The sequence below is a fragment of the Ruegeria profundi genome (assembly GCF_020171505.1).
In the GTDB taxonomy this organism is placed as follows: Bacteria; Pseudomonadota; Alphaproteobacteria; order Rhodobacterales; family Rhodobacteraceae; genus Ruegeria; species Ruegeria profundi.
This window is the reverse complement of record NZ_JAIUZS010000002.1, coordinates 1-57,671: the sequence shown is the minus strand read 5'-3', so window position 1 is coordinate 57,671 and position 57,671 is coordinate 1. Positions and strand designations below refer to the sequence as shown.

Sequence of the window (57,671 nt, the reverse complement as noted above, 5' to 3'; positions counted from 1 at the left end):
GCCCATGGATCAGCGTCAGACTGCATGGACCGGGATGGGCTCGGCACCATTCGAATAGACTCATCCGATTTGGACATAGTTCCTCTCCCCTATACAAGGATCAGTCAGAACCGCTCTGGTTTGCATGACCTACATCAAGGACCGGACTATATTTGTTAGAACCCCGGACAGGACCTCAAGCCAAGTTCTTCAGAGAAGGCTTTTGCTGACGCAAAGCCCGATTGTTTTGGGGAAAGTCAGCAACTCACTTGCGCTGGAGATTTTCTGCTCGAAACGCGTCTGCTATGATTTGTGCACCTTCGTGCTGCATCATGGCAGCCGCAAGAGCTACGACCACGTCGGCATGCATGTGTTCCGTCGCCGGCCCAAAGTCATTCATCACCATCGACTTGGCAATATGAAGATAGGCTTCCGCTCTGCTTTGCGAAAGTTGCATCATTTCTTCCATTTCCGCAGAAGTCACTTTCAGCTCCCTCCTGAATTGTGATTTCAAACCAGCAGAGGCCAGCCCATTTGCATTGTTCTTTTTTCTTCGCTGCGGGCCTGCATGATTTGACTATGCACCAGCCCATCCACAATTGATCGCAAAGTCTTTGTGAAACGCCCGCGATCGTTAGAAAAAGCCGTCCTGCTTTCTCAACTTGCAAACCTCAACACGGGCATTTCCGAAAGTGCCAGGAAAGCGATTTGGACATACCTGATCAATAACCGGCCTCTGCCACATCTTCAGGCACGTTTTTCAACGAACTCTCGATTGCGCTTTCAAGCTGTTAGCCTTTACGAATTTCTATTCTGGCAGTCTCATGTTTTTTGGGTTTCTTCTTGGGAATTGTGATTGTCAAAACACCATCCTTTAGTTGAGCGTCGACCTTTTCCCCTTCCGCGTCTGGCGGCAAACGAAAAGAACGACTAAACGAGCCATACTGCCGCTCAGAAAAGAACCAGGTCTCTCCGCTTTCTTCACGCGCGGATCGCTTTTCACCTCTGAGATTAACAACGCCTTCTTCTACGCTCAGGTGAATATCCTTTTCCTCTACGCCGGGAAGTTCCACAGCAATTCTGTATGAGTTGTCGCTTCCAACGGCTTCGGATGCCGGTGCCAGCCACTCTGCTACTCGTTCACCCAGTTGGCGCAAGGGATCATAGAGCGAAGGCCAAAAGCCGCTGGTGTGGGATTTCTCAACCATCTCAATTCTCCTTCCGGTGTGTTCTCAGCGAAAACAGTATGTAACCAGAAATCGGCATCTCTCCTTGACCCTGATCAACATACGGTTCCGCCAGTAGCTGACAGTTTCATGACTTGCTTCTGTACCAAGCTCATACCAGCAAGGAGACATCCAAGCTTTCCCCGGTGGGCCGCTTTGGTTGGTGTCAGCTTCCTGCAAGTGACCGAAGTTCTCACTTGCGCGCGGTCGGAAACCATCTCGGATGTGTGGGAGTGTTCCGGTCGAGCGGAAAGACCGCAGCAATGGTTCCGCAACCGTCTTAGGCAATTGATTTTTACGCCATTGACCAACGTCTGGGTCGCGGACGCAGCAACCGGGCACCCTGCGACCGGGCTTGCAGAGATCTTGTTCTAGCCCTTTGCCGAGAGCGGTACAGTCGGCAGTCCGATGGCTTCTCGAACAGAACTTGGTAATTTGACATTTTGTGCGAGGATATCGGGCCGTTTTGGCGCGCTTTCTGCCGTTTCGGCAGCCGTGTTCGCCTCTTGATTTCTGCCTAACTCGCTCAAAATCCAAGCACGCACAAGCCAGTAATGCCGACAATCAGGACGCAATTCTGTCGCGTCTGAAATAGTTGCAAGCGCTGGCTGCGGCTCCCCTGCCATCAATTGCGCGATTGCAAGCAGATAGAGGCGGAATGGTAAAAACGGATCGTCCGCGGAACGTTCAACAGCGTCGGTCAGAGATTTCGCAGCGATTACCCAATTGCCCGCAACCAACTCTGTGACGCCGCGGGCTTCCATTCCAAGGACATAGCCGGGGTTTAGTTGAGTGATGCGATCGATATCCTTGCGCGCTCCCTCAACATCGCCACAGAGCCGCGCACGTACATGTGCCCGGACATACCAGGAATAGTCGGACCGCGGTGACGCTTGTACGGCCTTGTTCGAAAATCTGATTATCTTTTCGCGCAGGGCCGCCTCGGCTTCGTCAAAGCAAGCTTCCAGAATGAACAGTTGACCTTCACTCCACATGGCAAGCGCGGATCCGTTTTGAGGGTCAAGGCTCAGCGCCCGCTCCAGCAAGTCGAGGGCGTGACGATAGTCAGAAACAGTGGCGCGATAAAACAGCATTGCGGCACGCGCTCTCAGTTCGCTGGCGCTCAATTGATCATCGGGAATATCGGCAAGCCGATCCCCATCGAAAGCATTGATTTGCAATCGAAGAGCGTCCGATAACTGCTCTGCAGCCCTGTCCGTCAAAGCAAAAAGATTTCGCGGATCGCCGAAGAATACACGCGACCAAACCACCTGTCCGTCACTAAGCCGGGTCAGGCTTGCCGTAATTTTCGCCTCGGAATCGCGGCATCGGAGCCTGCATCTCAGGCTATAAGTCGCCTCGGCATCGTCCAATGAATCGGTAGCAAGCACCCGTACACCTGTCCGGCGCGACAGATTATGAACCAACTGCTCCTGCAAGTCCGCGCTGACTTCAAGCGTCTCCTGTGTTTCAGGCGCGCTCGTTACCCGCTCTACAGCGATCGCAGGCACGTCGAACTGCCCGACTTTCGGCTTGATAACCGGTCGCCATTGAAATCCGTTTACAGGATTGGCCACGTTTTTTAGCTCAAAAGTTCCAGCGTCACCAAAATCCTGGGCAAGACGGGCATCCAGCTGCCGCTTGAGGTCTTCTGAGATCATCACACCGCCGGGCGGCGCCTCAGTCTGCAAACGCGCCGCGATGTTAATGCCCGCACCGTAGACATCAGCCTCGTCTTCCGCAATTTCCCCGAGATGTACGGCCACTCTCAACTGGATTTTTTCATGGCCTGCCAATGCCTGCTGCACGGCCTGAGCGGTCTCAACAGCCTCCGTGACTGACAGAAAGGCGATGATCCACCCGTCGCCCATCCGCTTGAGAATCCTGCCACCCCGTCGTTCGGCCTCAGGCTCCAGCCAGCGTTCTCGAAGTTCGCGGATCAATTCAATCGTACCGGACTGGTCCCTGCCCATGGCAGCGGAATATTCTACCATGTCGGCCATCAAGATTACGGCGAGGCGGCGTTCCATACAATTGACATTAGGTCAGCCCAAGCAAGTTGTCATCTTTGGAAATAACTGCTTCGGGCCTCTCAGAGACATCCGGGGGTTTTCATCCGATGAGTGCACACCCATTTTTTGCGGTTACGCGGTGCTGCCACACACCGCGACAGAGGCTGCCTTCACAGACCAGTGCCGATTAACGCGGGAACCAGGCCTTCGGTTGATCAGCGCCCATGTCCGGGTCGTGGACGGAGCAGCCATCGATTTTTACACCCGCTCGCACGGTTCAACCTAGCGACGAAATTCGCCAAACAGGCTTCAGTTTCGCCAGATTGCAGCACAGAGCAATGTGCCCATGCAGGTTATCACAGCGCGGCACAGGCAACTGGCTCAGATCGGAATACTGGCGCGGGTAATAGCCTGGTCGAGCGTCCCTTGCCAGCGCCTTCGGGACACAAGAATTGACTTCGCACCGGACGGCTTCCGGCACATCGCTGCCAGCAAGGAATGGAGATGAGACAGAAACCCGGGAAATGCAAATGGCCTGCCGGGAAGGTCGAGAACGATGTTCGTCGGCGCACCAGCAAGCAGCATTCAACCGATCAGAAGATCTGGATCGCTGGCGGGATTACGCGACCAGCATAGCGTAGTTGAACTGTACCGCTGCGAGTTGATCGCGACGAGCCCCCACCACAGGTGGTCGAAAGAGTTTCTTGAGGCCGGCAAGACGCGACCCACGGGCGACACCGCGCGCCAAGCCACAACCCTGAGATGAGAGGGCGACTCTGAACGAGGCGGTGGCCGATCAGACCTAGAAGAACCGCACGCAAAAAAAACGAATGATCGGGAATGAAGGAGATGGGGAATAAGATATCCGTCTGTTCTGCGTCATTGTGCTCTAATTCAGCTAGATCCTTGCACGGTTCGCACGCTATCGAGGATAATTCAGCTTAAAGGGCAATCAATTCGGTGTGTAAATGCGAATGTATGTTTGGCCGTCATCGTGCAAAAGGCGCTCGTTGAACGCAGTGAATTGATCAACGCCTGCAAGCTCTCCGGCCTTCAAAAGTTGGGTTAACGCATGATCATCAGCTATGCGCGCTCTGCCGTTGAGATCGATAGATACCAGCGGCGCTAAAGCATCGAACCAAATGCCGGTTTGCCCTGGATCGTCTGCCGTCAGCTCCACGCGTTCCACAAGACTTTCGGCTGTTGCGACGACCTGATCGCTTTCGATCAGCATGACTTTCCAAACGTAGATAATACCCGCGTTGAGGCGAAAGTTCGAACGACGCAGATCAAGACTGTAATAGCCCTTGGGCAGCGGACCTTGCCGTTCGAGCGCAACATCCGTCGCGCCCGGCGCGGAAATTTGGGTTGTCATTTTACCGCGGAACCCTGTTGAAAGCCGCCAAACCAAAGGTGGTGTTCCAGATGACGTCAACCCGCCATTCGGCGGCACAAGCAGGAGGAGTTCCTAAGTCGCAATATCAATATCACGCGTCCCTGCCCCTAGGCGGTCAGCCGGCGCGCCGATTTCTGGAGGCACAAACACCGGGCCTTCCACAGGCGCGTCCGCCTTATCATTCGAGTCAGCGCTAGCCACCGTACAAAAGCCCAATGCGAGCGCAAACACCACACTGTTTATCGTTGTCAGTCGCAATCCATACCCAGACATTCAGGTGGCTCGAGCTAGCAAGCTACCGAGCAAACAAATTCCTTCAGAACCAGACCCACTACGAAAGCGCAGATTCCCGCCATGTTGCATCGAAACTTTTCTGCACGATCGAGCTCGAAAATGCACAAACCAATTCGCAGATTTTGCATCCTGATCAGTGTTAAGCCTATATGCCATTTCTCTGCTAAGTTGGATCAAATGGAAAGAATCGTTTGCTGAAACGGGAGAACCAACATGAACCGTCGTGACTTTTTCACCGCAAGTGCTTTGGCTGCGGTCGGCTTGGCCGGGCTTCGGGTGGCACCTGTCAAAGCAGCGGGCTCTGCGGGCACAGGTCTTGTGGCTGCGCGGGAGTTTCAGATCGGCGACGCGACGGTCACCGCGCTGTCGGACGGGTTTCTGCCCATCGATGCCTCAGCGCTGATCGGGATCGATGCCGAAGGGTTTGCTGCTTTGCTTGCAGACGCATATCTTCCCGGCCCAACTCATCCAACCGGGGTAAACGCCTTTCTCGTCGACCATGGTGGGCGGTTGACACTGATTGACGCCGGTACCGGCACAGCATTTGGCGATGGCTTGGGCCATCTGGTGTCTACGATGACGACACTCGGGCTTGATCCGGCTGCCGTAGACGCTGTTTGCGCGACCCATCTGCATCCTGATCATATCGGCGGCATCTTGACCGAGACGGGCAACCCCTTCGCCAATGCAACGCTGCATGTCAATGAGGCTGATCTGGCATTCTGGGGTGATGCCGATATAAAGTCCAAGGCGCCAGCAGAGTTTCAGGGTTTCTTTGACATGGCAACTGGGGCGGTCGCAGCGTTTGGAGACCGGTTGATGCCGTTTACGGGGGAAAGCGATCTGGGCGCAGGACTAACTGCCATGCCGCTCCCGGGTCATACGCCGGGGCATACCGGATTCATGCTGAGTTCAGGCGATGACACGCTACTGTTTTTTGGGGACATCGTGCATGTCGGTCCTGTCCAATTTCCACGCCCCGAGGTCACTATCGGCTTTGACGTCGATACGGAGATGGCGGCGGCCACGCGGGCGCGGGTTTTCGACATGGCAAGCGCAGATCGGTTGCGGATCGCCGGCGCACATGTTTCTTTCCCTGGTGTGGGCTTTGTCGAAGCGGAATCCGAAGGCTATCGCTTTGTCCCGCAAAGTTGGCAATATGGCTGAGATTTGAGCCGCAGAGGGTCTGACGGCTTACACGCCTGAAGCCATTGTTCTTTACGCGCGCCCATGTGCCTAACTGGACGTATTGCTGACGGGTGTGGGTGTTTTTCGAGCCGTCGGTTCAATACCCTTTTCTTTTTTGACTGCTTACCGAACCGCTTGCTAATGCCACGGCTTTAAGCCCGTGCAGCACTTTGAACTGGCGTTCTTTGATAGAAATTAACTCCAATCATCCAGCAGTATCGTGTAAGGACAAATTCCAAGTTGATGCCCGTTCGTCGTGCTTTCCAAGTGAGTTGAGCTCATTAACCTCACCGAAAAGACGTTCAGGACAATTTTCAATCTTCGTTTGGAATCAAGGTTTTAGCGAAGTCGAAGCCGCCGTCAGTTCATCCCGTTCAGCATGTCCGCAAATGCCAAAACGGCTTTCTCTTCTGCTCGCCTCAAGTTGGCTTCTTCTGACAATGCTGGTCCGCCTTTTTTTCAAAGCAATGCGACTTTGGCGCGGCATCAAGGTCATCCCTTCTGGCCTGGCCAAAGTTGGTTCGAATTGGCTTCAAAGCATCGCTCGATATACGGATTGATCTTTGTCAAGACTGACTGGGGCAAAAAATGGTACAGCTAATCGCAACGCAGGGGGTGCTCATGGAAGGCTTAGTTGAAATCGGAAGATCATTCGTTCAGGCCATGCGTGAACGCAGGGGACTTGCAAGTGTCGATGAAATGTATGCCGAAAACGCACAGTCGATAGAGGCAGTTGTGCCTCCGGTCCGACAATTCCGCGTTACAAAAGGTCGGGAAGCGATAAAGGGGAAAAGAGAGGATTGGCTGGCGACGCATGAGATTCAGGAACTTGACGTGGATGGTCCCTACGTCCACCCTCCCAACCGTTTTGGAGTGCGGTTCAGGGCTGAAGTAACTCAGAAAGCTACGGGAGAGCGCATGACCTTGCGCGAGATCGCTATATACTCGGTGTCCGAAGGCAAGATTGTTCTGGAAGAGTTTTTCATGCTGCCAAAGTAAGATGAGAGGTCGGCAAAATTATCTCAGTTTTGGTTGAAATAGCGCGTTCTGCTTCCTGGCGATGTGGGATTCTGGGTGGAGGTAAAGAATGCAACACGGAACTTCGACATATTTTTTAGGAGTCGATACTGATGACGCGCAGATTTTGAAATGCGCTGAATCTGCCCGTATAAAGAACAGCCATTTAATTTGCGTTCTGACCACCGCTTTGCCCAACCTGCCTTACCTAAAGTATGAATCAAACAGGTTTGTTAAAGCAGGTCTGCCTTCAAACTGGCTGGATTCTCTGAAAGAAAAAGACGCCGCCCTAAAGTCCCGTGCCGCTAAGATTGAAGCCCTTCTTGTGCGGCATGGCGCATCAGCAAACGTCATCGCCTTTATGGGGTCTGGAACAGATTTACAGCATCTTGCAGCACAGCAAGCTTATTGCTCCGACGTCGCCTTTCTGGACGCTGAGTTGCGAAAAGACCCCGACGTGTTTCACAAGATCGCATATGGGCTATTATTCCATTCACCGGTCGCTTTGATGGTCAATGGAGATCCGTTTGCCCAACGCGATTGCGTTTTTCTGGCATGGAATGATAGCTTGCCTGCGTCCAGGGCTGCGCATTTGGCCTTACCCTATTTTCTGGCGGCCAAAGAGGTTGTGGTCGGGTGTTTTGATCCGCCATTGCGTGCTGACGCGGAAGATCAAGAACCGGGAACTTCCGTTGCTGCATGGCTCAACCATCACGGTTGCAACGTGGTCGTTTCGCGGCTCCCGAGTGGTGGACTGTCAATTGAACACTGCATTCAGGAGAGCGCAAAAGAAGTGGGGGCGGACCTCGTTGCAATGGGTGCTTACGGGCATTCCTATTTGCGTGAGTCCGTTTTTGGGGGAACAACGCAAGCAATGTTGGAACAAACCAGCGTTCCAGTTCTTTTCGGGCACTAAAGAAATAAATGGGTACCTCTGCTTTGCAATGTGTCGAAGCCGACGCGCATCACAAGCTGAGCCATCAGACCGAAAACCGTGAGCGGCGCCAGAAACATCGCCCATTTCACGATATTCATCGTGGTGGATAACAAGGCTTCCATCAGCAACAGGAAAGGCTCGGATCTTGTACTCCGAACGGTCTGCGCAATCGGAGCCGACCCAAAGTACCGCGAACAACTGCGAGGCGGGAAGATTCAGCATCGCATTAAATGGTACTAAGCTGGCGGGTTTACTTGGACGAAAGGCCCGCGTTTCCCGCCCAGACCTCCTGCAAATAAACGCCCAAACCTGAGTTCCTCTGACAAAACCCTCGTCTGAACTGCCATGGCAGCGCCGGGGTAAGGCATCTACGATGGACCCTTAGAAAACGGTCAAGGTCTCCGAATTTTGCAGCAGCAGCAGTGACCACCGCAGGCTGCGTTCACCCAAAATGCGAAAAAAGCAGTCCATCACGTAGGCAACGGCATTTGCATTTCTAACTGGAATGCTCCGGATGCCCAGCCGCAGGTATCTTTGTAACCGAGCGCGGGAGCTGCCGAGGCTGTTGCACGTTATGTTCTGGATCGAGGCACATTTGAATCTCATCGAAATCCAGTGTTTCTTTGGTTTCAAGCATCGAGACCAGTTCTTCTATCCGAAGCTTGTGTTCTTTTAGAGTGGCGGTTGCCCGCGCCTCGGCTTCGTTGAGCAAATTAATGATAGCTTGGTCCACTTGGGCTGCAGTTGTGTCGGAATGACTTCTGGGCTGCGCGATTGACCGCCCCAGAAACGGGTGATCTTCGCTTTGCCGCAGGTCGATGGGGCCGAGTTCTTCAGTCATCCCCCAACGCGCAACCATTGAACGCGCGATTGCAGTGGCTCTCCGGATATCGTCATCGGCACCCGAACTCACAGTCCCAAGGAACAAGCGTTCGGCGGCACGCCCCGCAAGCAGTGTTACAAGTTGGTCTCGAAGGAAGGCCTCATCAAGTGTATGGCGCTCTGCCTCTGGTAAGGAGTGGGTTCCGCCAAGAGCATGGCCACGTGGTATGATTGTAACCTTGTAGAGAGGATCAGCTTCGGGCATGAAGTAAGAAACGGCGGTATGACCAGCCTCATGTACCGCGAGACGGTGGCGTTCCTCCGGTCTAATTGCCAGTGTGCGTACTGTTCCCATCATCACCTTGTCACGCGCTTCGTCGAGATCAGGGCGCGAAATCAGACTTGCATTGCGCCGCGCCGCGCCGATTGCGGCTTCGTTGAGGAGGTTTTTCAAATCTGCCCCCGAGAAACCCGGTGTCCCAGCTGCGATGTGATCAAGATCACCGGAATCTTCCAGCGGCAGTTTCCTCGCATGGATATCGAGAATGGCGCGTCGCGCTTTTTTGTCAGGAAGGTTAAGCGTGACATGCCGGTCAAACCGGCCCGGCCTGAGCAGGGCCGGATCCAGCACGTCTGGCCGGTTGGTTGCGGCCAATACGACAACCGCTTCGCGTTCGGTGAACCCGTCAAGTTCGGCAAGTATCTGGTTCAGTGTCTGTTCCCGCTCATCATGGCCACCGCCAAGCCCGGTGCCGCGTGTGCGTCCGACACTGTCCAACTCATCAATAAAGATGATCGAAGGGGCCGCTTTGCGTGCTTCTTCAAACAGCTTGCGGACCCGACCTGCACCGACGCCTACGAAAATCTCTATGAATTCAGAACCTGACGTTGAAAAGAAAGGGACATCCGCCTCACCGGCAAGCGCCTTGGCCAGCAAGGTTTTGCCGGTACCGGGCGGACCGACAAGCAAAACACCATGCGGGACCTCAGCGCCCACGCGGGTAAACCTTTCCGGGTCACGCAGGAATTCGACCAATTCCGCCACCTCGCGTTTGGCCTGATCTTGGCCTGCGACATCGTCAAAGGTCAAAGTTTTCCCCGATTTTGCCGGCTTGGAAAAGCGGCCGCTGAGAAGGCTACCGGTCATGCCGCCAGGGCTACCCGGAACACCGCCCATCATTCGCCGTTGAAGCCACAAGTAGATGCCAAGGATCAGGACCCAAGGCAGAATATAGGTGAAGAGCGAAATATCAGCTGGTTCAGTAGCAGTGATATCGACACCTTGGTCTTCGAGCAATTCCAGCAATTCCGGATCACCCACAGGCGGTATGACAGCTCGCAGAGCCTGCGTGCCATCTCCTCCTTCTGTTTTTGCATTTATGACAATAACATGTTCGCGCAGCTCTGCTGACTGAGCCCGGCCTTCGCGCAGAACCTGTTTCAACTCGGTGTAAGTTACTGTTGTTTCCTTTTCGCCGGGCTGAACCAGGAAGTTGGCGATCAATACAAACGCCAGAATGAAAGCGAAGACGATGTAATTGGTCCAAACCGACCAGTTTGGCCCGTTGCGTGGACTTTTAGGGGGCTCTTGCGGCATTGGTTGTTGCTTCCGGTTTGATCAGCGCTTTGTTCAAAAGGACCAGCAGGCGCAACACTTTAACGAGAAGCGCAAACTATGCAACATCGACCGGCGTGCAGGCGGCGGCTGTTCCCGATACGGCCAGCGCCCGCACCAAAAGCACCATCTCACGTTAGCAGCCAAGGTCCTAGAATTGATGTCAGGACTACAGTGATGACCAAAGCAATCAGATCCAGCGACGCGCCCGCGCGCAGCATGCTTTGCCGCGTAACAGCGGGGTTGGCGAAGACGATGGCATTCGGTGGTGTTGCCACGGGAAGCATAAAGCCTATCGAGGCGGCCAATGCGATTGGCAGCAAAAACGTTACTGGATCAGCGCCAAGTCCTGTCGCGATTGCACCGGCAATTGGCAAAAATATTGCCGCCATTGCAGTATTGCTTGCCAGTTCTCCAAGATAAACAATAAGCCCCGCTATGGTGAACAAAACAGCCAACTCCGGCCAGTGAGCGATCACCTGAAATCTCCCGCCCATGCTTTCCGCCAAACCGGAGCTTTGAATAATATTGGCAAGGGCCAGACCGCCGCCGAAAAGAATAAGTACGTCCCAGCGTATTGATGACCCGGTCTCCCAGTCGAGCAACCGACCACCTTTCCCGTCCGAAACGACGAAAAGCGTAACAGCCGCAATCATTGCGATACCCGCGTCTGAAAACTCAAGTGTCGGCAACAGCCATTCCACCAACGGGCGCGATAGCCATGCGGTCGCTGTCAGACCTGCGACAATTGCGACTCGGCGCTCGGCCAAACTTACTTGCATGCCCGATCGCTCATCCAAAACGTGCAGTTCACCCTTGCGCACACCCGGTGAAACCCAAGCGAGAAAGACCCATGTCACCAGCAACAGAACAAACGCGACAGGAATGCCAATCACCGCCCATTGCGCAAAACCGACGGTGACATCGTAGGTGGTGCTGACATAGGCCGCAAAAATCGCATTGGGCGGCGTGCCGATCAGGGAGCCCATCCCCCCAATCGTGGCCGAAAATGCCACGCCGAGCATCAGCGCGGTACAGAAGCCTTTGTCATCGTCGTGCGCGCTCACAATCGCAGCAGCAATCGGAGCCACAACCATTGCAGAGGCCGTATTGCTGATCCAAAGGCTGAGAAATGCGGTGCAGGCCATGAACGCGCCAAGAACACGACGTGGACTCGTACCTGCCCGTCGCACCAGCGCAGTCGCGAGACGGCAGTGCAAATCCGATTTCTCGATCGCCTTGGCGATAAGAAAACCGCCCAAGAACAATATGACCAGCGGATCACTGTAAGATCGAGCCACGTCGTCCAGTTCGGCAAGAGCAAGGATTGGAGCGCAAGCCAAAGGTAGTAGCGCTGTTGCAGCTAATGGCAGCGCTTCCGTGAGCCACCAAAAAGCCATGGTAACGGCTAAGCCAGACGCTCGCCAGCTTGGCTCTGACATACCAGCCGGAGCCGGTACGAGGACTGGCACCAAAAGCACGACCAAACCGGCGGCAATGGTCAATGTGTTCAGTTTCATCGCGCAAATTTAACAGCAAGTCATTCGGGTTCAGGCAATCATCTTATCGATCTGTGCGTTCTCGGCCAAACAAAGAATTCTCAACACAATCAAAATAGTGAAAGTATTTGCAGCGGCTACCACTTACATTCGACGCCCCCCAAAATCTGTAGACCGGTCATGCAAAATGCTGACGGTTACAGCACAGATTGATTGAAGCAGGATGCAGGCGCCCAATTTTTGGCTCCGCTTCGCCATGAACAACAATATCTTTCCATCCCCATTCAAACGGTGTTGCCGTCGCGTCTCGGAAGTTCCGCGCTAAAACTGACGACACAGCTGAGCGACCCGAACAAAACTCGTCACCACCAGTCCCGATGAGCGAGATCGCATCCCCGTCAACGAAGAGGGCCATCAACCGTTCAAGGTCCTTGGCACATGGCGCATCAGCGTATTCCCCCAACGTGGCGAGTATTGGCTCAAGATTAGTTATTGCAGCCTCTAGTTCGTGTGACCCAACGTAGTTCTACAACAAGCCGGAAACTGGTTCGTATTGGGCCCATGAACGGAGGGGGCTTTCAGATGTTGGCAGTGTCTGGTCTGGTATGGCTGACGACTGCCACCAACCGACAAAAGCTGTTCTCTCGATCTTCTGGCGAACCGAAACGGCCTGCCCGTATTGTTGTGGATGACAAGGTTTAACAGCGCCAAGTCTTACAAATTGTCCGTAAGCTCAGGCTTCGCCACCGCGCCGATGCACGCACCCTACTGTCTCTTGACCAACGACCGTTTTGCGACCAGCGGAAACAGAGGGTGTCGCTCTGGCGCAATCGTGCGCGTTGAGCTTAGAACAGGCATTTCAACGAGACCCCATGGAAACCCCTGGCACGCCTCAGCCCAGGTTCTTCTTGTATGGCCCTCGCGTATGACCGCCTTACGGGCAAAATGAACCCCCGCTTCGGATGCACTAACGGCATTTAGGCACAGCGCGATATGTGCAATCAACGGTAGAGCTTTGTGAATGCTCTCTCATAGCGCGCTAGAATTTGCGGACGCTTGGGCTTAAGTGTCGGCGTGATTAGACCGCTTTCGAGCCCCCAGGGTTCAGTTTCAATGACAATGTCGCGGATGCGGGCAAAGGGTGGGATATCTTCCAAACCAATGGCTAAAAATTTGACCAGCTTCCTTCGTACTTGTTCGGGCATTGGGTCAGCCAGAGAAATATCCAACCCTCGGCACCAAGCTTGGAATTTCGGTACATTTACAACAACAACCGCTGAGCACCACGGCTTACCGTCACCCAAGACGCAGACCTGATCGACCAGAGGATTGGCAGCCAGAGCTGTTTCTATCGGCGTTGGGTTTACGTTTTCCCCGGTCGATAGCACGAGGATGTCCTTTATTCTCCCGTTTATGTAGACGCGTTCATCGATTATTTCGGCAGCGTCCCCCGTACGGAGCCAGTGATCTTGATCGAAAGCGTCGTTGGTGGCGTCTGGATTGTTCCAGTATCCGATCATTGCGCTTGGCGAGCGGACCAAAAGTTCTTGGCGGTCGCCTATTCTCAGTTCGCTGCCAGGTAGCGTGAACCCGACGCTGTCACAGCGACGATCCTCAATTGTCGACCCGGTAACTGCAGGTCCAGCCTCGGTAAGCCCGTACCCTTGAAGCAGAGGTATTTCCATTGCTGCAAAAAACCGGGACGTGTCTGCAGACAAGTGCGCGCCACCGCAAATCAACATCCTAATTTGGCCCCCGAAAGCTGCGTGCACACGCCTTGCGACACGTTTGCCGATCAGGCTCCAATAAAGTTTCGCCATAGTAGAAGGAGGAGGTAGGTTTTTTTCAATTACTTGCCGACGGTGCCAGCCGATTGCCTCGGTCCAAGCTAGCAACTTGCGTGAGATCAGCGAACCTTCTGCTTCGGAAATCACCTTATCATGGAACCTTTCGAAAAGTCGTGGCACCGCCAGCATCACGGTTGGATGCAGAGTTTCCATGTCTTGAGCTAGTTCTTGTATGGAACGTGTGAAAGCTACCGGGCTGTTCGCAAGCATCGGACAGATATAGCCCAAGGTTCTCTCGAATGCGTGGGCCAAAGGAAGGACAGACAGGAATAAGTCCTTATTTGAAATCGGATTGATTTTTCCCACCGTCGCCGCGTTCCAAAGGAGTGCTTTGTGAGCTAGCATCACCCCCTTTGGAGCCCCCGTGGTCCCGGAAGTGTAAATAAGTGTCGCCAGGTCATTTGGCGAACCGAATTCCCCTGGATCTTGTTGGTGACGTCCCTTTGCTGGGTCGGGGCAGGCTATCGCTCGCCCTCTAGAAGGCTGTTCCCCGTTGAGCAGCCAAACGTGACTTAATTCGGTCAGGGACTTACGGTCAGGCCCCAACCCTTCCCAGCGATCTATACTGTCGGTCACACATAAAGCCGCACCGCTGTCGTTCAGGACGTGGCAAATATTGGCGGCACTATCCCGCGTGTAGACCGGAACGGTTACAAGCCTCTCGCTCATGGCTGCCAGATCGGTAACTATCCACTCAACACCGTTGGGTAAGAAGATCCCGATCCGATCACCAGAACGCAAACCAGTTTGCGCAAAGGCAGCGCGTCGTTTGTCGACACGTTCCTTCACCATGCGCCAAGTCAGTGTCTGCCAGGCACCGTTCACGAACTGAATATAGGCGGGGCTGTCTGGCGTATCACTGACTCTTGCTTCAAATGCCTCTGGAATCGTTTGGCATAGCGCATCCCCTACCCCGCTGGTTGGCGACCTCTCAAGCATGGCCGATCTTCCCAGTTGGTGTTCAAAACCTCCATGATTCAAATCAATTTCATTCAACGTTGAGGCGGTTAACCTTTCGAAGTGGGTCTTGAATTGCTCGAAAATTCGAGGCTTGGAAAGAAAGGTTCGACTGATGGCAGGAACTGCTTCTTCACCCGCTGCACGAATAAAGTCTTTGACAGAACTCGTGCAAAATTCGGGACTTTACCCGAACAATCCCATCGTAAACAGTGCGACGACTGAGCCTGTAATATGGGTCGACGGCCGCGATCATCTGTTGTTTTGCTCCAACAACCTGCTTGGCTTATCCAACCATTCAGAAGTCAAAGCAACAGCCCAGAAAGCGCTCGAACGCTATGGGCTTGGTTCCGGCGGATCACGACAGATGGCGGCGAACATCGATGTTCACAGAGCGCTTGAGCAGCGTATCGCCGAATTTGTCGGCCAAGAAGACGCTATCTGTTTTGCAGCAGGGTACATGGCCAACGTTGGGGTGATCCCAGCGCTTATGAAGGTAGACTTTCTTCAGTCATTGGCTGAGACCCACCTTGGCAATTCTAGCCTAGACAAGCTCGGAGAGGATGATACCGCTGGTTGGGAAGTTTTCAGTGAAGAACTGAACCACGCAAGCGTCGTAGATGGTGTACGCCTTGCAAAAGCTAAGATCAGCAAGTTCCCCCACAAAAATATTAAACGCCTCGCTGAGGCTCTTGGCATGTCGAAAATGCCATCCAAGCTTATCGTAAGCGACGGCGTGTTTAGCATGGATGGAGACATCGCACCGATCCCGGCGATTGCCGATTTGGCACGCGAACACGACGCCATGCTGATGATCGATGATGCGCACGGGGTAGGCATGCTCGGGGCAAATGGACGGGGCAGCCTTGAACACCACGGGGTCGCTTCCACCGACGTCGACTTGCAAATGGGCACATTTACAAAGGCCTTCGGAGGCGTTGGTGGATATGTTGCTGGAGATAAGGAAGTTATCGACTTTTTACGTATTTCCGCACGCACCTATATATTTTCGGCGCCATTGCCACCCGCCATCGCAGCCGGGGTTACTGAAGCTATCGACATTGCTGAACGCGAGCCCTGGCGACGCGAAAAAGCGCTTGAAAATGCATTCTACTTTAGGCGTGAAGTGGAATCGCGAGGGTATAGAACGCTTGGCAGCGAAGCACATATTGTCCCGACCTTGATTGGCGATGAACTAAAAGCGGCAGAGGTTACCCGCCTGCTAAGACATCGCGGTATCATTGCACCGCATGCTCGTTACCCCGCTGTTGCACTCGGCCAAGCTCGCATCAGGTTCGTGATGACTTGCCAACACGAACGCGAACAGATTGACTTCCTGCTGGGCTGCCTTGCCGAAATGCGTGAGACCCTGAACCTTTAGGAGCGCGTGACGTTGGAAACCCCAAACAACAGAACCGCGCTCATCACGGGGGCGTCCTCGGGTATCGGACAGGCTTTTGCGGAAGAATACGCATCCAAAGGCGTCAATTTAGTCATCGTCGCACGTCGTAATGATCCCTTACAAAAGTTGGCGTCACGGCTGCGATCACAACATGGCATAGACGTAGTAGTTTGGACCGGAGACCTTGCCATACCTGAGACGCCTCGACGCCTGTTCGATTACCTGACGGGGCAGCACATCCACGTCGATATCCTCGTGAACAATGCCGGGTTCGGGGTTCCCGGAAATCTGTGCGAAGTGGAATGGGACAGGCATCGTGAGGCCATCGAAGTTATGGGCGCGGCCCCGGTTCGGCTGTGTTATCTTTTTGCTCCGACAATGCAGGAAAGAAGGTCGGGTTGGATCATAAACGTATCCTCACTGGCGGCTTTTGTTCCACCTCACGCAGGAGGAACTCTGTACTACCCCTTAAAATCGTACCTCGCTCGGTTTTCAATCGCGTTGCGGGCGGAAATGAAAGCGAGTGGCGTACACGTCACCGCCGTTTGCCCGGGGTTCACACATACTGGGTTTCAAGCCGCGGCGGGTGGGACTGTGGAGTCTGTCGCAATCCCAAAGTGGATGTGGAGCGAGCCGAATGATGTTGCGGCCGCCGCTATACGCGCCGTGGAAAAAAACCAACCAATCTGTATTCCGGGCCTGTTCAACAAGGCCGTGGCGTTGTTCTTCAAGGTCATACCCGGTGCTCTGGGGCGCAAGATAGTTGGCGAGTGACCGATCAGAAGACGTCGCCAGCACTCACCATTACAGGTCCGTTTCGCAACTTCGCGATCATATCCTCGCCCATTCCCACAACGTCGATCCTCAGTTTGGCGGACCCTGACATGGCATGAGATAGCAGTCCCATTTTTCCACTTTCTCGAATGCGGCGTAATACGCTGCTTCGTTCATCAAGCATTATGAGGCCAATTTTGGCTTGGTAGTGAGACAAACAGGCTTCCAACAGCTTAAAGAACGCTGCTTCCTGTCCCTCTTTCACAACCAAATTCCCCAATCTGACCATCCTGAGGTCCCGCAAGTTCAAAACGCCATTTAGTCCCGGCAAAAAAGGAAGAATCCTTAGTAAAAAAGCTCCCCGGATTCCGGGTATCGAGATGATCGACCACCGCAACAGTTCTGCCTGAGCAAGCGCTACTATTGTCTCTCCTTCTCGAGCGACGAAACACTCGTCCGGTTTGAATGATGAGCGGAAATCGGTCAATTCGTGGCCTTCGTATGTCTGCTCCAAGTCAGCCAAAACCTGTTCCGCTTCCTCAGGCAGGACCAATCCCACTGTTGGATCATTACGCGGAGAAACCCGAGTAAAGAGCGCCAGAGCAATGTTTGCCTCAACTGTGTGACCAATCTGATCCGATAGGTGGAGCGAGTATTCAGTTGTTTCTTCGACATAGGCAAATCCGAACCCCGGTGCCCCGACGGTCGAGGTGCAATAGTTCCGGACATGCTCAATCAGCTGTCCTGCAAGTCCCTCGTGCTGTCGATCAGGCCTAGTCGAGGCCATTACGAAGTGGAAGCCATGGCACCTTTTCCCCATCAACAGTTTCAAACACTTATCCAGAACGAATACGCAAAGCTCCTGCCCTGCATCTGACAAAACAAAATAACTTGGGTCACGCAACCGAGCCAACGTTTTGGCGATATCAATAATGCGGTATTTCGTGGACCGGCTTCCCCAGACTGTTTGAGCAAGTAACTCAACGGTTGCCGCTGAAGGTTCGTCCGATCGCGTGATCATTCGGCGTGAGCTGGGGTCTTGCCAAATCACCTCAACCGTCATGACTTTGACCTTCAATTGCCTGGCTCAAAATAGCCTTGCGCATGTCATCGAACAAACTGGCGTCCGTCACGAGCCTGGGAACCTTATACTGGCCGCCCAAACCGCGCCGAGATTTCATCCATCTGAGAAACCCTCCCTTGGCAACGAAATTCACCTCTGGTGCAGACAGAGCGAGACCTCCTGTACGCAATTCTGAATAGTCGTCATTTCGCGAGCACAAAACTTTGTCGACTATTGCCGCGAACGATTCTGCGGCAATCGGCTGAGGTTTTCCCTCAACTTCAATGAGATAGAGGTGGCGATTGCGTTGGTCTTGGCAGACGGTACCAACGCTATAGTCGATAACGGAGAGTCCCGTGTTCGATGCAGCGGCAGCTACGGCGTCCGCGATCTCGGCCTCAATCAGATGTTCACCGAAGACGGACAACCCGTTTTCCACTCGCCCGACCACCAACAAGCGTGGTGGCGAGATATCCACGAAGCGTACGATGTCCCCCACAATATATGACCATAGCCCAGCGGCCGTTGAAATTGCCAAGGCGTAATCGACTCCGGTTTCAATATTTCCAACCCAGTGCCGATCGGGACGTTTGGAATGGATCTGTTCCGCAGGAATAAACTCGAAAAACACATTCCCGTTCAAATGCAGGCGCATACCCTCCCCGTCGCCTTTGTCGGCATAAGCAAATACACCCTCACTTGCAGAGTACATCTCTCGTGTTTCTGCATGACCTCCCTGCATCAATCTTAAAAACCGCTGCCGGTAAGGGGCGAAGTTTACACCTCCATGAACGATGAGCTCCAGGTTTGGGTACCAATCGACTAGTTTTACTCCTGAAGTGTCCCCCGCTTGGGCCAATTCGTCCAAGAAGATCAGTAACCAGTTCGGCGAACCACCCAAGAAACGCACATCTTTCCGCAGAGACAACGGAGCAAGACGGCGGATCTTTTCCTCCCAGTCTTCAATCCCAGCAATATCGGGGGGCGGCAACACACGACCCTCAAACCAATTCGGCAAAGCACCTGCCGTGATCGCGCTGACCGAACCAACATCGACATCTGAAGCAGCACGCCGTAAGTCAGTCGGGCCGGTCAATCCCAGAGCAGCACCACCCAGTAGTCGGCTGTCTGGCCTGTTTACAAAGTGAAAACACAATAAATCTAGAAATCCTTGCGCTGCGGAACGCCGCATCTCGGACGTATAGGGAATGTATTTAGAGCGGCCAGTTGTTGTCCCGGAGGTCATTGCGAAATACGGAATTCGCCCCGGCCAAGTTCGGTTGATGAGATCGGGGTATTTTTCCTGCCACCACTCCTGCCAGAACTCGGTGTAGTGGCGGATAGGCACTCGCTGCTGGTAGTCTCTGAGCTTGGTGATTTGGTCGAAGCCATAGGCTTGCCCGAAAATCGTGTTAGACGCGCGGCGCACAAGCCGGGTCAAAAGGCTCGACTGAACAACACAAGGGTTCTGTCGGTTCAAGCTCCAAACCCTGGCCTTCGCGCACCGACGAGCCAACGGACTGAAGTCGACAATATGCCCGGATTGGCCGTTTGCGCGCTTCGGTTGCGGTTTACTCATCGCCCTGGTCACCCAGTTTACAAGGTTAGTTTTTAAAAACGTTTACTTTACGGGTATTTTTGCCCGCCAAATGAAGTTGTCCTTTGTCAGATAATTTGGGTCAATCGAGGTTCGGCGTTGTTTAAGACCTCCAGCCATCTTGTGCCCGATCGCGCTGTGGGGTCGGTCCTCGTTGTAGTGTCTTCTCCAAACTTCCAGCTTTTTAACCGAATCTTCAAGCTCAATGACCCAATACGCGTTCAGGCATTCGGATCGAAGTTTGCTGTTGAATGCCGCGATGCAAGCAATGTCAGCGGTCCGAAAGTGAACTATGTTGGGGCGCGGGCGGTAACAATCATTTCGACGCGCATGCCAGGCCGGGCGAGCGGCACGCCGCCAGTGGCGCGGGCGGGTGGGTGGTTCGGATCAACCCATGAATCCCAGACCGCGTTCATGCCCTGGAAATCGGCCATGTCGGACAACCAGACCTGAACCGAGGCGATGTCGGCCTTGCTTCCGCCCAGCTCGGCCATCATCGCGTCGATCTTGTCCAGCACTTCGCGGGTCTGCGCGGTGATATCGCCGGTCAGGTCATTTGGCACCTGTCCGGCGAGAAAGGCGATGTCGCCTATACACACCGCCTGACTCATACGCGGGCCCGGGTTCAGTCGTTTAAGGCTCATGAGGTCTTCCTTTACGTGTCAATCGTTGTCGCCCGCCGCGCCCGCCCCTGCGCGCGAGACATCAGAAGCAGGGACGGTGATACGCATGGCAAGAGTATTGAGCGCGCCAATAGTTTCAGCGGCCACCACCATCGGTGCCATCGGATCCGAGTCCGGCTGGCGCGTGGCGAACTCTGATCCGATCAGAAGCTCGGCCTCCACCGGCAAGGCCGTTGCCAGTGCTCCGACATCGCCAGCTGCCCGGCCATCGGGGCTTGCCACGACCGCGCCGCCGGGCCATTCGATCCGAACCGGCTGTTGCCGTGCCCGAGCCATGTCGGACAGGAACGGCAAGAGCAGGATTGGCTTTGTGACCGGACCGATCTGCAGGCTGTCACATTGCATCACGGGCAACGCCACATAATCGCACAGCGCCGACCCCAAGGCGATAGGGCACAGCAGGCCACCCTCGGGCGCTCGGAATGCGCCAGCGTCGACTACGGGGCAGATGTCGCGCCAGGAGCGGTCCTGCGCAGACTGCAATTGCGCAAGAAGCGCGCCCGGACCGTCCAGCCTCTGCCGCGCCAGCCATGCTGCGGCAAAGCCAGCCTCTTCTGCCTGTCCCCAGCTCATGCCCGCTCCGCGCGCGGCCTTGAAGCAAAGCTGTTCGATCTCGTTCAGAGACAGGCTGGCACTCTTGCCGGTCGGCATTGGAGAGCCCGAGCGGGTCGGGTCCATGGCTTCGATGTCGTCATGCAGAACGGTCATGTCCAACCTCCCGGGAAGAGATCTGAGGGATAGGGCATATCCTGAAACAGGCTGATGCGAACCCATTTGTCGGATCTGGGATCAAAACGGCTGGCACCGAAGAACGCCAACTTGCAGCGCATCAGGTCGATCGGCAGCATGTCTTCAGCGATCAAGTTGTCGCGCACTTCGCCAAACGGGTGCTTGGCGGTGATCTGCGCCCGGCGGGCCATGAACCGATGATCGGGATGCGCCAGTAGAAAGGCAGCGAGCGGCTCGTCATAGGGGCGGTCGGCAAGGGCGGCGTGTAATTCATTGGCCAAGCGGGCGATGCAAAGCGGTTGCTCTAGCGCGGCACCATCCTCGGCGAAGCGATTGCCAAGCCGGGGTTCCAGCTTTTCCTCCGACACATACCAGAACCGGGCGATATTTTCCGGGGCGTCGAAATCGATATCCAGCGCCCAATCGTAGTGATCAGCCAGTATGCAGGTCAGGGCTCCGGTCGTCATCGCGCCGTCGAGCCGAAAGGTTGCGGACTCATCAGCCGTCATCTGTTCGGCAAGGTCGTCGATCAGCGCGCCATGCGGCTCTAGCATCAGCGCCACCAAGGCCTCTTGCCCTTCCAGCGAAAGCTCGGCCTCGGCCCGGCGCCAGAGCACGTCCCAAGGGTATGGTGCGTCTGGTGCGGGCCAGTCGCCAAGCCAACTAGCCAGCAGGTCGAGGTCCTTGCGAAGGGCCTCGAGCTTGGCGACTTGCAGCGAATGGGTTGAGGTCCATTTCGCGGCATTGACCTGCGCAGCCGTGAGCGCCGTGCGTAGCTGGTCAGCTACCTGCGGTGTCGCAAATTCCTGGGCGCGCACCCGCGCCAAGGCCTCTTCACGCGCCATCATCCAGTTGTTCAGCAACACCGGGTGCCGCACGAGGAACGGCGCCATGCCGAGGCCTGTTGAATTCCCCACGCCGAGCATTCTGCGAATAGCCGGGTCTAACCGCACGGCCTTTGCGCCGCCTTGAGCCGCGGCGAGATGTTCCGCGATGTCGACAGTGAACTGCCGGGTCAGCCAGACCGAGAGCATCTCGATCTGGAACGGCGCATTGAGTTCCGGGCGATCGGCAATGGCCACCCGATCGGCAGCGCCAAATTTGCCCGAGCCGTAGACCGCAGTGGTACGCATAAGGTAGCCGACGCTTTCGACCTCGGCGATGTCGGGCTGTTGTCCCTGCGCCAGATGGTCGATGACATGGGCGAACAACCGGACAGAGCGGTTGGCGCGGCTGAGCGAAAGCTCGCGCGGAGAGACACGGCCCGCTTCCTGAAGGGGTACGTTGGCCTGAAGACGGTCAAGATCGGCCTTGGTCGGTTCACCGTCGAAAAGGGCGAAGGTCGCGTCCCAGGCCGTTGCGATGACCCGGTCCGAGCGCATCTCGTCGGGCAGGTCATGGGCAAAGGCGACGAGGCAATAGGTCCGCTCGGGGCCCTTGGCGCGATAGACGGCACGGCCTACGCCCAGCGCGTCGATCTCCCACACCGGGCGGTCGAAGACCCAGCCCTCGCGCTCGATCCGGCGCAACAGGGTGCGCAGAAAGGACAGGCGGGTGGGATGCGCGCAACCCATCCGGTCGAGGCGCATGACCTGCGACGGCGCGCGACGGAACGGTGCGGTTTCAGGGGTCAGGCAGTACTGCGCACGATCCATGATGTCCTCCTCGGGGTATTGGGTGTTGGCGCGGGCGAACTGCCCGCGCCCCTTTTTCAGGTCTTCTTGCCCAGCATCAATGTGATCCGCAGCACATCCCAGAGCGATGGCAAGAGCACCAGCGACACCGGCACGGCCGTGACCACGATAAAGCTCTGCAACTTGCCGATGCCGCCTGATCCGGTCGAGATCAGGATAAGTGCCATAACCCCCATTGCAATCCCCCAGAAGGCACGCAGCACGGGTGACGGATTGTCGTTTGACATCGACGTGGCGATGACAAAGCTCATCGAGTCACTGGTCGTGGCCACAAAGATCATCGTCAGAACCAGGAACAGAACAGAAAGCAGGAAACCCATCGGCAGAGCCTGCGTGGTGGCGAGCAGACCGGCAGGCAGGTTGAACCCTTCGAACGGGCCAGAAATCGCACCCGGGACAGCCTGCTCCAGCGCGATCCCCGTGCCGCCGATGATGGTGAACCAACAGTTTGTCACGATGGGTGCCAGGACAGACAGCATCAGGATGATCGACCGGATCGACCGGCCCCGGCTCACGCGGGCGATGAAGATCGCCATGAGCGGCCCGTAGCCCAGGAACCAGCCCCAGAAGAACACTGTCCACCAGCCTAACCAGCCCGGCGCGCCAACGATACCCGCTTCGCCGCGGTACATCGCCATGTCGAAGAAGTTCGACAGATATACGCCCATCCCGCCAGCAAAACCGTCGAAGATGAAAAAGGTGGGGCCGGCGACAAGCATGAAGGCGAGAAGCACGAAAGCAAGGATGACGTTGACCCGGGACAAGAGCTGGATGCCTTTCGAAAGGCCCGAGATCGCCGACACGGTGTAGACGCTTGCAAGCGCCAGGATCACCACCGTCTGGGTGGCAAAGGTGTCAGGAATGCCAAAAAGCGCATTCAGCCCGTATGACATCTGAAGCCCGAGAAAGCCGATAGGTCCGACCGTTCCTGCGACCACTGCGATGATACAGGATGCGTCGGCGATCAGGCCGATAGGTCCGTTGAGCGCGCGGTCTCCAAACAGCGGATAGAGCAGCGTGCGCGGCGCCAACGGCAGACCCTTGTCATAGTGGTAGTGCATCAGCATCACCGTTGTCAGCGACCCCAGGATCGCCCAGGCAAGAAAGCCCCAGTGCAGAAAGCTTTGCGCCAAAGCGGCATAAGCTTGCGCCTTGGGGTCAGCGCTCAGGTCTCCGAACAGCGGTGGCGTGGACAGATAATGCGCAATAGGCTCACCGGCAGCCCAAAAGACACCGCCGCCCGCCAATAGCGTACACATGATCATCGAGCCCCACTGGAACATCGTGAATTCCGGTGTTGTCAGCGCGCCCATGCGGGTTTTTGCGCCGGGCAGCACGCAAAGCCCAAGGCCGATCACAAATGTGGCCAGCAGCAGTAGCTGCCAATAGAGGCCGAAATAGGTTGCAGAGAAGTTGAAGCCCCAGTCGACCATGCGCGACAGAAGGTCAATGTCGATCAGCGCCAGTACACAGAACAGTGCGATGAACCCGCCGGTGATGGCGAAAAGTGGTTTGTCCACTCTGCCCAGGCTGGCCGGCTGGCTGCCGGTTGTCGTTGTATCCGTCAATTTGTTGTCCTCCCAGACAAAGCCCCGCCTCCCGCGGGGATGATCATTCCGCAGCGCGAGCACTGGTGTTTTTCACCGGCCTTTTCGCGCCAAAGCTCTGTTCGAAAAATCGCAGCCAGTTGCCGCCCATGACGGCATCGACCTCTGCGTCGTCCATCCCGGCAGTGCGCAGACCGGCCCGGATGTTCCCGAAATCCCGGTTGTCGGCGAACCAGCTAGGCATTTCAGGAAACCCCGGCTCTGCTGCACTTCCTTCTCCGTAGTCAATTCGCTTGGTCCACCGGCCCACACGCATCCATTCGACGATGCTGTCGGGTTGGTCCTGGCAAAGGTCGGTGCCGATGCCGATGTTGTGGACGCCCATCAGGTCAGCGGTGCGGGCGACCATGTCGCAGTAATCCTGCAACGTGCATGCGCTGCCGTCCTTGAGGTGGTGTGGGTAAACCGAAAATCCCAGCATCCCGCCGCTCTCTGCCAGTGCCTTGAGCACTGTATCCGACTTGTTGCGCAACGCCTTGTGCCAGTTCGAAGGATTGGCGTGGCTGATGGTGATCGGACGCGACGAATGTTCGATGGCCTCAAGCGTCGAGCGTTCTCCGGAATGGCTCATATCCACGACCAGCCCGACACGGTTCATTTCAGCCACGACCTCGCGGCCCATGCGGGTGAGTCCCGTGTCGTCATCTTCGTAGCACCCCGAAGCCAGCAGCGACTGGTTGTTGTAGGTCAGTTGCAGGAAGCGCAGGCCAAGTGTGTGCAGAATCTCAATCAGCCCGATATCGTCTTCCATGCAGGACGGATTCTGCGAACCGAAGAAGATCGCGGTGCGCCCGGTTTCCTGCGCAAGCCGGACATCAGCGGCGGTGCGCCCCTGAAAGATCAGGTCGGGAAACTGTTCAAACCAGCGGTTCCAGTGTTCGATTTGCAGGACCGTTTCGCGAAAGGTCTCGTGGTAGGTGATGGTGACATGCACCGCATCCACCCCGCCCTCGCGCATCTGGCGAAAAATCTTCTCGGACCAGTTGGCGTATTGCAGCCCGTCAATCAGGACGCTCATGCCGGTTCTCCCGCCGCGACATAAGCGGTTTTGACCGTAGTATAGAACTCGGCGGCGTAACTGCCCTGTTCGCGCGGGCCGTAAGATGATGCACCGCGCCCGCCAAAGGGGACGTGATAATCGGTGCCTGCAGTCGGCAGGTTCACCATGACGCAGCCGGCCTGCGCGTTGGCGCGGAAATGGCTGGCGCGGGCAAGGCTTCTGGTCATGATCCCAGCGGTGAGGCCGAAGTCGCTGTCGTTGGCGATGGCGAGCGCTTCGTCGTAGCCGTCGGCTTTGATCACGCAGGTAATCGGCGCGAACATTTCCTCACGGTTGATACGCATATTATTGGTTGTGCCCGCAAAGACGGCAGGGGCCATGTAGTACCCCTCGGTCGCACGCTCTAGCCTGTCCCCGCCTGTCAGAAGTTCGGCGCCTTCGTCCCTGCCAATCTGGATGTAATTCAGGTTCTGTTCCAGCTGTCCCTCGCTGACCACGGGGCCGAGCTGAGTGCCGTCTTCCAGCGCATGGCCGACCTTAAATGCCTCAGTGGCCTTGACGAGCCTTGCAACGAATTCGTCATGGATCGCAGCGTGCACAATCAGGCGCGAGGCGGCGGTGCATTTCTGACCCGTGGCACCGAAGGCCGCGCCGGCAGCATGCATCACGGCGAGATCAAGATCTGCGTCGTCCATAATCAGCATGGGGTTTTTCGAGCCCATCTCCATCTGCACCTTGGTCATGTTTCCGATCGCCGAGGCCGCGATGCCGCGGCCAACCGGAACCGACCCGGTGAAACTGATCGCCGCCACGTCACGGCTTTCTACCAGCCGCTGGCCGACATCACGGCCCGGTCCTGCGACGAGATTAAAGAGACCGGCGGGAATATCCTGTTTGGCGATAATCTCGGTCAGTGCTATGGCGCTGGCGGGCGTCAGGTTCGCGGGCTTCCAGACCACCGCGTTGCCAAAGGCAAGGGCCGGGGCGATCTTCCATGCGGGCGTCGCCACGGGGAAATTCCAGGGCGATATGATCGCAACCACGCCCACAGGTTCGCGACGCACGTCAATCTCGACACCGGGACGGACGCTCTCGGCCAAGTCGCCGTGACCGCGCAGACATTCACCGGCGTAATAAGTGAAGAATTGACCAGCGCGGTAAACTTCGCCTTTTCCCTCCGCCAGCGGTTTGCCTTCTTCGCGCGACACGAGGCGTCCGATCTCATCTGCCCGCGCCATCAACTCGGTTCCGATTGCCATCAAAACGTCATGGCGTTTCTGTATGCCCGCTGCCCACCACGTCTTTTGCGCACGTTTGGCGGCTTCGAGAGCGGCGTCCAACTGATCCGCGCTGGCCTGGGCAAAGGTGCCAATCAGGTCCGATACGTCCGACGGGTTACGGTTTTCGATCTCACCTGCGCCGTTTTGCCAACGACCATCGATATAGAGTCCGGTTTGCATGGAACATCCTCGTCTTGCTTGAGATCGCTCCTAGACGAAGAATATGATTTCAGGCAATCTGGAAGTATTGAAGATAATTTCAGGAAAACTGAAATGGCGATCAAGCTTGAGATGCTGCGCACCTTTCGAACCGTCGCCGAGCAGGGATCGCTTGGGTCCGCGGCCGAACAGCTCGGGCGAACACCATCGGCGGTGTCAATGACGCTCGCATTGCTGGAGGACCATATCGGCGCGCCGCTGTTCGAGACAGACCGCAAGAACAGACTCACACCGCTTGGTCAGCTTGTTCTTCAGGAAAGCAATCGCGCAACCGACGCATTTTCACGAAGTGTCGATGCGATTGGGCGGCACGCTATTTCCACCGCCGGCACCGTCCGGCTTGCCGTCGTCCCTTCGGCGACCGTGACCTTCCTGCCCAGCATCATAGCCTCTTTTCAGCAGCAGCGTCCGGACGTGCGGCTGGAAATCAGCGATGTAGACAGCGCGACGGTTCGACAGCGTGTCAAACTTGATGATGCCGATATCGGGATCCTGTCCGAGCCCGTTGAGGACGAAACCGAAGACACTGTGATCTACGAAGACGATCTTGGCATCGTCTGCCGCAGGGACGGACCCATTTCCACGGCGATGGAAGACGGCGAAGCCTGTTCGTGGCAGTTGCTGCTGCGCGAACCGTTCATCGCCAATCCGCTCTGCCATTTGGTCGCGCATGCTTGCCTTGCGCCGCTGCTGGCCACCTGCAACCTTGAAGCCCGGAACACCACCGCTCTGCTATCTTTCGTCCGGGCCGGCCTTGGGGCAACCGTTTTGCCACGGAGCGCCGTGCAGCACCAACTCGACGAAGTGTCCTTCCTTCGGCCCGATGACCCGCCGACCCGTCGACAGCTTCGCAAAATCCGGGAAAAATCACACCACCTCAGCCCGGCGGCAGAAGCATTCTGGTTGTCGCTGTAAGTAAAGTGAATCGTGCTGCGGACGGCACGAAGAGTGCGTTAACATGATCGGTTGAATCGGCAAGTCAAGGCGGCCACATCAGCGCTTTTGTCAGCTGTTCACTTAGGGTCCTGATAGCAGCCCAAGTGCTTTTAGACGTCAAGGTCTGCTACTTGGCCATTCCTGCCGTTTTGGATGGCGGAGGCAAAAGTTTGCATCGCTTCGCGGTGCAGGCTTTCAGTTCTGGTTGCACTCCGCGGTGCGCAAGGAAAGCGGGTGATTTCGCCGGTGACAGACCCACGCTTTAAACTTCATATACAGATGCGGCAGACCGTCACCATGGCGGGAATGGGTAGAAGAAGGCTGCCTTTGAACTAATTCGTCCTGCAAGATGTTGAGACGCAACCAAACCGCACACGCACTACGCAACAGTTTTCTTTTAACGGCAACCAGTCAAAAGGCAGACAGTGCCCGAACAGACATCGGCGTGCCTGACGTCATCGGCGCAGTCTGATTTCTTCCGACAAGAGCACGCAGAGGTCTTAGTGTTGACCCTCCATCAATGGAACAAAGAGAATGTGCTCCCTTGTACTAAAAGGGTCTCAATGTCCGCCAAAATAAGCTTCAAGCAATCTCTTGTCATTTCGCAGTTCATCTGCTGTGCCCGAAGTCTGCATACGGCCTGACTCGAGCACATAAATCCGACTTGCAAGAGAAAGAGCAAAATTGGCGTTTTGTTCTGTAATTACCACGGTCAGACCGTATTCCTTGTTGAGCTTTCGCAGGACCTCGGCGATTTCGTGGCAGATTTTTGGGGCCAATCCAATTGTGGGCTCGTCGACCAATAACAGTTCGGGACTCGTCATTAGGGCGCGACCGAACGAAACCATTTGTCGTTCCCCACCTGATTGGGTCGAAGTTTCCTGCCCTTCCCTCTCTTCCAGACGCGGGAAGAGGCTGTGCACCATGCTCAGATTGCTCTGGATATCATCACGAGCCGTGAAGGCGCCGACCATCAGGTTGTCACGCACCGACATGTAGGGAAACAGGTTGAAACGCTCCGGTGCATAACCCACTCCGTGCCGCACAATTTCCGAAGGTGTTCGACCGACAAGACTGTGGCCTCGAAGCCGAATGTCGCCGTCGATTTTGACCAAACCCATAATGCTATCCAGCAACGTGGACTTTCCAGCACCATTCGGACCAACAACAGCTACGATCTCGCCGGGTTGTACAGTTATAGAAATATCAGTCAGCGCTTGGGCCTTGCCATAGAAAGCAGAAAGGTTTTCGATCTCCAGATATGACATCACACGCCTCCCAAATATGAGGCTTGAACCGCCTTGTCGTTCATGACCTCACTGAACGTGCCCTCTGCAATCATGGTGCCTCTTTCAATGGCGATCGCACGATCAATCAAAGGTTCAAGCGCAGGCAAATCATGGCTGACAATCAGAAAGGTCATCCCATCTTTGCGCATGGACTGAATGAGATCGGAAATCTGAGCGATCTCACCGGTGGTAAGGCCTGCAAACACCTCATCCAACAACATCACCTTGGGCGCCGTCGCCATGGTTCGCGCCATCTCAAGCTTGCGCAGATCGCCCATCGCCAATTCAGTTGGCATACGGCCAAGGTCCGCCTTTAGGAAACCGACACTGAGCGCAAGTTCTCTCTCACGTCTGGTATCAGGGGGGGACACGATCATTTGCCAGATGTTGTCCGGCATCAGACCTACACGAATATTCTCAGCAACACTCATCTCACCAAACGGGCGCGGAATCTGATAAGTTCTGCTGACACCGGCCCGAATACGCTGAGGCGTTGACAACGTTGAGATTTCGTCCCCAAACAATTCAATTGTGCCACTGTTTTGGCGCAGCTCACCCATTATCTGGCTGAATACGGTGGTCTTGCCCGCTCCGTTGGGGCCGATCAACCCCAAGGACTCTCCCTCTTTCAGTGAAAACGACAGATTATTTGTCGCGACCAACCCGCCAAAACGCTTTACCAGATTTGAGACCTGCAAGGCTGTGCTCATGCCGTTCGCCCCTTGTTCAAACTTTTGAAGCCACGTCGGACAAGTTCCACAAGACCTTTCGGCTGATACATGTAAAGGAGCAGCGCAATGGCACCGTATACAAAGTAACGCTCTGCACCGGGAAGAACGGGTCTTAAGTACTCCAGCAGGAAGGTCATGAAGAAAGCGCCAATCATCGGGCCAATAATGGTTGATGTTCCACCCAAAAGCGCAGCGACAATGATCGTGAACAAGAAATTGATATCAAACAGAGCACGCGGCGCGAGTGATCCCAAATAGTGGACGTAGAATGCTCCGCCTAGCCCGGCGATCATTGCGCTTGTCAGAAAGGCAAATGCTTTCAGACGTGTAGTGCTCAGGCCCGAACCCCGAACACTTTCCTCATTCATACCAATAGCGGACAGCGCCGTGCCAAGCCGCGTTTTCATCAGCAACCACATACTGACAGCAATCGTCAGCATCAACGTAGTGGACAGGTAATACCCGTTCGCTGCACCGCGTGTAAGCGTTTGAATTCCAGACATACCCCGCGTTCCACCGGTCAGATCCGGACGAATAACTTGAACGAGCTGATACAACAGTTCCATGAAGGCTAGCGTGACCAAAGCGAAATAACTGCCTCGAATACGCAAGGCTGGCAACAAAACCAAAAGGCCCGCGATCATGGTAAACAGAACTGCCACGGGTATCGAGATTTCGACCGGAACATCGAACCGCTTGGTCAGGATTGCAGTGGTGTAGGCTCCGATACCGATCAGGAACGGGTGGCCAAAGCTTACATACCCTGTTCGACCCGATAGCACATCCCAACTGATGGCAAAGATCGCCAGATAGTTCGCAAAGATCATCGTTCGCAGTGTTCCGTTCGAAACAACCTGCGGCAACAGGAGCATTCCGACGATCAAACCGCCCCAGAGTGCAAAGTGAAACCAGCGCAGCCCCATCGTTACAACTCCTCGCGGCCAAACAGACCCTGCGGGCGCGTCACCAACACGCCGATGATCAACAACATAGTGAAGACACCGCGCAATTCTGGTGCAAGTGTTGCCACGACAATGACTTCAAGGAACCCGATAATGTGGGCCACCACCAGCGTTCCCAGGATCGAGCCGATGCCACCCACGATTACCACGGCCACTGAAATGATAAGTGGTGCTACCCACATAGATGGCGATAATTGCGTATAACTTGCAAAGAAGACGCCGCCGATCGCTCCCAAAGCGCCGGAAATACCCCACGTAATCAGGTTGATGCGATCAGGATCAATTCCCGAAATCGCTGCGCCCTTAGCATCCATCGATACGGCCTGCATCGCCCGTCCGGTATGTGTGAGCCGTACAAAGGCAAACAGCCCCAATAAGATTGCCCAACTGATAAGGGTCGCGATCAGGATGTTATAAGTAACTGATGCCCCGGCCACGTTGATCACGCCCGGGACAATCGGCAAAAGAATTTTGCTGCTGTCTCCGAATACCAGAACGATCCCTGCCTGAATAACAACCGCAAGGATCAGCGTCGAAATCTCGACCGCCACATGATCGCCTTTGAGCGTTTTGACGATCAGGCGATATTTCAAGAAACCCATCAATACACCAAGCACGGCCGCCACGGCGACGCCCAAGAGCTTTGGCATCCCAAGCGTCTGAGAAACCCAGAAGTACATGTAACCACCGACCATCAAATATGCGCCATAAGCGAGATTCAGAACGCGCCCGATGCTGAAGATCAGCGTAAAACCCATAGCGATAAGCGCGTAGAGGCCGCTGAGCAAAAGCCCCTGAATCAATATCTGTAACATGTCGGGATTCCTGGCTGCGGGCGCGCACCTGCGCGCGCCCGGTTCGGGCTATCTGGGCGAGTGGTCTACTGTTTTACCCAGCTGGGCAGCGTGAACTCACCCGTCGCGTATTTTTCGGGATACACAACAGCCGCAGTGCCATCCTCGTACCACTGAACAACGACCATTGACGGAGCTGCATCGTCAAACGGCTCGGACAGATCAAAGCGGATATTGTGCGGATAGGTGCGGCCCGTCACGGGCTCGACCTCATCATCGCCCCAGAAGGCATAGCGCAGCCAAAGCTGACCATCCATCTCCAAAACCAGATCCTGTTTCTTCATCGCGTCGGCCCAGCCTTCGACATTGTCGAAGCCTCCAGCTTCTTCTGCCGCAGCCATGGCCTGTTTCAGACCGTGATAGGCGTTGAAGCCGTTGAAATGCGGCAGCAATGGGCGGCTGTCATATTTGGCTTGATAGGTGTCCACAAAAGCCTGACTGGCCGGGTCCAGCTTGAACCCCACAGACGGTATAGGTGACAAGGTCGAGATGCCGCCACCGGCTCCGCCAGTGTCTTCCCAATACTCCATACCCAATGCGGATACGTTTACGCCCGTCATCGCCATTGGCACTTGCAGTTTGACATACTGCGATGAGACAACCTGCGAATTCACAGAGGAGACCTGATAGATGAAGTCCGCCCCTGTGTCTTGTGCCCGGCTGAAAATTGGTGCGAAATCAACAGTCGCGACGTCATAGGTGATGATGTCCTTGACCTCGATCCCGGCAACCGGCGCAAGCGCTTCAGTAACCAGACCGGTGATCGCCTCACCAAAAGCCGTGTCCTCGGCCAGAATAACGACCGAGTCCCAGCCCATCTTTTCCTTAAGAACATCCGCGCCGAAGTTTATGTAAAGCGTTGCCAGCGCCTCATCTGAGGCAATATTCATGAAATAGGGCGCCATACTTTCGGGGTCTTCGACCACCATGTCGATTATGCCAATATAGGATGTCCATGTGTCCAGCGTCGGAATTCTATATTCCTGCATCCTTGGCAGCCAACCTAGGGATACATCGTCAATCGAGCCTGAGATGATGAAATCGACCTCTTCGGTCTCGGCGAGGTATTCGTATGCGCGCACCCCTTCGGTTGGGTCCTGTCCGGTATCGGCTGACACCAAAGTTATCTGCTGGCCCATCACGCCGCCATTGGCGTTCAACTCCTCAATCGCAACCTCGGCCCCTCGCAGGGTCGATAGGCCGGTATCCGAGGAAAGCGACCCGATAAATCCAACCTTAATTTCCGCCCCGGCCGCCGAGGCCATGAGCGCGATGCACGTCCCGCTGAGTAGCGCTGTCTTCATCATCACATTAGCTCCCTGTGTCTTATTATGCCTTTCTTGTATTCTGTATACAGTACACAAGACGCTTGTCCGATCAAATCCTTTCTTTGCAACTCATGTTGAGATTCCACTGATTTCGCCGTTTTCGTCGTGAATAACCGCGTCGACATCGATTTCTACCATCAAACCGGGCTGCGTCAGCCCCGCTTGAACAGCTGTCAGGACCGGATCGATGTCACGGAAGACAGCTCCATGAACGCGGGCGAACTTTCCTGCACTGGATATGTCTGTCAGATATGCCCGGACGCGTCCAACATGGCGCATCTCGGCTCCGACAGCTTTTAAAGCCTCTTCTATACGGGAAAGGATATAGCTTGTCTGGGCTTCAACATCTCCTGGCGCGTGAATGCGCCCGCTGGGCTCGATAGCTGTGGTCCCGGCGACCCAAACGAAGGGACCGATGCGTTTTGCGCGGGAATAAGACGCGACTTCCTCAAATCGTCCGCCTGATTTCCATATGCGGCGGGTCAAAGACCCAACCTCGACCGGATAGCATCAGCCGCCTTATGCAAGGCCGCTTGTTCTTGATCAGTCAGACGCAACTCTTCAACCTCAATCAACCCGGTGGACCCGAGATGGGCGGGAACGCCAAGTACCACACCGTCAATGCCATATTCACCCTGCAACATGACGGACACCGGAACAGGGCCGGTACGTGCACCCCGGATATGATCAATCAATTCAATCGACGCATGCGCCGGAGCGATGGTTGCGGAACCTGACTTCTTGAGGGCAACGACCTGCCCCCCGCCCGTGACTGCGTCTTGAACACAGGCCTCGATCTGATCAGAAGACAGAAACACGTCCAAAGCCCGGCCTTTTATTTTGGCCCGGCTGGATATTGGCGCCATTTCGTCTCCATGACTTCCAAGAGTAAAGGCTTCAACATCAGCGGGACCAACTCCAGCGGCCACGGCAAGGGCATTTCGAAAACGGCTGCTGTCCAACGTTCCAGCCATCCCAAGGACGCGTTCGCGGGGGAACGCAGTTGCACGCAGCATTTCAAAGGTCATTTCATCAAGCGGATTAGTGACAACAATGACGATAGCATTTGGTGCGGCCGACCGGATCGCCTCGGCGGCCTGACGGATTACGCGCGCATTCACGTCGATCAAATCTGCTCGGCTCATACCAGGGCGGCGAGCAAGGCCCGCAGTTACGACAACCACCTCGGCCCCAGTCACAAGGTCTAGCGACTCGCCCCCTATGCACCGCGCACGTGCTCCGGTAATGCCTGTGGTATGATTAAGGTCCAAGGCGGTTGCGGCGGCCATACCAGGTACGATGTCGATCAGAGCAACCTCATCCGCGATATCCTGCATGGCCGCCAGATGCGCTACATTACCACCGACCCCCCCTGCTCCGATCAGGGCAAGCTTGCCCAGCCTGCGCGCCTTACGTTTAGTGCGAACCGGAGCAACCCATTTGGGCGAGCGGCGATATAACACCCGCTGCATTGAAATCGCCGCATCCGTGCGCTGTGGTTGCTGCCTCTCCAGCGGGCCATCGACCAGAGTAACACCGAGACGTTCAGCGGTTTCGCGGGCCAAGGCTGTAACGATATCACCGGGTAACAGCTCGAATACGATCCGACCACGACGGCGGGCATCTTCGACCGCTTCTGTACCTATGACACGCGGATCTGCCATCAACCGGCCTGTCCATCCACCGCCTCGACGGCGCTTGTCGCGGCCTCGACGGCGGTTTTGACCGAGTTTTCCGACCCGGAGATAAACAGCCTTCCAAACCGCCCCACAGCACGCACTTCGACGATGTCGATTTCTGCTGCCTTCTCAGCCTCATTCGCGGCGATTGAGATATATGCGGCCGGGGCACATTCCACGATCCCCAAAGTCTGACCCGGAACGATCAGCGCACCCTTTCGCCATTTGTTCAACAGCTGCGCCTGATAGGGCTCTACACTGGTTATGATTTGAGTGGAGCTTATCGCTGGCTTTAGGCGGTCAGACATCGTGGCCCCGAGTTCGGACAACATCGCATCCCGCGCGGCGGACACCTCGGCATTCGACGGAGACCGCAGGATGAAAAACCCGAACTCACGCTCTACCATCTGTGTCGTAGCCTCGACCGAGGACGCCTTGAGCGCCCGGTCGATAAGCGAAAACACCCCGTTGCCAGGCGCGAACTCTCCGATCAGAACTGTGTCGCCGGACAAAGGCACCGAACCCTGAACCGTCGCCCCGTTATAGGCGGCGAATTTGGGTTGCAGGTTGTCGATCTGCATCAGCGCCCGGATCGTGATCTCGCTCATGCGCCATACTCCTCGTAAATGTCGCGCCAAGGTCTGCTTTCATAGGCGACCCGTTTGATGTTGATGAGATGGAGCGCCGTGACGTTGTCGGAAGTAATCGACCCCGACCACGTGCCTGTGCCCAGCATGAAAGATGGCTCAAGATCGGTGGAATAGCCCATTCCACCCATAATGCCCGGCGTATTCACCAGTACTCGCCCAGTGGGCACTGAGGCGAAACGGGCGACGACCTCGGGGTCATCCGAATGGATAACAGAGGAATGACCCCAACCTTCAAATTTGGCAATGGATTGCGCCAGTTTAATTCCATGATCTGTGGATTTCGCTTCATAGAACGCCAAAACGGGGTTTAGTTTTTCAGCAGATAAAGGGCGTTGCCAACCAACTTCACTCTCTTCCGACACAAGGCACCGGGTGCGCGGCGGAATCGCAAATCCCGCCGCATCTGCAAGCGCTTGTGGGCTTTGCCCAACCTTGTCGGGATCCATCACCCGCACGCCTTTAAAGATCACCTTGGCAAGACGGTCCGCCTCGGCCGGAGTGCAAAAATAGGCACCTTTCAGTTTAAGTTCGTGGCGCAGATCACGTGCGATTTCCGGGTCGGCCACGACAGCCTGTTCGCTGACACAGGCCGTTCCATAGTCAAAACTTTTCGATGTCACGATCATCTCGGCCACTTCGGCCAGATCGCGTGCTTTCGACTTGTGCACATAGCAAGGCACGTTACCGGCACCGACTGCGAGCGTCGGTTTGCCACTGGAATATGCGGCTTTAACCATTGCCGGGCCGCCAGTGGCCATCACAACCGACGTACGGCGATGTTTCATCAACTCAGCGGTGCCCTGAATTGTCACTGCATCGAGGCATTGAATAAGATCTTTTGGAGCCCCCATCTGCTCGGCAGCACGCGCCATGATGCGCACGGTTTCGATCCCGCACTCAACGCCGCGCGGATGTGGCGCGCACACAATTGCATTACCTGCCTTTACCGCCGAGAGCACCTTGTAGATGATTGTCGACGTTGGGTTCGTCACAGGGATAAGGGCTGCGACCACACCCATAGGCTCTCCAAAGGCGGCGATCTTCGTCGCATCATCCCGCCAGAGCATCCCCAGCGTTGTCACGTCTCTGAGGTAGTCCGCGACAGAAAGAGCATTGAACAGGTTCTTGACCCGTTTGTCCGGAACATTTCCGTAGCCAGTTTCCTCGACCGCCATTTGCCCCAGCCGTTCGGCTTCCGGCTCGATAGCGCGCGCCATTGCGTCAACGATTGCGTCCACCTGCACCGGGTCAGTGCCCAGAAAAGCACGATAGGCCTCAAACGCGCTGTCAGCAGCGCGCCTCGCAGAGGCAATCGATTTCAGATCTGCGTCCATCACGAAGCTCCGGTGACGATGGTGTCAAAGATACGGCGTGCCTGGTCGACGTCGCCCGCTGAAATACCAATAGTTTCAAGGCGCCGCCCGGCAGCAGCTATGTCAGCGCCCAGAATGCGGTCAGACATGGTAATCAGACTGCTTGTCAGCGGGCTTGGAATACCCGCAAGCTCACCGGCAGACACAAGTGGAACAAGTGAACCCAACACCCCGTCACGCATCATGGAACGAGACCCTTGCTGATCTGGGATTGGACGGGCACCTGAACCCCGTTCAGAACCGGCGAACACGGATACCCAATGCTCGGTATCCGGTAGTTTGCGAACACCGAAGGCCGCCGCAATGCGCCGCCGCTCGTCCGCAAGCCCCCGGATTACCTCTTTCTGGTCGGGCCCAATCAGCGATGCAAAAGTCTGGTTGTGCTCTAACGGAACGCCACCCATGGGAACATTTGGACCACCTGTGCCCAGTGCAGTCCCACCGAGGATCAAAGCCGGTATTTCAACGGCGGCTGAAAGATCGTTGAAGCCAGATGCCAAGACGGATTCGACTTTTTGTAAGTTGGGAAGGTACGTGGACAAGGCTTGCAAAACCTCGTCACGTCCGCGTGGCAAAGTTGCCGCAGCCATCGGAGCCGCCTGCGAAAGTGTCAGCCCAGCGCCTTCGGACCGGAACCAATACGGTAGACCCTGAACCTCAACCAGTGTGACGTCCGCCACACAGCCTCCGATCCGCAAGAGCCAAGCCGTTTCAACAGCACCCAGCGATCGGCCCGGCGCAAGAACTAAAACCTGCCCGTCGCTCAGATGATCCGCAAGAACCATGGCGTAGGTGCGCTGTTTATGAATCGGACCGGTCAGAAAAATCACCTGCGCTCCGCTCACTGCCGCATCCAGTTCAGCGGTCGTGCGCACCGATGGCCCGTCCCGGTCAACCTGATAAGTCCCGACCGGCCCCTCACCCCGAAGCGAGATACCAGAGGATTGCGCCAGCAGCGAACGTTCAGCGCCATAGGCGGAAAACAAGGTGACCTCAGCCCCTTCCGCAAGACACAGAGCTGCCAATAACCGCGCATCTGCACCGCCACCCAGCACTGCAATCTGGTCGAGCTTGGGCAGTTCAGGCGCACCCCGCGTCGCGCCGCGTGTCGCTGCACGTGTAAATTCCTCGAATCCGGCTGACATAGCGTCTCCTAGTAGCAGGCGGATTAGGCCGCAGTGCCAGCACCAAGTCCGTCGATGATGGCTTCAAGCTCATCATGCGGGCGCGCAATCACATGTACGGACACGACTTCTCCGACTTTGTTAGCAGCCGTGGCACCCGCATCGGTTGCCGCTTTGACCGCGCCAACCTCACCCCGTACGAGGGTCGTGACCAGACCTCCGCCAGCTTTGGTCTGACCGACAATCGAAACGCTGGCCGCTTTGACCATCGCATCCGCCGCTTCGATCGCGCCGACAAGTCCGCGAGTTTCGATCATCCCCAGGGCCATTTGCCCTGCCAATGGTTTCGCCATTTTCTGTTCCTCCAAAGAAATGTTGATGTGTGCTGTGTTTGGTTCAGGTCGTCGTCACGCGATCCACCACCGCAATGATTGCCAAATCGACCGGTGCGGTGGACAAACCGGCCGCCATGCGCGCCGCCGAGCCGTTGACAACAAGAACCGTGTCACCAACTCCGGCGCCGCAAGTGTCGACAGCAACCCGCGCCGGATCGACCACTTTGCCTTTGCTGTCCACCAAATCCGTCACCAGCAGTTTCGTACCGACCAGTTTTGCGTCTTTGGCCGTAGCGGTGACGGTTCCGGCAACCTTGCCCAAATGCATCAGAAAGTCCTCAGGTATCGGTCCAACTCAATCGGCGTGACCTGTTGATTGAAGAACTCAAGCTCGCGCTCGGCCTGTTGCAAAACCAGCTCCCACTGCATTTCGCCCATTACATCACGCAGCCAATCCGATCCCCTCGCCAGTTCGATAGCAGTTGGCAAATCGGTAGGAATGGGATCGCCGATCCCTTCCTCGTAACCATTGCCGGTTGTCGGCTCTGTGGGCGTCATTTTTTGCTCGATCCCGTCCAGCCCCGCCGCAATTTCAGCAGCCAGAAGAAGGTAGGGGTTCGCGTCCGCACCCGCATCACGCTTTTCGACGCGCACCGCGCTGTCAGACCCTTCTATCACCCGAATACCAACCGTACGGTTGTCGTAGCCCCAACTCGTATTGATCGGGCAGAACGTATAGGGCTGGCGACGTCGATAGCCATTTACCGTACCGCTGCCGCAAATCGCCGTTTCGCACATGCGCTGTTGCAGCCCGGCGATGAATGATCTGCCTACGCCACTGATCTTGCCGTTGTCAGCAAAGACATTCTTACCGTCTTTCCACAGTGAATAATGAGTGTGAAATCCATTGCCTGACTGTTCAAAGAACGGCTTAGGCATAAAGGTGGCCAGATACCCATGGGCGATCCCCAACTGGCGGATCAAAGACTTAAACAGGACAACCCGGTCGGCAGCTTGCAGAGCTTCCCCGTACCGGATATTCACCTCAACCTGGCCCGCGGCATACTCAGGGTTCGATTGCTCAATGGGAATACCGCATTCATTGATCTGTTGACGGATTGGCCCGACGATGTGCTCCATCCGCGCTGCGCGACCAAGGCCGTAAACCTGAATTCCACTGTCACGAGGCTTCCCGGTTTCCGGATCCAGAAGATAGAACTCAAGCTCAGTGCCGACATTGACCTCGAACCCCATCTCGCGTGCCCGCTCAACCTGACGAACCAATGCTTGCCTTGGATCGATGGGAACCGGCTTGTGGTCCATACCTTCTGCGCGCCCGAAACAAACAGCAACTCCCGGTTCCCACGGCACAGCAACGGGCTGGGTCATAGGGAAGACGTGCATATCGGGGTAACCGTTGTCGAAATTGACGTAAGGCGTATCCCAGACGTCGCATGTCATGTCGATTGCCATCAAAGCAATCGACAACGCATTGCCGCTTTCGCAGACGTGGTCCCAGTGGCTGGCCGGAATGCGCTTCCCGCGCATGATGCCGTTCAGGTCACCCACACCAAGAATGACGGTGTGCGTGCCCTTGGGCAAATCAAATCCCGAACTCATTGGTGCGCTCTCCCTGTTTTTTGGCTTTATAATTGCTGTATTCTGTATACAGTATTCACAAAGACAACCGATAAACAAGGAAAATCTGCACCATGTCCAAGAGCTCGGTCATCGTTGTCGGAGGCGGCATCGTCGGCGTCATGACGGCGCTTACACTGCAACGACGCGGCGAGGCGGTGACTTTGATAGACCGCTGGGAGCCGGGACATTCCCGTGCGTCTTCAACGGATTACAACCGTGTAATCCGCGCGATTTCGGGGCGGGACGAATTTTATACGAGGTGGGCGCGCGAAAGCCGCCTGCGCTGGCTGGAATTGCAGGCCGAGAGCGGCCAGAACCTGATGTATGAGTGCGGTGCACTGATTCTGGCGACCGGTGGTCATTGTGATTGGGAAAACGCCACGACCGAGACCTTCGATCGAGTTGGCGTGCCCTACTACAAGTTCGGGCAGCAGGATATCGAAAGTCGGTTCCCTCAATTTCGCGTGCTTGACATCGAATACGCCCTGTTCGAGCCGGAAGCCGGAATGCTGATGGCACATCGCTGCGTCCTGACCGCGTTGGAGCTGTTTCGGCGTGCAGGCGGGATTGTGCAGCGCGGTCGCGTAACCACCGATGGATCAGAGCGTCCGATGCTGGATAGAAAACCGCTTGAGGCGGACCTTATCGTTGTTTCAACGGGCCCTTGGATGGCGGACATGTTCCCCAGAACGATCAAGCCGATATCAACGGTGGTTGGTGTAAACGTTCTGTACACCTCGACGCCCGACGGATCCGAAGATTTCGACATGAGCCGGATGCCCTGTTGGATCGATCATGGCCAGGGTTCGTTTGGCCTACCCTCGTCCGAAGGTTCAGGCGTAAAGGCGGCTGTGGTCATTCCGGACAAAATCGATTTGGATAACGACGAACGGCTGATCCGTCAGGAAACGTTGGGCCGCACTCGGAGTTACATCCGACACCGGCTTCCGGGCCTTGAAGGTCAAAGAGTTGTGGATTCAAAATTCAACCAGATCATCCTGACACCAGACACGCATTTCATTGTCGACTGGCACCCCGAGCACGAAAACGTGTTGTTTGCGGGCGGCTGTTCAGGCCATCTGTTCAAGCACGCACCGGTCTTTGCCGAGTTTGCTGCAGGGGTTGGAATGAATGACTTCGGAACGGCTGATCGCTTCAAAATCACCGGTCGCAGAAAGCTGAGTGCAAAAGAAAGCCCAAGTGGGCGTTAAACTTCTGAAAGCGCCGCATACAGCCCCGAATTCGGGCATTTCTCTTGCGGCAGGCGGTCACCTGATCTGATTGCGTCGCGGCAGGTCTTTGCCTGACGGCAATGCCCACACTTTTCCGCCAACTCAAGGCTAAGCTCGGGATGTGCGTCAAGATCGTCTTCTGTCAGACCAAATTGACGGGCCATGGACAGAATGCGCTCCCGTGCATTTGGCACACCAGACCGAAGCATGATAAAATCTGCTTTGGAAAGGCCAAGATCCGATAACTCTGGATCGCTAATACGCCGTTCACGCGGAACCCCGAAAATACGCGCCATCCGCTCAATGAAGCCCTTGTCCTCTGTCATCCCGAGCCCTCTCGATTTACTTCGTATACAGTATACACGGAAGCAATCAGGCGAACTTGATCAGGATCAAAAGCCCTTTTTATCGAAAGCTTGTCACTCCGGGACGTAGGTGCCGCGAAACAATTCCACCGCCTGAAACGCTGCAAGATCGTCTGAGACCTTTGCAGAGCTGACCGACGACATCCCTGCATCCGCTTCAGCTGGCGACAGCAAATCCCCTCGCCCCTTGGTGAACAAATCACGCAAATGATCCGCCCTGTATTCGGGATGAAACTGAACTGAGCGCGCGGGAAAGTCGTAATCCAAAGCGCCCACGGGGCAGTGGCTTGCTGAACCCGCCACCCGGGCCGAGCTGGGAACCCGTGTCACCTGATCCTGATGCCAGACAAAAGCGTCAACGTTGTCACCGCCAAAGTTGAAGGGTCGGGCGCCAACGACTTTGCCCACCTCGGCCTTCTCGGCCCGCCCGCCATAGACGTCAGCCATTATTTGGTGCCCGAAACAAATTCCAAACACCGCTTTGCGAGTCTCTCGACAGCGTTCAAGGAACGTACGCAGCGGCTGCATCCATTGCGTGACGTCATAAACGCCAAACTCTGATCCGCCGACAATAACACCGTCGAAATCATTGTCGTTGGGGAGCGGCTCTCCATCAACGACTCCGACCACATCAAAATCGGCCTCCGGCAGATGCGGCGCGATCCACGCCTGAATCTGCTGCGCGGTTCGCGGCATTCCGTCCAGCAGTGGCAGCGGGTGGCTCGTCAGTTCAAGAACTGCAATCCTCACCAGTCGAAGGCCCTGTCAATTCCGGCCATTTTCACGCCGGTGAAGGCCGACGCTTGAAAGCTAAGGGCGCGCAGGTCTTCGGTTTCCAGGTTGTGAACAGACGACTTGCCACAGGCCTTAGCCAGCGCCGTAATCTCCATCGTCATGGCGGTCAAATAGCGCGCAATTCGCTCTGCCCCTGCACGCGGGTTCATCCGCGACTCCAGCTCTTCATCCTGGGTCGCAATGCCAACCGGGCAACGACCTGTGTGGCAATGATGGCAGGCGCCGGGGGATGTTCCCAAGGCCGCGTAATCCTCCAAGTACCGCGGGCTGTTGCACCCCAGAGCAACCATGGCCGCGTTTCCGATCATGACTGCGTCGGCGCCAAGTGCCAGGCATTTCGCAGCATCTACACCAGATCGAATGCCACCGGCAGCCACAAGGGAAACCTTTCCGGTCATGCCACATTCATCCAATGCTTCGCGCGCTGCACGAATGGCGCTCATCGTTGGGATACCGGTATGGTTCAACAACAGTTCCGGAGACGCTCCTGTGCCGCCTTCAGCACCATCAACGACCACGACATCCGCGCCGGCTTTGGCAGCAACCGCCACGTCAAATCGGGGCCGTGTCGCACCCATTTTGATAAAGATCGGCACCTGGTAATTGGTGGCAATGCGCAATTCCTCAATCTTGACCGCAAGGTCGTCGGCCCCGAGGAAATCGGGATGGCGGATCGTCGAACGCTGATCGACGCCTTCCGGCAAAGTCCGCATTTTGCTAACCCGCGGGCTGACCTTCATGCCCAGCAGTAGCCCTCCGGTACCGGGCTTCGCCCCCTGCCCTACAACAAGTTCCAGCGCATCAGCGCGGCGCAAGTGATCCAGATCCACGCCATACCGGGCGGGTGACATCTGATAGAGCAGGCGTTGGGAAGCTTCGCGCTCTTCCTCTAACATGCCACCCTCACCCGTGCAGGTCATGGTGCCCACCTTGGAAGCACCATAGCCCAGCGACGCCTTCGCCGACGCTGACAAGGCGCCAAAGGACATCGAGGCGATATAAATCGGGATTTTCAGTTCCAGCGGACGTTCAACCAATCCGCGCCCACCGCCCAGAACGGTCGTCGTGTCACAGCTCTCGCGATACCCTTCCAGTGGAAGACGCGTCATTGTGGCGGGTACGAATGTCAGGTCATCAAATGTCGGCAATTGCTTATTGAATGTATTATACCCGCGCACCTGGTAGCGCCCGAGCTGCGCCAAAGCGTGAACTTCCGAGATCGCTTCGGGCGTCCAGCGGGTAGACCCTCCCTCATCATAAGAGGATGGAACACCGGCCGGGCGGCCATCAACCGCACCGGCATCCCGGAACCTGATCTCCTCTTCCGATGCGACGTCGAACGGATATTCGTAAGGTTTACTCAGATCATGAGCCATGCGCTTGCGTCCCTGCTTTCAAAATACCAAAGACGCTGGCCCGAAACCATTTTGCGCCAATTTCGCGATCTATCGACCAACCCAAGCGGTTCGAGGATCGCATCTACCTCGGCCACTTCTTCGGCAGTCGGTTCGATCACGTCGACATCCACGCCCAGACTGTCAACTTCTCCGGCAACCCAGACCTCACCTTCCCAAAGTGCGTCAGCGCAGGATTCCCCTGCCCCACCAAGCGCTATAATCCGCCCGGAATGGGCCATGAAGCCGGACTGATATCCGATCTTGCCCTCGACAACGATGTTTCCACCCTTCATCGCAACGCCGACCCTTGGCCCGGCATCACCTTTGACGTGGATCGTGCCACCGATCATGGCGGCACCGCAGGACATGCCAGCATAACCACCCACGGTTATATGCCCCTTGGCCATGCCCTCACCAACAGCCCAGCCACAGTTGCGTTCGATTGAAATGTTCGCACCAGTATTGAGACCGCCGCAGTAATAGCCGACGGACCCTTCGAATGTTATATCCACGTTGTCTGGAAGACCCACCCCAAGGTTATGGCGTGACAGCGTGTTTACGACACGGATTGGCCGACCAGTGGCACACGCATCCATGATGTCTCGGTTCACCTCGCGGATATGTCGCTTGCCGACTTCGATGACGATCTCGTCCATCCTTTCTGCCACCTCACTCATGCCGCCAAGCTCCGGTTTCCAACACCCCAGATGCCCGTTAATGATGGTCCGTCATAGTTGATTACATCGCATTCTTCGGTCATCACGCGCCGGACCGCTTGTTCCTCGGTCGCGGCGGCCAGATCACCATTGCGATTGACAACGACCAGAGGCTTCATGGCAAATCGGTCTTTGGCAAAACCGATACCGTTTTGTGTAGCAATCATGTATGTGAATACGCCGTCGATCGAGGTGATAGATTTTTTGAGCGCCTGCTCCATCGTCAACCCCGCCTTCATCTGGTCACTGACCCACACGGCAATCAACTCACTGTCATTTTCGGTCAGGAACCGATAGCCCATCCTGGTCAGCCTATCGCGCCAGGTGAAGTAGTCGGTGATCTGCCCGTTGTGAACAATAGCGACATCCGAAAACGGACGCGCCCAGAACGGGTGCGATGCGTTGGGCAGAACTGAGCTTTCTGTAGCCAGCCGTGCATGCCCCAGCCCGTGCGTTCCGATTAAATCGCGCACACCGTGCTTTTCGGCCACGGCCTCAGCACCACCGATATCCTTGATGATCTCAAGGCTGCGACCACAAGATTGTATTTCAATTCGATCCGTCAGTTCATCAGCATCTGCGACCCACGCTTTCAAATTTGCTGGATCCGAAATCTCCATCCGAAAGCAGTAATGAGGGTTATCATCCGCGACGATTGCAGGATCGGATAGAAAACTGCTTCCGTGCTCACGCAGTATGGCCTCAAACTTGATCAGATCCGCATCTAATTGGGATTTGTCAAAGCCCATGCCTCGCAATACGTACCCGGTTTCCCGCGGCAAGCCATAAACAGCAAACCCAGTGCTGTCGGCACCTCGATGTTCCTGCGCGTCCATCAGGTCAACTAGGTCCGCCCCAACCTTACCGGGCGCGGCCAGTATCCTGCCAGCAATTCCACACATAAAGGACTCCCTGTTCATTCATACTTGTATACTGTATACAGTACACGGACAATAGCAACCCTATTCGCCTTGGCACCCGCTGCATTTTTGAATACAGAATTCAGAAAGAACAGAAAGAGAGGCTTCGAGTGGCTCTAAAGCAGATCAAAACACAACGTAGGCGCCTGGCGGACGAGGTCTATGACCAGTTGGTCGAAGCCATCATGAGTCGCGAGATCACCGGCGAGGATCGGCTCGTGCAAGAGAAACTTGCGGCCGAGTTGAACATCAGCCGGACACCGGTACGCGAGGCGCTCATGCGGTTGGAAACCGAAGGCGTGTTGGAAGTTGCCGCAAGTGGCGGATTTCGACTGGCTCGCATGGATCAGACCGAAGTTCGGCAATTGTATCAGGCACGTGCTGCGATCGAAGGCCAAGCTGCTCGAATTCTTGCTGTTCACGCAGAACCGGAAGTCCTTGATCGACTGCGCGACTTAATTCGTCGCGAAGAAGATCTAATCCAACCAACAACCCGCGACTATTTCATCGCTAATCGCCGCATCCACCGCGCGTTCATGGTCGAAGCGGGCAACAAATTTCTTATCGACATGTTCGATATGATCTGGGGCAAAGCAATGGCGTTCCATCTGTTTTCAGCCATTGAAAATGTGGATATCTCCAAGTCCCTCGGAAACCATCTTGCACTCGTTGATGCAATTGCGACCGGTGATGTAACCGAAGCTCTTGAGACATTCACCAGTCACATTCAAGAGGGTTTCGACCTGCAGATCGAAGGTCTGAAGGAAATGGCTGATTGAAAGGTGGTGCCAGACCAATTCGAACTCGTCTACGTATGGACAGTATGGCTGCCCATTCTTCCGCGCCCAGACCGCGTATTCAGCAAAAGCAGCGGCGCGGTTCAGCTTGGACTCTGATCTGGAGGAGACACTGCGTTCCGAATTGTAGGGGTTGTAGGATGTTCGCAACCTCGGCATTCCACCCATTCGTCCAGACCGCAGCATTGGTCAGAGTGGGCTCGATGCAGACTTTCAGCGAGTTCCGCACTATGTCTGTTTCCCGGGTCGAAGCAGTCACACAACAATGATCGAAATGAGTTTAACCGCAGTTCGCGCAATTTGAACGCGAAGGGCTTGGGAATGCTAGGACTATTCCATACCCAGGGCTTCGCGACTAGCTTGCCGCTTGCGCCAAATGTCGCCCATCCCTTGCTGCATTGCTGTCGGAAGCTGATCGACGGGAACAATCAAGTCACGATCCCCTGTCGGACAATCGGTCAGGAGTTCGGGTTTGAACCCTTCAGGACAGTGACCCGTCCGCGATCTCGCACGCCTTGCGCCGCAGTCATGAGAAATATTGTGACATTTCAGCGCCCAATGCCTCAGGGAACCGTGTACAATTCCAGACGGGGAAAACCATTATAACCGAAACGGAAACCGCCGGCCTGCGAAATACCTGATCCGGCTGGCTTCAATGGTCTTTTCTGCGTCGCAATGTACAATTCCCGACGCACGGGTTGTTCAAGAAAAGTGAGAGCCTTTTTATCATGTCCACGAAAGACCAGCTCCATACAGCATCTAACCGTGACGCTCGCCGCCACCCCGTGGCGTCCGTTGCTGTTTTGGTGCCGTGTTACAATGAGGAAAAATCAATCGAACACGTCGTACGCGGCTTTCGGGATAGCTTGCCCGATGCCCGGATTTACGTATGTGATAACAACTCCACCGATCGCACCAAAGAAGTCGCAGAAGAGGCGGGCGCCATCGTATGCACTGAACCACAGCAAGGTAAAGGCAACGTGGTACGCCGCATGTTCGCAGACATTGACGCAGACATCTATGTTCTGGTCGATGGCGATAACACGTACGAGGCAGCAGCTGCACCTCGACTGATCTCAACCTTGGTTGACGGCACGCTTGACATGGTCACCGGATGCCGCGTGACGGAAATCCGAGAGGCTTACCGACCAGGCCACGTGTTGGGCAATAAGGTTCTTACCGGTCTGGTCACATCCGTTTTTGGTCGGCGGACACGCGATATGTTGTCGGGCTATCGCGTTTTCTCAAGACGCTTCGTGAAAAGCTTCCCGGCACTATCGCGCGGATTTGAGATCGAAACGGAACTGACCGTTCACGCACTTGAACTGCGCATGCCCATCGCCGATGTCGATACAGCCTATGTTGACCGGCTACCGGGATCCAATAGCAAGCTGTCGACTTTCCGTGACGGCTTCCGCATTTTGAGAATGATCGTAAGCCTCGTCAAAGAGGAGCGCCCGACTGCTTTTTTTGCCGGGCTCGGCGGGCTGCTCGCGGTGCTGGCGGTTGTTGTAGGTTGGCCAGTGGTGGCCGAGTTCCTTGAAACCGGACTTGTGCCGAGATTGCCCACTGCGGTTCTCGCAGCTTCAATCATGGTGATTTCAGTCCTCTCCACGATGGCGGGCCTCATTCTAGGGACGGTGACCTTGGGGCGACGCGAGATGAAGCGGCTGCACTACCTACAGACACCACCGGTCCGGAGCCGCTAGGTACCAGCGCCACACTCTTTGACACGGATTGCCCGTTTTGCAGTCGTGGGTGTCATGGGTTTTTTGGTCGACGGGGCCTTATTGCACAATTCGGTTGAGGGATTCACTTCGTGAATCCAGTAAGATAGCTGGATGACATGAGCAGATGGGCCCCTACGAAGCACAAGACCAAGAACTGGTCGGCTTACAATGAAGCGTAGAAGCGGTGCGGATCGTTTTCGATCTGGTTTGATCCGAGGATGAAATGGCGACCACCACCGACAGGCAAGCGTGGTCGACAACCGAGCTTCAGCGACGCGGCGAATGTTGGATTTGATCCCAGCGGCGTACGGTACGATCGGCCACCCTTTTTTGCGAAATAACGCGAAGCTACGGTCAGGTGACCAAAGCAGCTTAGTTAGCTTGGTGCGATGTGGCTATCGAATAAACATCCATGACCTCGGAAAAACCTGTGAACTCAACGCCTTGAATCAATCTCGACTCCAGCGTTGCACCAAGGCCATTCTTCGTGGTCTCATCAATCAATAGCTCGCAGCCAATCGCCTTTGTGTGCGCCTCAAGCCGCGCTGCGAGGTTCACCGTTCTGCCAATGCAGGTATAGCTCGCGCGCGCCTCGGTCCCGGCATAGCCAGCGACGACTTCACCAGTCGCGATACCAGCCCCAATCCGGATGGCGGGCGCGCCGGCCGCGATACGTTCGGAATTAAAATCCGCCATCATCGCAAACATGTCTTGTGCGGCAGAAACTGCAGAGACCGCCGTATTTTCAAGCGCTTGCGGTGCTCCGAACACCGCCATAAGCCCGTCCCCGATCATGAGCGTTACGATCCCGCCATGGTTTGCGATCGCGTCGAACATCAGCGTATAGTAGGCGTTTAGAAACTCAATGCTCTCCTCAGGAGTCTGCGCCTCGCTTAAGGCAGTGAAGCCACGGATATCACAAAAGAGGATGGACGCCTCGACGCGCCGCCCGCCAATCGAAAAGCCCTGCTCGGCGAGGTCCTGTGCCACCTCACGCGTTGCGAAGCGTTGCAGCAACCGTCTTTGCTCGTCGCGTAGCCTTTTTTTCTCCAGACAGGAATTGATCCGGGCCTCGAGCAAGGTCTTGTTCACCGGTTTGGGTAAATAGTCTTCTGCGCCGAGTTCGATGCAGCGCACTATGTTTTCCAATCCCTCGACGGACGAGGTCACGATTACCGGCAGGTCGCGCAGCGCCAGATCGGCCTTGAGCGCTTCGAGAACCTCGAACCCGTCCATCTCCGGCATCTCGATGTCGAGAAGAAGCAGATCGAACGCCTCTTTGTTGAGACGCGCCATCGCCAGCCGTCCGTTTTCCGCAATCTCGGATTGGTGGCCGAGCATCTCAACGCTTCGGGACAGTAGAAGCCGATTGACCTTATTATCATCGACGATCAGAAGTCGTTGCCCGGTCTCAGCCATCACGCCACTCGATCAGGGCGGCGCTGGCTTCGGCGTAGCGGTCCTCCAGCGCTTCGATCTCGGGCTCATTATCCGAGTTGAGACCGCCCAGTTCCAGTTGCCTGGCCTGTTTCGCCAGATCAGTCGCCCCGAACACATTTGCGTTCGATTTCAGCGAGTGCGCGCCGCGCCGGAACTTGTCGGCATCGCCGACGACCATCGCCGCCTTCATCTCTTTGATCAACCCGGGCGCTTCTTCGAGAAACGTGTTCACGAGGTCTTCGACGAAGCCCTCACCCATCGTGTCCTGCAACGTGTCAAAGATGTCGGCATCTAGTGGCAGATCGGCCATGGTCATTTCTTCTTTCTCTGCGGAACCTGTTTGAGCGCCTCGACAAGGCGCTCGACGCGAATGGGTTTGGCAATGTAGTCATCCATCCCGGCGGCCAGACACATTTCCCGGTCGCCCTGCATGGCGTTGGCGGTCATCGCAACAATCCGGGGGCGGTCATCAAAAGACGCGGCGTTGATGCGGCGCGAGGCTTCGAGCCCGTCCATCTCAGGCATCTGCACGTCCATCAAAACTACGTCATAGGTCTGCCGGACGAGACTTTCGAGCGCTTCGACCCCGTTGCTGGCCACATCGCAGCGATAGCCCATTTGTTCCAAAAGACGTGTCGCCAACTTTTGATTCACAAGATTGTCCTCTGCGAGCAGTATGCGCAGCGGATGCTGTTCTCCCAGTTTTGGCTCGGTGCTTTTCTTGGCCGATGAGACCCGGCGCCGCGGCTTGCGGCGCGTCTTCGGCGCAAAGATGCTGATGAGCGTATCGAACAGGTGCGATTGCTTGAGGGGCTTGGAGAGGAAAGCGGTAAAAAGCCCTTCCTCGGATTTCACGTCCCGCACACCCAGCGAACTGAACAGAACAAGCGGCAGGTCCGGGCGCACCTTGCGGATCGCTGTGGCCAGCGCAGTCCCGTCCATGTCGGGCATGTGCATATCGAGAATGGCAAGATCGAAGGGCTCGCCGCGCTCAACCGCTTTCAACCCAGCCGCGGGCGTGTCGAAGGCCACGGTGTGCGTACCCCATTTCTCGGTTTGCAGCGACAGAATCTTGAGATTGGTCTCGTTGTCATCGACCAACAGCAGGCGCTTGCCGACAAGCTCGTTTTGCGGGCCGGTGAGGTTGCGCATTTCGGTTTTCGGCAGTGTCGCAGGCTTTGCCAGTACCGAGAAGCGGAAGGTCGATCCCTTCCCTACCCCTTCGCTTTCGGCGGTCATCGTCCCACCCATCAATTCCGCCAAACGTTTCGAGATCGCAAGGCCGAGCCCGGTGCCACCATATTTGCGGGTGGTGGAGCTGTCGGCCTGACTGAAGGATTGGAACAAACGGCTCATGCCCTGCTCGGTGAGACCGATCCCGGTGTCGCGAACGGAAAACTCGACCGAGACGTACCCGTCCTCTTGCGGCGTGGCGGTAACAGAGAGCACAACCTCGCCAGAATCGGTAAACTTCACGGCGTTCGAGATCAGATTGAGCAGAATCTGCCGCAGCTTGGTGAGGTCGGTACTGATCGCGGCAGGCACGGCATCGTCCATCAGGTAGGCGATATCGAGCTGCTTTTTCGCCGCGCGACCAGCCATCAACTCAAGCGCACTTTCGATGCACTCCCGCAGATCAAACGGGTGCGTTTCGACCTCCATCTGCCCGGCTTCGATCTTCGAGAAGTCAAGGATTTCGTTGATGATGCCCAAGAGCGCGTCGCCACTATCCCGGATCGTCCGCGCGTAGTCCTTTTGCTCGTCGTTCAGCGGAGTGTCCATCAAAAGCCCGCTCATACCGATCACTGCATTCATCGGCGTGCGGATTTCGTGGCTCATGGTAGCAAGGAAGGCGCTTTTGGCCTCGTTGGCCTGCTCGGCTTCCTCCCGCGCCTCCTGCGCTTCGCGGAACAGGCGCACGTTCTCGATTGCAATGGCGGCTTGATCGGCAAAAGCTTCGAGCTGGTCGAAATCGGACGTGCTGGGCATGATCCCGTCCGCCCAGGCCACGACCAAAACACCCCAGAGCCCCCCGCCGGTGCGGACCGGAACGCCGATGATATGCCGGTAGCCGTGAAGCCGGGCGGTTTCATAGTCAAAATAGAGCGCGGGGTCTTGCGCATCGACGATGTGGTGCCGCTGGCCAGTCGCGATGACCTCTCCGGCAATGGAGTTCTCGCTTGGCGGCGCTGGGTAACGGCGTAGGTATACCCGCATGAAGTCCTCGGAAAATCCGCTGGCGGAGCGATGATGAACAAGCCCGTCTTCATAGCGCCAGAGCATGCAGAACTTGGCGTTGCACACATCGGTTGCGCTTTCGGTGATGCGATCGAAGACGGGCTGCAAATCGTCCGGTGACTGGCTGATCACACGCAGAATTTCGGCGCTTGCTGTTTGCCGGGCGAGTGAAGACTGCGTTTCGTTGAATAGCCGCACATTCTCGATCGCGATCACCGCCTGATCGCAGAAGCTTTGTGCAAGCTCAATCTCGTCGTCAGTAAAGGCCTGGGCCGCTTTGGTCCGTGTGAAAATTAAAACCCCCACCGCCTCGCCTTCGCGCAAGAGCGGTAGATAGAGCGCAGTCTTGAGACCAAATTTTTCCCATGTTTCCGGCTCGTGACCGATCAGATCGACCTGTGAGCCATCGGGGATGTGCAGATACTCTTTTGTAAGCATGACACGCGAAGGGTAGTTCCGATCCGGCTTGATGGGGATCGCGCGCTTGACCAGGTCGTCTGCGGGACCTGAGGGCCGGGCCCCGGCTGCGGGTCGGACAAAATCTCCCTCGCGCTGCAGGATAACTGCCCCATCGCAACCCATAAGCCGCACCCCAGACCGCACGATGGCCTCAAACACCGGCGTCGTATCGTCCGGTGACTGGCTGATGACCTTAAGAATATCGGCACTGGCGATCTGCCGCGCGAGCGCGGTTTGGGTCTCGCTGAAGAGTCGAACGTTTTCGAGGGCAATCACCGCCTGGTCGCTAAAGGACCGGGCCATTGCGATCTCTTCTTCGGAGAACGCGCGCTTGGTCGTGCGGAAAAACGTGAAGCCACCAAGACAGGTCTGCCCTCGCATCATAGGCACAAAGAGCGAGGATCGATATCCGTGTTTGTCGCGCAAAACGATATCTGCCGGGCCGAGCTCAGCTGTACTCCAGTCTGGAATGTGCACCAGCTCCCCTTTGCGCATCGCCATTGGAAGCAGGCTCTCCGTGGCATCAAGCGGGAACCGCACCTCCGCCACGTTCGCAGAGAGCCCCTCGGGCGTGGCGACCGTGGTTTGCCACCCATAGGTACCGTCCGCTTGCATGGCCTGAACGACATCGCAGTCGATCAAAGAGACGCCAGAGGTGACGATTTCCTCAAAGACGGGTTGCACATCTGTGGGGCTTTCACTGATCACCCGAAGCACATTGGCGCTGGCGGTTTGCCTTGCCAGCGCGGCTTTGGTCTCGTTGACGAGCTTCGCGTTCTCCACCGCGATCACCGCCTGATCGGCGAAGCTCTCAACGAGCGCGATGTCCGTGGCGGCGAAGGGTTTCACCTCTCGCCGGTAGAGAGCGATGTTCCCGATCCCCTTGCCTTTGTGGACCATCGGAATGGCAAGGAAGGTGCGGATGTTCTCTGCCTTGGCCGCTATGATAGCAGGGTCATCGTTCTTATAGGCTTCGGTCTCAAGCACGTCTTCAACGTGCATGGGGCGCATCTGGACAATCGACTCCGTCGTGTTGAGACCGGAGGCCAGATCCCAGCGTGTCTCTCCCACTTTCAGGAATTCGATCTCCTCGCCCCAATGGGCAACAAGCCGCGAATGGGTCTTCTGTTCTTCGACGAGGTTCATGCTAGCCATGGGCGCGTCGCAGAGGTCGGCGGCCCGGCTCAGAATCGCCTCGAAGACCGGCGTGAGATCATCCTGAGCCTCGCTGACCACGCGCAGGATCTCGGCACTGGCAGTTTGGCGAACCAGTGCTGTTTGGGTTTCATTGAACATCCGCGCGTTCTGGATCGCGATCACTGCTTGGTCAGCGAAGCTTTCCAGCAGGTCCATTTCGCGCTGCGTAAACACACTGGGCGAGGTCGGATCGTCATGGCTGCGAGCGAGGCTTATGAGCCCAATAATCTGACCTTTCCACAGCATCGGCGCAAGGATCGTGGCGAAGTTCCCATTCTTTTCGCCCATGCGTTTGACGACCGGATGCACGTCGCTACCGTTAACGGCGTCGGGCACATAACAGACGCGCGGCTGGTCCGAGACGGCATCAAGCAGCGTCCGAGACGGGGGCGATGGTTGATAGTCGGCGCCTTGCCGTGTCCCATAAGGACCGCGGATTTCCCCGATATGCACCAAACCGTCGGCTTCGAGCGTAAGCACCGAAAGATCGTCGCAGGGGATGAGCTTCTGGCAACTGTCGAGGATTTTGGAAAATACGGGCTTTGCGTCCTCGACCGAATTGGAGATGACCTCCAGGATATCCGCGGTGGCAGTCTGCTGCTCAAGCGCCTGTTTGGTCTCGCGGAAGAGCCGCGCGTTCTGAATTGCAATAACGGCCTGATCGGCAAAGCCCTGCATAATGCCGAGCTCTTTGTCCGTGAAGGGCTTCGCCGAGCGCGCCACGCCCACGACACCGATCCCTTTGCCCTCCCAGATCATTGGCGCGAAAGCGACCGAGTGATAGGAGGCGATCCGAGCCATCTCTCGCAGCACTTTCGGCACGTCCGGGTTGTTGGCGCAATCGGCAAAGTTTGCCACACGCCGGGTGCGGATCGCGTCGCCCGCCGGTGTGATCTCCCATGGCGCAGGGAAGGTCTGCAAAAGCTCTTCTTCGAAGTTTCCGATATAGGCCGCGACCTGCAAGAGCCCATTATCGTCTATCAGCAGAACATCCAGTTCCTCACCGCCAAAGAGATTGCGGCAGCTGTCGAGGATTTTTTCGAACACGGGCTGAGTGTCCTCGACGGACTGGCTGATGACGCTAAGGATTTCCGCGCTGGCTTTCTGCTGCTCCAGCGCTTCTTCGACCTCCGCCGTACGTTGCTGAACCTCGTCAAATAGCCGGGCGTTGCCGATGGCGATCACGGCCTGCGCGGCGAAGGTCTCCATCAATCCAATCTGCTTTTCTGAGAAACCGTTCACCTGATCGTGGGCCATGGTGATGGTACCGATGGTCTCGCCGTTCTTGATCAGCGGCACCCCGAGCGCGGAGAGATAATTGCCCTGACGCGCGGGTCCGCTCCATTCGTATGTCGGGTCCGCGAGTGTGTCGGCGACATATACCCGTTCGCCCGCTCCAGCGACGCGACCAGTGACAGTGTTCTGGCCAGGCACGATGGGAGTTGCTTTCAGGATCTCAACAATATCGTCAGGTGCGTCAATGACCTCGACAACTTCAAAATTGCCCGTCTCCGCGTTCTTCAAGGCCACGTAACCGCCCTTCGGCGCGCAGAGCCGCTTTGCCACGCGCAAGATTGCCTGCAGCACAGGCCGCACCTCGTTCGGCGAGCGGGAAATCACCCCGAGAACTTCCGCGGTCGCAGTCTGGTATTCCAGTGCTTCTTCGACCTCCGCCGTACGTTCTTTCGTTTCCTGCAACAGGCGTGCGTTCTCTATGGCGATACTGGCCTGATTGGCGAACGTCTGCACAAGTTCGACTTGTGCAGGCGGTGGCGAGCCTGTGTGGGGCCAGCCCATCACGATTGCATATTCTACCTTTCCATTGACCCGGACAGGAACACCCCGCGTGTGCCGGTAGCCCAGACGCTTTGCAAACGCGTTGGCCATGAGGGGATCGTTTTGTGCATCCTCGACAAAAAAAGGCTTGCCAGTTTGCATCACCCGATACCCGACATGACCTTCCGGGCTGTTGGACGCGTAGCCTTCTGCAAGCTCGTCAATTTCCGTATCAAACCCGTACTGCGCCCGGAAGCTGTAGGTCTCGCCGTCAAAGTGATCCAGAACACAGAAGGTCGCCTGACAAAGCTCTGCGGCCTTTTTCACCAGCAAATCAAAGACGGGCTGAAGATCTGATGTAGCCTCGTTGATGACTCGCAAGAGCTCCGCACTGGCCTGCTCGCGCACCAGCGCCTCTTCGACCTCCGCCGTGCGCTGCTGTAACTCGTCGAACAGTCGCGCATTGCTGAGTGCGATCACTGCTTGCGATGCAAAAGTCTCCAAAAGCGCAATCTGCTTGGCGCTGAACGCGTGCGCTTTGCTATGGGCCATAACGATCACCCCGACCACCAACCCGTCTTGCACCAGCGGCACGCCCAGCGTCGTCAGGTACATGCCGACGTCGGCAGCCTGCTTCCACGTGTAGCTTTCATCGGTCGCGGTGTCGGCGACATAAACCGTCTTGCCGTGCAGCGCCGCGCGCCCGATGCAGGAGCCTTCCTCTGGCGGGATTGGGTTGGCCTGCAGGAACGCGGTGAACTCCTGCGAGACATTGTTCGACGTTGCGATCCGGTAGAGTCCGTCATCTGGATCGAGCATGGCAAAGAAGGCGTATTCCGGCGTGCAGATCCGCGACGCGACAGTGAGGATCGATTCCAGCACCGGCTCAAGCTCATTTGGAGAGCGCGAGATGACCCCCAGCACTTCGGACGTCGCGGTCTGGTATTCCAGCGCTTCCTGTGTTTCGACGAAAAGCTGGGTGTTGCACAGGGCGATAATGGCCTGATCGCAATAAGACTGTGCAAGTGCAATCTCTGCCGCGGAAAATTCCAGCGCCGTTTTGGACCCCAGCGCAAGAGAGCCGAGACAGACGCCGTTCTGCACCAGCGGGATGTATATCGCACAAGAGAGCCCAAGCTGCTTGCCGCGAGCGACCTCGTGGGGTGGAAGATCGTAATTGACCCAGTCGATAATATGCTGCGTCTCGCCTGTGGTCATGGCGCGCGACGGAAAGTTCTGTTCAGGCTCAAGCGGCATGAGCGGCAGACCGCCCGCGGTGAAGCGCGAGGCGAGCTTGGCCGCGCCTTCGCGAACCTTTTCGGTGATCATCACACCGCCCCGCACCGCACCCGAAGCCGGATAGTAATTGTCACCCTCGCGCAGGTGGAAAATGGCCATCTCGCAGCCAATCATCTCAACCGCGCTGCGCACAATCGTGTCGATCACCGGCTGGACGTCGGTGGGCGACTGACTGATCGCCCGCAGAATACTCGAGGTGGTTTTCTGCCGCTCGAGCGCCTCTTGAGTTTCGGTGAAAAGCCGTGTGTTCTCGATTGCTATTGCGGCCTGATCGGCGAAACTTTGAATGAGTTCCACCTGAGCGCGCGGCCGCTCGGCCGTGCTGGGCCACGCAACCAGTATGACACCCCAAACTTGCCCACCGTTGAAAATGGGCACGCCAATCAGGCGCCTCAGGCCGGTTTTTTGGGCGAAATTAGCGTCGTAATAGGTCTCATCGCGGCAATCCTCGACGTCGATGAGGTCTTTGGACTGCACAACCTGAACCGAGGGATGGGTCAGATCATCGGGCGGCACCGGATAGTGATCGCTCAGCTCCTGTGCCAGATTTGACGCCAACCCGTGCGCCGCGCGATGCAGTATGCCGGCATCCCCGACCTGATCGAGTATTACGAAGCTCGCGTCGCATAGCGCCGCGGTCTTCTCCACTATCGCGTCGAACACAGGTTGCAGATCGCCCGGCGCATTGCTGACGAGCCGCAGAATTTCCGCGCTCGCGCTTTGCTGCGCCAGAGCGGCCTGCGTTTCGCGAAACATCGCCGCGTTCTGAATAGCGACGCTGGCCTGCTCGGCAAAGGCCTGCACAAGCGCGATCTGTTCATCCGCCGTCTCGAATGCCTCCCGCAGCCCCAGCACAATGACGCCCCACATCCCGCCCTCTGCCGGAACTGGAACCCCAATAACATCTTTGAACCCATAGGTTTGAGCGAGCTTTTTATCCCGGTAATCCGTATTTCCGACATGCTTAAGATGCACAGGAGCGCCGCTGTCATAGACCATCCCGGTTGCCGAGTTCGGCGTCACTGGCGCGGGAAACGTGGACAAGTAGTCTTCAAGCTCTTCGCGTGGAAACCCGTAGATCGCGGCGTGATGAATGACGTTTCCCTCAAGCCGCCACATATTGCAAAAGGATGCATCGCACAACTCCGCTGCGTGCCGCGCCACAGCATCGAGTACCGGCTGCACATCGCCTGCCGCCTGATGCATGAGCGACAGCACGTCCAACAGCGCAGCTTCCCGCTCCCGGGCTTGCGCCAGCGAGCTATCGATTTTTGCGTTGTCGACGAATTCCGGCAATCAAGCATCCCACGTTATCGCGTTTTCGTGATAGTTTAGTCTATGACACGTAGACATGGCCAGATAGGTGCTGTCAGACGAATTCGAACCAGTCTCAGTTTGACGCCAAACCCGAGAACTTATCCGGAACAAAGCTGACGCCACTCAGTAAGAGCGGCGGTGCGTGTCAACTTGAAAGTATCTCTGCTAGTCAGCGATCTTTCCTGGTTGAAGTGGTTGTGTACGGAGGCATGGACGGAAGCGAACTTCTGTAAACTTCGAATGCGCCTGAAACG

At 56.3% G+C, this 57,671-nt stretch carries 49 protein-coding genes and 2 pseudogenes (1 of these 51 running past the window's edge); 10 read left to right on the top strand and 41 right to left on the bottom strand.

The window, feature by feature from the left end; all coding sequences use genetic code 11:
* From acsA to LCM21_RS05910, 5 genes are all read right to left on the bottom strand, one after another.
* Window positions 1–77, bottom strand: the beginning of a protein-coding gene (gene acsA / locus LCM21_RS05930) for an acetate--CoA ligase (RefSeq protein WP_224889764.1). 1,651 nt of this gene lie to the left of the window's left edge; 77 of the gene's 1,728 nt are visible here — the first part of the coding sequence; the start codon lies at window positions 75–77; the stop codon falls past the left edge of the window.
* Between the two features lie 167 nt (window positions 78–244).
* Window positions 245–463: a hypothetical protein gene (locus LCM21_RS05925; protein ID WP_224889763.1), complete on the bottom strand. Its 219-nt coding sequence runs from the start codon at window positions 461–463 to the stop codon at window positions 245–247.
* Between the two features lie 307 nt (window positions 464–770).
* Window positions 771–1,187, bottom strand: a complete 417-nt coding sequence (locus tag LCM21_RS05920) for an Hsp20/alpha crystallin family protein (protein WP_224889762.1) — start codon at window positions 1,185–1,187, stop codon at window positions 771–773.
* Between the two features lie 389 nt (window positions 1,188–1,576).
* On the bottom strand, window positions 1,577–3,235 hold the full coding sequence (locus LCM21_RS05915; RefSeq protein WP_224889761.1) for an adenylate/guanylate cyclase domain-containing protein: 1,659 nt from the start codon (window positions 3,233–3,235) through the stop codon (window positions 1,577–1,579).
* Between the two features lie 934 nt (window positions 3,236–4,169).
* A complete protein-coding gene (locus LCM21_RS05910) occupies window positions 4,170–4,592 on the bottom strand; it encodes a hypothetical protein (protein ID WP_224889760.1) in 423 nt (140 codons plus the stop codon).
* Between the two features lie 528 nt (window positions 4,593–5,120).
* On the opposite strand from LCM21_RS05910, the gene LCM21_RS05905 reads away from it, so the two are divergent.
* The 3 genes from LCM21_RS05905 (at window position 5,121) to LCM21_RS05895 (ending at window position 8,028) form a co-directional block, all read left to right on the top strand.
* Complete coding sequence (locus LCM21_RS05905) at window positions 5,121–6,074, top strand: MBL fold metallo-hydrolase (protein ID WP_224889759.1); 954 nt, start codon at window positions 5,121–5,123, stop codon at window positions 6,072–6,074.
* A 609-nt stretch (window positions 6,075–6,683) separates the two neighbouring features.
* On the top strand, window positions 6,684–7,094 hold the full coding sequence (locus LCM21_RS05900; protein WP_224889758.1) for a nuclear transport factor 2 family protein: 411 nt from the start codon (window positions 6,684–6,686) through the stop codon (window positions 7,092–7,094).
* A gap of 88 nt (window positions 7,095–7,182) precedes the next feature.
* The gene (locus tag LCM21_RS05895; protein ID WP_224889757.1) at window positions 7,183–8,028 is read left to right on the top strand and encodes a universal stress protein; all 846 of its coding nucleotides are present in this window, start codon (window positions 7,183–7,185) and stop codon (window positions 8,026–8,028) included.
* On the opposite strand, the gene LCM21_RS20825 is transcribed toward LCM21_RS05895, so the two are convergent.
* The 5 genes from LCM21_RS20825 to LCM21_RS05870 all read right to left on the bottom strand — a co-directional run bounded on the left by LCM21_RS20825 (window position 8,025) and on the right by LCM21_RS05870 (window position 14,828).
* Window positions 8,025–8,219, bottom strand: coding sequence for a cation:dicarboxylate symporter family transporter (locus tag LCM21_RS20825; RefSeq protein ID WP_224889812.1), 195 nt, complete (start codon window positions 8,217–8,219; stop codon window positions 8,025–8,027). The two genes, LCM21_RS05895 and LCM21_RS20825, sit on opposite strands and share 4 nt — an antisense overlap.
* Before the next feature lie 326 nt (window positions 8,220–8,545).
* The gene (ftsH, locus tag LCM21_RS05885) at window positions 8,546–10,468 is read right to left on the bottom strand and encodes an ATP-dependent zinc metalloprotease FtsH (RefSeq protein WP_224889756.1); all 1,923 of its coding nucleotides are present in this window, start codon (window positions 10,466–10,468) and stop codon (window positions 8,546–8,548) included.
* 149 nt (window positions 10,469–10,617) lie between these two features.
* Window positions 10,618–12,006 carry an SLC13 family permease gene (locus LCM21_RS05880; protein ID WP_224889755.1) on the bottom strand — a complete coding sequence of 463 codons (1,389 nt, stop codon included), beginning with the start codon at window positions 12,004–12,006 and terminating at the stop codon, window positions 10,618–10,620.
* Window positions 12,007–12,163: 157 nt separating this feature from the next.
* A complete protein-coding gene (locus LCM21_RS20820; RefSeq protein ID WP_224889754.1) occupies window positions 12,164–12,448 on the bottom strand; it encodes a nuclear transport factor 2 family protein in 285 nt (94 codons plus the stop codon).
* 538 nt (window positions 12,449–12,986) lie between these two features.
* The gene (locus tag LCM21_RS05870; protein WP_224889753.1) at window positions 12,987–14,828 is read right to left on the bottom strand and encodes an AMP-dependent synthetase/ligase; all 1,842 of its coding nucleotides are present in this window, start codon (window positions 14,826–14,828) and stop codon (window positions 12,987–12,989) included.
* A 76-nt stretch (window positions 14,829–14,904) separates the two neighbouring features.
* Between LCM21_RS05870 and LCM21_RS05865 the strand changes: the two genes are divergently transcribed.
* Entirely contained in the window at window positions 14,905–16,170 is a 1,266-nt protein-coding gene (locus LCM21_RS05865) for an aminotransferase class I/II-fold pyridoxal phosphate-dependent enzyme (RefSeq protein ID WP_224889752.1), read from the top strand.
* Window positions 16,171–16,182: 12 nt separating this feature from the next.
* A complete protein-coding gene (locus LCM21_RS05860; RefSeq protein WP_224889751.1) occupies window positions 16,183–16,965 on the top strand; it encodes an SDR family NAD(P)-dependent oxidoreductase in 783 nt (260 codons plus the stop codon).
* Window positions 16,966–16,969: 4 nt separating this feature from the next.
* Here LCM21_RS05860 and LCM21_RS05855 read toward each other — a convergent pair whose 3' ends face one another.
* The 9 genes from LCM21_RS05855 to LCM21_RS05815 all read right to left on the bottom strand — a co-directional run bounded on the left by LCM21_RS05855 (window position 16,970) and on the right by LCM21_RS05815 (window position 26,798).
* On the bottom strand, window positions 16,970–18,028 hold the full coding sequence (locus LCM21_RS05855; RefSeq protein ID WP_224889750.1) for a hypothetical protein: 1,059 nt from the start codon (window positions 18,026–18,028) through the stop codon (window positions 16,970–16,972).
* The gene (locus LCM21_RS05850; RefSeq protein WP_224889749.1) at window positions 18,018–19,508 is read right to left on the bottom strand and encodes a GH3 family acyl-acid amido synthetase; all 1,491 of its coding nucleotides are present in this window, start codon (window positions 19,506–19,508) and stop codon (window positions 18,018–18,020) included. The genes LCM21_RS05855 and LCM21_RS05850 overlap by 11 nt, the downstream gene beginning before the upstream one ends.
* Window positions 19,509–19,649: 141 nt before the next feature.
* Complete coding sequence (locus tag LCM21_RS05845) at window positions 19,650–19,886, bottom strand: integrase core domain-containing protein (protein ID WP_404818119.1); 237 nt, start codon at window positions 19,884–19,886, stop codon at window positions 19,650–19,652.
* Window positions 19,887–19,915: 29 nt separating this feature from the next.
* Complete coding sequence (locus LCM21_RS05840; protein ID WP_224889748.1) at window positions 19,916–20,269, bottom strand: RidA family protein; 354 nt, start codon at window positions 20,267–20,269, stop codon at window positions 19,916–19,918.
* A gap of 18 nt (window positions 20,270–20,287) precedes the next feature.
* Entirely contained in the window at window positions 20,288–21,016 is a 729-nt protein-coding gene (locus LCM21_RS05835) for a DUF3726 domain-containing protein (RefSeq protein ID WP_224889747.1), read from the bottom strand.
* Window positions 21,013–22,692, bottom strand: coding sequence for a hypothetical protein (locus tag LCM21_RS05830; protein ID WP_224889746.1), 1,680 nt, complete (start codon window positions 22,690–22,692; stop codon window positions 21,013–21,015). The genes LCM21_RS05835 and LCM21_RS05830 overlap by 4 nt, the downstream gene beginning before the upstream one ends.
* 56 nt (window positions 22,693–22,748) lie before the next feature.
* Window positions 22,749–24,299, bottom strand: coding sequence for a BCCT family transporter (locus tag LCM21_RS05825; RefSeq protein WP_224889745.1), 1,551 nt, complete (start codon window positions 24,297–24,299; stop codon window positions 22,749–22,751).
* 43 nt (window positions 24,300–24,342) lie between these two features.
* Window positions 24,343–25,356: a membrane dipeptidase gene (locus tag LCM21_RS05820; protein WP_224889744.1), complete on the bottom strand. Its 1,014-nt coding sequence runs from the start codon at window positions 25,354–25,356 to the stop codon at window positions 24,343–24,345.
* Window positions 25,353–26,798, bottom strand: coding sequence for an aldehyde dehydrogenase family protein (locus tag LCM21_RS05815; protein WP_224889743.1), 1,446 nt, complete (start codon window positions 26,796–26,798; stop codon window positions 25,353–25,355). The genes LCM21_RS05820 and LCM21_RS05815 overlap by 4 nt, the downstream gene beginning before the upstream one ends.
* Window positions 26,799–26,891: 93 nt before the next feature.
* On the opposite strand from LCM21_RS05815, the gene LCM21_RS05810 reads away from it, so the two are divergent.
* Window positions 26,892–27,752, top strand: a complete 861-nt coding sequence (locus tag LCM21_RS05810) for a LysR family transcriptional regulator (protein WP_224889742.1) — start codon at window positions 26,892–26,894, stop codon at window positions 27,750–27,752.
* A gap of 581 nt (window positions 27,753–28,333) precedes the next feature.
* Here the strand turns inward: LCM21_RS05810 and LCM21_RS05805 are convergent.
* From LCM21_RS05805 to LCM21_RS05745, 13 genes are all read right to left on the bottom strand, one after another.
* Window positions 28,334–29,041 carry an ABC transporter ATP-binding protein gene (locus LCM21_RS05805; protein ID WP_068340283.1) on the bottom strand — a complete coding sequence of 236 codons (708 nt, stop codon included), beginning with the start codon at window positions 29,039–29,041 and terminating at the stop codon, window positions 28,334–28,336.
* Entirely contained in the window at window positions 29,041–29,772 is a 732-nt protein-coding gene (locus LCM21_RS05800) for an ABC transporter ATP-binding protein (RefSeq protein WP_068340280.1), read from the bottom strand. The genes LCM21_RS05805 and LCM21_RS05800 overlap by 1 nt, the downstream gene beginning before the upstream one ends.
* Window positions 29,769–30,716, bottom strand: coding sequence for a branched-chain amino acid ABC transporter permease (locus tag LCM21_RS05795; RefSeq protein WP_068340278.1), 948 nt, complete (start codon window positions 30,714–30,716; stop codon window positions 29,769–29,771). The genes LCM21_RS05800 and LCM21_RS05795 overlap by 4 nt, the downstream gene beginning before the upstream one ends.
* A 2-nt stretch (window positions 30,717–30,718) precedes the next feature.
* The gene (locus tag LCM21_RS05790; RefSeq protein ID WP_068340275.1) at window positions 30,719–31,570 is read right to left on the bottom strand and encodes a branched-chain amino acid ABC transporter permease; all 852 of its coding nucleotides are present in this window, start codon (window positions 31,568–31,570) and stop codon (window positions 30,719–30,721) included.
* 65 nt (window positions 31,571–31,635) lie between these two features.
* Window positions 31,636–32,916 (bottom strand): ABC transporter substrate-binding protein, encoded by a 1,281-nt coding sequence (locus tag LCM21_RS05785; RefSeq protein WP_082677552.1) that lies wholly within the window; start codon window positions 32,914–32,916, stop codon window positions 31,636–31,638.
* A 90-nt stretch (window positions 32,917–33,006) separates the two neighbouring features.
* Window positions 33,007–33,423: a Rid family hydrolase gene (locus tag LCM21_RS05780; RefSeq protein ID WP_224889741.1), complete on the bottom strand. Its 417-nt coding sequence runs from the start codon at window positions 33,421–33,423 to the stop codon at window positions 33,007–33,009.
* Complete coding sequence (locus tag LCM21_RS05775) at window positions 33,420–34,601, bottom strand: malate dehydrogenase (RefSeq protein WP_224889740.1); 1,182 nt, start codon at window positions 34,599–34,601, stop codon at window positions 33,420–33,422. Before LCM21_RS05775 ends, LCM21_RS05780 begins: the two co-directional genes overlap by 4 nt.
* A complete protein-coding gene (locus LCM21_RS05770; RefSeq protein WP_068340262.1) occupies window positions 34,601–35,224 on the bottom strand; it encodes a BMC domain-containing protein in 624 nt (207 codons plus the stop codon). Before LCM21_RS05770 ends, LCM21_RS05775 begins: the two co-directional genes overlap by 1 nt.
* On the bottom strand, window positions 35,221–36,600 hold the full coding sequence (locus LCM21_RS05765) for an aldehyde dehydrogenase family protein (RefSeq protein WP_224889739.1): 1,380 nt from the start codon (window positions 36,598–36,600) through the stop codon (window positions 35,221–35,223). Before LCM21_RS05765 ends, LCM21_RS05770 begins: the two co-directional genes overlap by 4 nt.
* Window positions 36,600–37,784: an NAD/NADP octopine/nopaline dehydrogenase family protein gene (locus LCM21_RS05760; protein WP_224889738.1), complete on the bottom strand. Its 1,185-nt coding sequence runs from the start codon at window positions 37,782–37,784 to the stop codon at window positions 36,600–36,602. Before LCM21_RS05760 ends, LCM21_RS05765 begins: the two co-directional genes overlap by 1 nt.
* Window positions 37,785–37,807: 23 nt before the next feature.
* A complete protein-coding gene (locus tag LCM21_RS05755; RefSeq protein WP_224889737.1) occupies window positions 37,808–38,116 on the bottom strand; it encodes a BMC domain-containing protein in 309 nt (102 codons plus the stop codon).
* Window positions 38,117–38,159: 43 nt separating this feature from the next.
* Window positions 38,160–38,426 (bottom strand): EutN/CcmL family microcompartment protein, encoded by a 267-nt coding sequence (locus LCM21_RS05750; protein ID WP_224889736.1) that lies wholly within the window; start codon window positions 38,424–38,426, stop codon window positions 38,160–38,162.
* Complete coding sequence (locus tag LCM21_RS05745) at window positions 38,426–39,718, bottom strand: glutamine synthetase family protein (protein WP_224889735.1); 1,293 nt, start codon at window positions 39,716–39,718, stop codon at window positions 38,426–38,428. The genes LCM21_RS05750 and LCM21_RS05745 overlap by 1 nt, the downstream gene beginning before the upstream one ends.
* Window positions 39,719–39,810: 92 nt before the next feature.
* On the opposite strand from LCM21_RS05745, the gene LCM21_RS05740 reads away from it, so the two are divergent.
* Window positions 39,811–40,950: an FAD-dependent oxidoreductase gene (locus LCM21_RS05740; protein ID WP_224889734.1), complete on the top strand. Its 1,140-nt coding sequence runs from the start codon at window positions 39,811–39,813 to the stop codon at window positions 40,948–40,950.
* On the opposite strand, the gene LCM21_RS05735 is transcribed toward LCM21_RS05740, so the two are convergent.
* From LCM21_RS05735 to LCM21_RS05715, 5 genes are all read right to left on the bottom strand, one after another.
* Window positions 40,947–41,297 carry a hypothetical protein gene (locus tag LCM21_RS05735; RefSeq protein WP_068340243.1) on the bottom strand — a complete coding sequence of 117 codons (351 nt, stop codon included), beginning with the start codon at window positions 41,295–41,297 and terminating at the stop codon, window positions 40,947–40,949. The two genes, LCM21_RS05740 and LCM21_RS05735, sit on opposite strands and share 4 nt — an antisense overlap.
* A gap of 93 nt (window positions 41,298–41,390) precedes the next feature.
* A complete protein-coding gene (locus tag LCM21_RS05730; protein ID WP_224889733.1) occupies window positions 41,391–42,086 on the bottom strand; it encodes a type 1 glutamine amidotransferase in 696 nt (231 codons plus the stop codon).
* Window positions 42,083–43,507, bottom strand: coding sequence for an FMN-binding glutamate synthase family protein (locus LCM21_RS05725; RefSeq protein ID WP_082677551.1), 1,425 nt, complete (start codon window positions 43,505–43,507; stop codon window positions 42,083–42,085). Before LCM21_RS05725 ends, LCM21_RS05730 begins: the two co-directional genes overlap by 4 nt.
* Entirely contained in the window at window positions 43,492–44,205 is a 714-nt protein-coding gene (locus tag LCM21_RS05720) for a GltB/FmdC/FwdC-like GXGXG domain-containing protein (RefSeq protein WP_224889732.1), read from the bottom strand. The genes LCM21_RS05725 and LCM21_RS05720 overlap by 16 nt, the downstream gene beginning before the upstream one ends.
* The gene (locus tag LCM21_RS05715) at window positions 44,202–45,146 is read right to left on the bottom strand and encodes a class II glutamine amidotransferase domain-containing protein (RefSeq protein WP_068340233.1); all 945 of its coding nucleotides are present in this window, start codon (window positions 45,144–45,146) and stop codon (window positions 44,202–44,204) included. The genes LCM21_RS05720 and LCM21_RS05715 overlap by 4 nt, the downstream gene beginning before the upstream one ends.
* 128 nt (window positions 45,147–45,274) lie before the next feature.
* Between LCM21_RS05715 and LCM21_RS05710 the strand changes: the two genes are divergently transcribed.
* The 3 genes and pseudogenes from LCM21_RS05710 to LCM21_RS05700 form a co-directional block, all read left to right on the top strand.
* A complete protein-coding gene (locus tag LCM21_RS05710; protein ID WP_224889731.1) occupies window positions 45,275–45,943 on the top strand; it encodes a GntR family transcriptional regulator in 669 nt (222 codons plus the stop codon).
* Between the two features lie 746 nt (window positions 45,944–46,689).
* Window positions 46,690–47,670 carry a glycosyltransferase family 2 protein gene (locus LCM21_RS05705; protein ID WP_224889730.1) on the top strand — a complete coding sequence of 327 codons (981 nt, stop codon included), beginning with the start codon at window positions 46,690–46,692 and terminating at the stop codon, window positions 47,668–47,670.
* 137 nt (window positions 47,671–47,807) lie between these two features.
* Window positions 47,808–47,972 (top strand): annotated as a pseudogene (locus LCM21_RS05700) (IS5/IS1182 family transposase); the annotation flags it as partial.
* 91 nt (window positions 47,973–48,063) lie between these two features.
* Here the strand turns inward: LCM21_RS05700 and LCM21_RS05695 are convergent.
* The 4 genes and pseudogenes from LCM21_RS05695 to LCM21_RS05680 all read right to left on the bottom strand — a co-directional run.
* Window positions 48,064–49,110 carry an adenylate/guanylate cyclase domain-containing protein gene (locus LCM21_RS05695; protein ID WP_224889729.1) on the bottom strand — a complete coding sequence of 349 codons (1,047 nt, stop codon included), beginning with the start codon at window positions 49,108–49,110 and terminating at the stop codon, window positions 48,064–48,066.
* The gene (locus LCM21_RS05690) at window positions 49,103–49,441 is read right to left on the bottom strand and encodes an Hpt domain-containing protein (RefSeq protein ID WP_224889728.1); all 339 of its coding nucleotides are present in this window, start codon (window positions 49,439–49,441) and stop codon (window positions 49,103–49,105) included. Before LCM21_RS05690 ends, LCM21_RS05695 begins: the two co-directional genes overlap by 8 nt.
* A 2-nt stretch (window positions 49,442–49,443) precedes the next feature.
* Window positions 49,444–57,396, bottom strand: coding sequence for a GAF domain-containing protein (locus LCM21_RS05685; RefSeq protein WP_224889727.1), 7,953 nt, complete (start codon window positions 57,394–57,396; stop codon window positions 49,444–49,446).
* A 119-nt stretch (window positions 57,397–57,515) separates the two neighbouring features.
* Window positions 57,516–57,671: pseudogene (locus LCM21_RS05680) on the bottom strand (IS6 family transposase); the annotation flags it as partial.

Bases quoted from the DNA above. Each gene is read 5' to 3' on its own strand.
- LCM21_RS05920 (WP_224889762.1), bottom strand. From the start codon at position 1,187: ATGGTTGAGAAATCCCACACCAGCGGCTTTTGGCCTTCGCTCTATGAT.
- LCM21_RS05915 (WP_224889761.1), bottom strand. From the start codon at position 3,235: ATGGAACGCCGCCTCGCCGTAATCTTGATGGCCGACATGGTAGAATAT.
- LCM21_RS05910 (WP_224889760.1), bottom strand. From the start codon at position 4,592: ATGACAACCCAAATTTCCGCGCCGGGCGCGACGGATGTTGCGCTCGAA.
- LCM21_RS05905 (WP_224889759.1), top strand. From the start codon at position 5,121: ATGAACCGTCGTGACTTTTTCACCGCAAGTGCTTTGGCTGCGGTCGGC.
- LCM21_RS05900 (WP_224889758.1), top strand. From the start codon at position 6,684: ATGGTACAGCTAATCGCAACGCAGGGGGTGCTCATGGAAGGCTTAGTT.
- LCM21_RS05895 (WP_224889757.1), top strand. From the start codon at position 7,183: ATGCAACACGGAACTTCGACATATTTTTTAGGAGTCGATACTGATGAC.
- ftsH (WP_224889756.1), bottom strand. From the start codon at position 10,468: ATGCCGCAAGAGCCCCCTAAAAGTCCACGCAACGGGCCAAACTGGTCG.
- LCM21_RS05880 (WP_224889755.1), bottom strand. From the start codon at position 12,006: ATGAAACTGAACACATTGACCATTGCCGCCGGTTTGGTCGTGCTTTTG.
- LCM21_RS05865 (WP_224889752.1), top strand. From the start codon at position 14,905: ATGGCAGGAACTGCTTCTTCACCCGCTGCACGAATAAAGTCTTTGACA.
- LCM21_RS05855 (WP_224889750.1), bottom strand. From the start codon at position 18,028: ATGACGGTTGAGGTGATTTGGCAAGACCCCAGCTCACGCCGAATGATC.
- LCM21_RS05840 (WP_224889748.1), bottom strand. From the start codon at position 20,269: ATGAGCCTTAAACGACTGAACCCGGGCCCGCGTATGAGTCAGGCGGTG.
- LCM21_RS05835 (WP_224889747.1), bottom strand. From the start codon at position 21,016: ATGACCGTTCTGCATGACGACATCGAAGCCATGGACCCGACCCGCTCG.
- LCM21_RS05830 (WP_224889746.1), bottom strand. From the start codon at position 22,692: ATGGATCGTGCGCAGTACTGCCTGACCCCTGAAACCGCACCGTTCCGT.
- LCM21_RS05820 (WP_224889744.1), bottom strand. From the start codon at position 25,356: ATGAGCGTCCTGATTGACGGGCTGCAATACGCCAACTGGTCCGAGAAG.
- LCM21_RS05815 (WP_224889743.1), bottom strand. From the start codon at position 26,798: ATGCAAACCGGACTCTATATCGATGGTCGTTGGCAAAACGGCGCAGGT.
- LCM21_RS05810 (WP_224889742.1), top strand. From the start codon at position 26,892: ATGGCGATCAAGCTTGAGATGCTGCGCACCTTTCGAACCGTCGCCGAG.
- LCM21_RS05805 (WP_068340283.1), bottom strand. From the start codon at position 29,041: ATGTCATATCTGGAGATCGAAAACCTTTCTGCTTTCTATGGCAAGGCC.
- LCM21_RS05800 (WP_068340280.1), bottom strand. From the start codon at position 29,772: ATGAGCACAGCCTTGCAGGTCTCAAATCTGGTAAAGCGTTTTGGCGGG.
- LCM21_RS05795 (WP_068340278.1), bottom strand. From the start codon at position 30,716: ATGGGGCTGCGCTGGTTTCACTTTGCACTCTGGGGCGGTTTGATCGTC.
- LCM21_RS05790 (WP_068340275.1), bottom strand. From the start codon at position 31,570: ATGTTACAGATATTGATTCAGGGGCTTTTGCTCAGCGGCCTCTACGCG.
- LCM21_RS05785 (WP_082677552.1), bottom strand. From the start codon at position 32,916: ATGATGAAGACAGCGCTACTCAGCGGGACGTGCATCGCGCTCATGGCC.
- LCM21_RS05775 (WP_224889740.1), bottom strand. From the start codon at position 34,601: ATGGCAGATCCGCGTGTCATAGGTACAGAAGCGGTCGAAGATGCCCGC.
- LCM21_RS05770 (WP_068340262.1), bottom strand. From the start codon at position 35,224: ATGAGCGAGATCACGATCCGGGCGCTGATGCAGATCGACAACCTGCAA.
- LCM21_RS05765 (WP_224889739.1), bottom strand. From the start codon at position 36,600: ATGGACGCAGATCTGAAATCGATTGCCTCTGCGAGGCGCGCTGCTGAC.
- LCM21_RS05760 (WP_224889738.1), bottom strand. From the start codon at position 37,784: ATGTCAGCCGGATTCGAGGAATTTACACGTGCAGCGACACGCGGCGCG.
- LCM21_RS05755 (WP_224889737.1), bottom strand. From the start codon at position 38,116: ATGGCGAAACCATTGGCAGGGCAAATGGCCCTGGGGATGATCGAAACT.
- LCM21_RS05750 (WP_224889736.1), bottom strand. From the start codon at position 38,426: ATGCATTTGGGCAAGGTTGCCGGAACCGTCACCGCTACGGCCAAAGAC.
- LCM21_RS05745 (WP_224889735.1), bottom strand. From the start codon at position 39,718: ATGAGTTCGGGATTTGATTTGCCCAAGGGCACGCACACCGTCATTCTT.
- LCM21_RS05740 (WP_224889734.1), top strand. From the start codon at position 39,811: ATGTCCAAGAGCTCGGTCATCGTTGTCGGAGGCGGCATCGTCGGCGTC.
- LCM21_RS05735 (WP_068340243.1), bottom strand. From the start codon at position 41,297: ATGACAGAGGACAAGGGCTTCATTGAGCGGATGGCGCGTATTTTCGGG.
- LCM21_RS05725 (WP_082677551.1), bottom strand. From the start codon at position 43,507: ATGGCTCATGATCTGAGTAAACCTTACGAATATCCGTTCGACGTCGCA.
- LCM21_RS05720 (WP_224889732.1), bottom strand. From the start codon at position 44,205: ATGAGTGAGGTGGCAGAAAGGATGGACGAGATCGTCATCGAAGTCGGC.
- LCM21_RS05715 (WP_068340233.1), bottom strand. From the start codon at position 45,146: ATGTGTGGAATTGCTGGCAGGATACTGGCCGCGCCCGGTAAGGTTGGG.
- LCM21_RS05705 (WP_224889730.1), top strand. From the start codon at position 46,690: ATGTCCACGAAAGACCAGCTCCATACAGCATCTAACCGTGACGCTCGC.
- LCM21_RS05695 (WP_224889729.1), bottom strand. From the start codon at position 49,110: ATGGCTGAGACCGGGCAACGACTTCTGATCGTCGATGATAATAAGGTC.
- LCM21_RS05690 (WP_224889728.1), bottom strand. From the start codon at position 49,441: ATGGCCGATCTGCCACTAGATGCCGACATCTTTGACACGTTGCAGGAC.